We start from the raw sequence: 54,384 nt of genomic DNA on the forward strand, positions 1-54,384 counted from the left end.
ACAGCGAGAGGAGGTGCAGCGAAGCAAACCGTAGGCGCTGCGCCCGGATCGATCCCGCAGCGAAGGAACCCCGAGCCCTAGCGAGCGGGCCGCACGTAGGAGCAAGCCTTTTTGGTTACTTTTTCGGCGCCTGGAAAAAGTGACCCGCCGTAAGGGCGGAACCCTAATCAGCAACACCCGCAGCAACGGATATCCCCCCAAAACCCCAAGAGCATGGCCGGCCCAAAGGCCGCCAAGCCCAAAGCGTCAAAGCCGAAAATGCCCAACCATCCCGCGCAACTCACCCCCCAACTGCGCCAGCTCAACACTTGAAGCCGCATTCCCGCGCATCGCGATCGACGACTGATCCGCACTCGCACGAATACTCGTCACACTGCGATTGATCTCCTCCGCCACCGAACTCTGCTCCTCCGCAGCCGCCGCAATCTGCTGATTCATCTGCTGAATCAACGATACCGCCGCCGCAATACTCCCCAGCGCACTCTCGGTCTGCAAAGCATCACTCACCGCCAGCTTCACCAACTCCCCGCTGCTCTGAATCTGCTGCACCGAGGAATCCGCCGCCGAGCGCAAAGCGCTGACCAGCCGTTCAATTTCCTCAGTCGATTGTTGCGTGCGCCGAGCCAGTGCGCGCACCTCATCGGCCACCACCGCAAAGCCCCTGCCCTGCTCCCCGGCCCGTGCCGCCTCGATCGCGGCATTCAGCGCCAATAGATTGGTCTGTTCGGCGACACTTTTGATCACCCCCAGCACCGTCCCGATATTCTGGATTTCCGCACTGAGACTTTCGATGCTGGAACTGGCTGACGTCGCCGAATCAGCCAACTGCTCGATGCGCGCCATGCTCTGGCGCACTACCTGCTGCCCACTCTCGACCTTGTCATCCGCCGTCTGCGCGGCCAGCGCCGCCTCTTCGGCATTGCGCGCAACGTCATGCACGGTAGCGGTCATCTGGTTCATCGCCGTGGCGACCTGCTCGGTTTCTTCCTTTTGGCTGCTGACCTCAAGGTTGGTCTGCTCGGTGACCGCCGACAACGATTGCGCCGAACTGGCCAGTTGCTCGATCCCCGCCTGCAAACCACTGACGATGGTGCTCAGACCCGCGCCCATCTGTTGCATCGCCAGCATCAACTGACCGATCTCGTCGCGCCGGGTCACTTCCACCGTTGCACTCAAGTCGCCGGCAGCAATCTGCTGCGCGACCTGAATCACGCTGCGCAATGGCGCGACGATCAGTCGAGTGATCAGCCACGCAGCCAGCAATCCGACCAACAGCGCCAGCGCCGATGAACCAATGATCAGCAGCGAGTTTTTCGTCAGTTCCGCCTGCATCGCGCCGTCTTCAGCGACATAAGCCTGATTCACCCGCTCGACCACTTGGTCGGCACGCTGGTGCAATTGTTCGTAGACGGTTTTTTCCTGCGCGAGCAACCCGGTGTACTCAGCCAGCTTGTCGTTGAAACCGGCAATGTGCCCGGAGACTTCATTGAGCACGGTCAGATAACCCTCGTCCTTGACCGTGGCTTTCAGTTCTTCTGCCTGCGTCTGGGCCTGTGCGGCCTGTTCGATATTGCCCTTGCCGGCACTGTCGGCATCGCCCTTGCGGCTTTGATCGAGGCGAATCCGCGCTTCGTTCATCGCTTGCAGCATCAATCGCGAAACCTGACTGACCTGACTGGCCTGCTCGATGAACTGGGCCCCATCCTTACCCTCGGTGTCCTTCAAGGTATAGGCACCATCATCGGCTAGCCCTGCCTGCAATACATCAAGGTTGTTGGCCACACTGGACACCGACCAACTGGCCATTTCCAGCGCGAGGTCCTTGGCCTGAGTCAACGAGACAAACTCATCAAACGCCTTGCGATAGGCGCCCAGCGACTGCTGCACATCATTCATGACCGGCACATTCGCCGCCGACTGCGCCTTGAGCTGATCAGCCAGAGCAACCAGTTCGTCGACGCCCTTACGCAGGGCATCGGCCGTCTTCGAATTGCCCCGCAAGGCATATTCCTGCTCGAGCAGGCGCACCTTGAGCAGGCCACTGTTGAGCGAGGACATCTGTTTCAGCCCGTCGAAACGCTGACTGATGGTTTGCAGGGACCAAACGCCGATGGCCGCCACCAGCGCGGTGAGGAGCAAAACCAGCACAAACCCGATACCCAGTTTTTTTGCCATACCGAGGTTGGCAAAACGTCCTTGCATGGCCGAAATCATTGCGCGTAGTCCCCTGCCATTGTCAGTAGAGCGAAGAGTCGCAACGGCCATCCACCGGCACAAGTCTCTGGCGTCGGAATAATGGCAAAAAGCTACGCCCGCGTCGTTTTCAGAACGCTTGAGGTCGATCCGAACCGGTGTGGCGAAAAAACTGCCGGGCGCGTGGATCACACGCGTAGGCGACGTTGATGCGCAGCCAGTCGCTCGACTCGCCGCTGGGGCTGAATGCATCAGACGCTGACAGCAACACACCGCAGCGTTGAGCCTGCCAGCGCACCCGAATCTGATCGGCCATACGCGAGCGCGCCCAGATGAACAAGCCACCCGCAGGCTTGCCGAAAACCTCCCAATCGGCGTCCTCCAGCGCCTGCAGTGCGGCCGCGCGATCGGCATTCAGGCGTTGACGCTGACGCTGCACCAGTTTGCGGTAAGCGCCACTGACCATCAGACTGGCCAGCACTGCCTCGGTGAACCTCGACGCACCCAAGCCGCTGATCATCTTGACCTGCGCCAGGCGCCTGACCATGTCGCTGTCGGCGCAAACGAACCCGACCCGCAAGGAACTGCTCAGCGTCTTGGAAAAACTGCCCACGTAGATAACTCGGCTCTCATCGTCCAGCGCCGCCAGTCGTGTACCGTTACCGGTATGCAAGTCTGCGTAGACATCGTCTTCGATCAAGCGCAAATCGTAGGTCTTGCTCAGTTGCAGGATGCGTTGCGCCACACTCGGCGACAGGCAACTTCCGGTGGGGTTGTGATGATGGCTGTTGATGAATAACGCGACAGGCCGAAACTGTTGCAGCAACGCCTCCAGCGCTTCGATATCCGGCCCGTTCGGGGTTCGACTCACCTCTAGCATACGCACGCCATGCAGACGCAGCAGATCAAACAGCGGCGCGTACCCCGGTGTTTCGACCACCACGCAGTCTCCGGCCTTGAACAAGGTGCGCACGATCAGATCCAGCGCATGGCTGGCACCGCCGGTACTCAGCAACTGCGAGCTGCGGGCCTCGATACTGAACAGCTTCAGACGTTTGACGATCTGCTCGCGCAACGCTGGAAGCCCCAGGGGTGTGCTGTAGTTGAACAGGCTGGCCATGTCGGTGCGCGCCACCTCGCGCAGCGCATAGCTGAGATCGTCAGGCTCGCGCCAGCTTTGCGGCAGACCACCGGCCCCCAGTTTCAAGCCGCCTGCGGCCTCGCAGACTGCATCGCACCAGGCAAACCGGCCCTCGAATGGCGCCAGTTCATCCTCTGCACCCAGCATCGCTGGCGCGGCAGCGACAATGAACCCGGTGCCTTGGCATGAACTCAAAACACCCTGCGATACCAGCCGTTCACACGCCTCGACCACACACGACTGGCTGAGCAGATTGCCTCGAGCAATTTGCCGAACCGAAGGCAAACGGGTAGCTGGCGGCACACCACTTTGCAGGATCCACTCCGTCAGTCCGTCAACAATCTGCTGCACGACCGGCACCATTGCCTGTCGATCAATTCTCAATTCCATGAGCAAGCAAACTCCTGTCCGTTTTGCTGGCGGCAGTAAATCACAGCCGCGCCGGACAGGCTGTGCGACAACGCCGCCAAAAGCGACCGTTCTAACGGTTTGATACACATTGTTTAAGGGGCTTCACGGAACTGAGCGTGATCCATAAAAAAGCCCGCAACGAATGCGGGCTGTTTTTCTTGCGCGTTTTCAGAACGCGGTGACGCCGCCGTCCACTGCCAGCGAGTGGCCGGTGGTGAATGCCGCACCGTCGCTGCACAGGTACAACACAGCGCTGGCGATCTCCTCCACTTTGCCGATGCGCCCGACCGGGTGCATGGCATTGGCGAACTCGCCCTTCTTCGGATCGGCCTCATAGGCACGGCGGAACATGTCGGTATCGATCACCGCCGGGCACACTGCGTTGACGCGGATTTTCTTCTTGGCGTATTCGATGGCCGCCGATTTGGTCAAGCCAATCACCGCGTGCTTCGACGCTGCGTAGATGCTCATCTTCGGCGCCGCGCCCAGTCCCGCGACCGAGGCGGTGTTGACGATCGCCCCGCCGCCCTGCGCCAGCAACAGCGGCAGTTGGTACTTCATGCACAGCCAGACACCTTTTACGTTGACGCCCATGATTGCGTCGAACTCATCCATCGAGCCGTCGGCCAGTTTGCCTTTTTCGATTTCGATGCCGGCATTGTTGAAGGCGTAGTCGAGACGGCCGTAGGTGTTGATGACCTCGTCCATCAGATTCTTCACTTCGCTTTCGACGGTCACGTTGCAGCGCACGAAGGTCGCTTCGCCGCCGGCTGTACGAATCAGCGCCACCGTGCCCTCGCCCCCCGCCGCGTCCAGATCGGCGACCACCACTTTCAGGCCTTCGGCGGCGAACGCCTGCGCAGTCGCGCGGCCGATGCCGTTGGCCGCGCCAGTGACTACGGCAACTTGACCGGAAAACGTCATGCTCATTGTTGTGTCCTCGGAGGGATAGATGCAGGGGATTTGCAGCATAGCCATTGAGGTATGAGGAGCGTCAGCACTATCCAATGGCTGTTTATGTGCCCATGCGTCGCAGTGATAAAACCGTCCCGGTGATCATCACTGCACTGGATCGGCGTGCATTCGCCGCATCAGCCAACCTTGCGCCAATGCTGTCGAGGGTCTATCAACAAAGCTTCATTCCGTTCGAGTGCCTGCCATGACCAACCAGACCAATCGCCAGTTCCTGCTCGCTAAACGCCCGGTGGGTGCGGCTACCCGCGAGACCTTCACCTATCAGGAAGTACCGGTCGGCGAACCGGTGGCGGGCCAGATTCTGGTCAAGAACGAATACCTGTCTCTCGACCCGGCCATGCGTGGCTGGATGAACGAAGGCAAGTCCTACATCCCCCCGGTCGGTATCGGCGAAGTCATGCGCGCGCTGGGCGTAGGCAAAGTCATCGCCTCGAACAATCCTGGGTTTGCCGTCGGCGACTACGTCAACGGCGCCATTGGCGTGCAGGATTATTTCCTCGGCGAGCCGCGAGGTTTCTACAAGGTCGATCCGAAACTCGCACCGCTGCCGGTGTATTTGTCAGCGCTGGGCATGACCGGCATGACCGCCTACTTCGCCCTGCTCGATGTCGGCGCACCGAAGGCTGGCGACACCGTGGTGTTGTCCGGCGCTGCGGGTGCAGTGGGCAGCATTGCCGGGCAGATCGCCAAGATCAAAGGTTGCCGTGTGGTTGGCATTGCCGGCGGCGCCGACAAGTGCAAATTCCTCATCGACGAATTGGGCTTTGACGGTGCCATCGACTACAAGTCCGAAGATGTCGTAGCGGGGCTTAAACGCGAATGCCCGAAAGGTGTGGACGTGTATTTCGACAACGTCGGCGGTGACATTCTTGACGCCGTGCTCAGCCGTCTGAACATGAAGGCGCGCGTGGTGATCTGCGGCGCGATCAGCCAGTACAACAACAAGGAAGCGGTCAAGGGGCCAGCCAACTACCTGTCGCTGCTGGTCAATCGTGCGCGCATGGAAGGTTTTGTGGTGATGGACTATGCCGCGCAATACGCCAGCGCCGCGCAGGAAATGGCCGGGTGGATGGCCAAGGGGCAGCTCAAGAGCAAGGAAGATATCGTCGAAGGCCTGCAGACCTTTCCGGAAACGCTGATGAAATTGTTCAGCGGCGAGAACTTTGGCAAGTTGGTGCTGAAAATCTAAAATCACCACAAAACAAATGTAGGAGTGAGCCTGCTCGCGATAGCGGTGTGTCAGTCAACATTAACGTTGTTTGACACACCGCTATCGCGAGCAGGCTCACTCCTACAGGGTTTTGCGGTGCCTGATCAGGCGATTTCGGCTACAACCGACGCCAGCGCCTTGGCCGGATCCGCCGCCTGGCTGATCGGACGGCCAATCACCAGATAATCGGAACCGGCATCCAGCGCCTGACGCGGAGTCAGAATGCGGCGCTGATCGTCCTGCGCGCTGCCGGCCGGACGAATCCCCGGGGTCACCAGTTGCAGCGACGGATGCGCGGTTTTCAGTGCCGTGGCTTCCAGCGCCGAGCACACCAGACCGTCCATGCCAGCCTTTTCGGCCAGCGCGGCCAGACGCAGCACTTGCTCTTGCGGCTCGATATCCAGACCGATACCGGCGAGGTCTTCACGCTCCATGCTGGTCAGCACGGTCACGCCGATCAGCAACGGTTGCGGGCCGCTGCGCTTGTCCAGCTCTTCACGGCAAGCGGCCATCATGCGCATCCCGCCGGAGCAGTGCACGTTGACCATCCACACACCCATCTCGGCAGCGGCTTTCACGGCCATTGCGGTGGTGTTGGGAATGTCGTGAAATTTCAGGTCGAGGAATACTTCAAAACCCTTGTCACGCAGGGTGCCGACGATTTCGGCGGCGCAACTGGTGAACAGTTCCTTGCCCACTTTGACCCGGCACAGCTTCGGGTCCAACTGGTCGGCCAGCTTCAGTGCGGCGTCACGGGTGGGGAAATCCAGGGCGACGATGATAGGAGTCTGGCAGGCGGACATGAATGGGCTCTCAGGCAGGTCGAAATCGGCGCGCATTGTAGCGGAACCGGCAGCGGCGCGGCACCCGATGATCGGTAAATCGTCGCGCCGACCGTGATCAGCATAGCGCTCGCTGCTATTGTGTCGACTCCGATACACAACCGACACGCCAGCAACAAGCACCCGCGCTAGCCTCGCCAGCCGCAACACGTCCTTACATCAGCACTTCCCGCCTCACGGCCGGACGCCTATGCTGAAACCACAACCTCGCAGCCCATCTTTTGTGGTTGGCGGCCTACCTGGCAGACGAACAGCCTCATGCACAACACCCAAATGACCGCGACGGATGAGCCTAAAGACGATAAGCGCTGGAGCATTCGTGCGCTGATCGTCGACGATGATGTGCCGATCCGCGAGCTGATGATTGACTACCTCGCGCGCTTCAATATCCACGCCAGCGGCGTCACCGACGGTGCGGCAATGCGTCAGGCGCTGCTGGCCGAGCATTTCGACGTTGTCGTGCTGGATCTGATGCTGCCCGGCGAAGACGGCTTGTCGCTATGTCGCTGGCTGCGCGCCGAATCGGACATACCGATCCTGATGCTCACCGCCCGCTGCGAACCGACCGACCGCATCATCGGCCTGGAACTGGGCGCTGATGACTACATGGCCAAACCGTTCGAACCGCGCGAACTGGTCGCGCGCATTCAAACGATTCTGCGTCGGGTGCGCGATGACCGTACCGAACAACGGGCCAACATTCGTTTCGACAACTGGCGCCTGAATAGCGTGCTGCGTCAGTTGATCGCCGACGATGGCTTGGTGGTGCCGCTGTCCAACGCCGAATTCCGCCTGTTGTGGGTGTTTATCGAACGCCCGCGCCGGGTGCTCAGCCGCGAGCAATTGCTCGACGCGGCCCGTGGTCGTTCGATCGAAGCGTTCGACCGCAGCATCGATTTGCTGGTGTCGCGTCTGCGCCAGAAACTCGGCGATGATCCGAAAGCCCCGCAGTTGATCAAAACCGTACGCGGTGAGGGTTACCTGTTCGATGCGCGGGACATCGGCTGATGCGGGCGCGCTTCGACACGCTGTTCGGTCGCCTGTTTGGCGTGCTGTTCGTGGCGATCGTCCTCGCGCATCTGCTGGCTTTCACCTGGTTCCATCTCTACGGCCCGCCCCCGCCTCCGCCACCTCCTGAGTTCTCCCAGGGCGCCGACGGCCAACCGATGGCGCAGGACCCGCGCTACCCGCCACGGCCACCGCGTCCATGGTTCGGTGGGCCGGTGGTGCCGCTGACTTTTCAGTTCATCACGCTGATGATCGCGGCGTGGTACGGCGCCAAACTGCTCAGTCGCCCGATTCAGCGCCTGAGCGACGCCGCCGAACGCCTCAGCGAAGACCTCGACAGCCCGCCGCTCGACGAGTCCGGCCCACGCGAAGCACGACAAGCGGCGCACACCTTCAACCTGATGCAACGGCGCATTCGCGAACAGGTGCAGCAGCGGGCGCGGATGCTCGGTGCCGTGTCCCACGATCTGCGCACACCGTTGTCACGCCTGAAACTGCGCCTGGAAAACATCAGCGATGAAAAGCTGCAAGGCCAGATGCGTCAGGATCTGGACGACATGATCGGCATGCTCGACGCCACCCTCACCTACCTGCACGAACAGCGCACCAGTGAAGCGTTGCAATTGATGGATGTGCAGGCGCTGGTCGAATCGCTGTGCGAAAACGCTCAGGATCAAGGCGCCGACGTACAGGTCAGCGGCCACTGCACACCGTTGCCGGTACAGCCGATGGCACTGCGTTCGTGCATCAATAACCTCATGGACAATGCCCTGCGTTATGCCGGCCAGGCACGCATCGAATTGCACGATCAGCGCGAGCAACTGCTGATACGCGTGATCGACCACGGCCCGGGTATTGCCGAGGACAAGCGTGAAGCGGTGTTTGAGCCCTTCTATCGACTGGAAGGCTCGCGCAATCGCAACTCTGGCGGTGTGGGGCTGGGGATGACCATCGCTCGCGAGGCAGCGCTGCGTCTGGGTGGCCAACTCAACCTAGAAGAAACCCCCGGCGGCGGCCTCACTGCCGTCATTCGCCTGCCCCGCCCCTGAGAAACACACAATCCACTGTGGGAGCGAGCTTGCTCGCGAAAGCGCCGGCTGATTCAAGATCGAAGTTGACTGTACCGACCTCTTCGCGAGCAAGCTCGCTCCCACAGGGTTTTATGGTGTTTATTCAGTCTGTGTACCAACCGGTACAAACCCCACATACCCCCGACAACTTTCGCCCTGACGCTGCATAAGCCGGTACACCCACCGGTTTTCCATTCCAGGGAGTGAGTCCGATGATCGGTAGCGTCAGCAACTACACGAGCTATACCAGCACCAGCAGCACCTCTACGCAAAACGCCCGCAGCCAGCAATTGCAAAAAGAACTCTTCGCCAAACTCGACAGCAACGGCGACGGCGCGGTGGACCAGGACGAACTGAAAAGCGCTCTGTCGCAGAAGTCCGACGACGGCCTGCTGGTCAACCTGAGCAAACAATTCGGCGATCTGGACAGCGACGACAGCGGCAGCCTCAGCGCCGAAGAAATGACCGCCATGGCGCCGCCTCCGCCACCGCCACACGATCAAGCACCAGACACCGACCTCGCCGACGCCCTGATCAGCGCCCTCGACAGCGATGGCGACGGCGCCATCAGCAGCGACGAACTGAGCAGCGGCCTGACCAGCGCCGGCAGCACCGCCGACAGCAACGAACTCTTCTCCGCCCTCGACAAGAACAAGGACGGCAGCGTCAGCCAGGACGAACTCACTGCCAGCCTGACCCCGCCACCTCCACCACCACAAATCAACAGCGACGAACTGTTCAGCCAACTCGACGCCGATGGCGACGGCAGCGTGACCGCGACAGAACTGAGCAGCGCATTGCAAACCAGCAACAACAGCACCGAAACGACCAGCGCCGACACCAGCGCCGCGCTGCTCAAGGTGCTCGATAGCGACAGCAGTGGCGGCGTGAGCAGTGATGAGCTGAAAGCGGCGTTACAGGCGGGCCGTGAACGACCTGACGAAGAACAGACCGCTTCGACACAGAGCACTACTGAAGCGCTGAACCGCATGATTGCCAATTTGAGCAAGCAGTATTCGCTCGATAGTGCAGCGCCGGTGGGCAAGTATTTGAATGTGGCGACTTGAGTCGACGACATTATTTGCCGCGGAAAATCAAAAGCCCCTCACCCTAGCCCTCTCCCCGAGGGAGAGGGAACTGATCGAGGTGTTTGGGAGAGCTGCACCGACGTGAAATACCGAGTCGAACTCAGATTCTGAAACAGATCAAAAGCCCCTCACCCTAACTCTCTTCCAGAGGGAGAGGGGACTGACCGAGTTGTTTGCGAGAGCTACACCGACGTGCGCTACCGCGTTGAACTCAGATTTTGAAAAGCCCGAAAATCGGCTCCCTCTCCCTCGGGAGAGGGCTGGGCGGGCGGCGTTCCGGTGAGGGGCAAATCCACCACAAATCCAAAGCCGACGACGCCCCGCTCTTCACCACTCAACAGGATGAGCGTTAGCTCCTGCAGCTCTTGATCTGTAGGGCGACGTCGGAAGGCTGAGTGGAGGGATTGATCCGGGCGTGGGAGCGCAGCGACCGTTTGGCGAAGCCAAACACAGCGAGAGGAGGTGCAGCGAAGCAAACCGTAGGCGCTGCGCCCGGATCGATCCCGGAGCGAAGGGACCCCGAGCCCCAGCGAGCGGGCCGTACGTAGGAGCAAGCCTTTTGGGTTACCTTTTCGGCGTTTGGAAAAGGTGACCCGCCGTAAGGGCGGAACCCTAAGCCGCCGTTACCGCAGCAACGGATATTCACCCAAAACCCAAAACCACTAGCGCCGCTCCTCAACCCGCCCCTGACTCTTACTCCAATCCGTCAACAAACTATAAGCAACCGCCAACAACGTAGGCCCGATAAACAACCCGATAAACCCAAACGCAATCAACCCGCCAAACACCCCAAGCAACACAATCACCAACGGCAAATTCCCCCCGCGACTGATCAGATACGGCTTGAGCACGTTGTCCACGCCACTGATGATGAACGTCCCCCAGATCCCGAGAAACACCGCCATCCCATACTCACCCTTCCACGCCAGCCAGGCCGTCGCCGGCACCCACACCAACGGCGGCCCCATCGGAATCAGACTCAACAGGAAGGTAACGATCCCGAGCACCAACGCCCCCGGCACCCCGGCAATCAAAAACCCGATCAACGCCAGAACCGCCTGCGCCGCCGCGGTGCCGATCACCCCGTTGACCACGCGCTGCACCGTACCAGCCACCAACTCGATGTAATACCCGGCACGATCACCAATCAAGCGCTCCAGCAGACTGTGCACAAACGCCGCCAGCCGAGGCCCGTCACGATAGAAAAAGAACACAAAGACAATGCTCAACGTCAGCTCGAGAATCCCGCCGCCGATCTGCGCACTGCGCGCCAGCAGCCAGTTACCGACCTGCCCCAGATAAGGTTTGATCGACACCATCAGCGCGGCGCCCTGCTGATCGATGCTGTTCCACAGCCCGACCAACCGCTCCCCCACAAACGGCACAGTCCCCAGCCACACCGGTGCCTCCGGAAGACCATCGACCTGCACATCCTTGATAAACGCCGTGGCATCACGCACATGATCCCCTACGTTGAACCCCAGCCAGACCAGCGGCGCGGCCACCAGCAACATCCAGCCCAGCGTCAGAATACCCGCAGCCAGCGACTCACGGCCATTGAGCCAACGGGTCAGCAGGCGCATCAGCGGCCAACTGGCAAACGCCAGCACCGCGCCCCAGAACAGCGCCGACCAGAACGGCGCCATCACCCACAGGCTGGCGCCAAACAACACCAGCAACAGGATCTGCACCAGCAGGCGATCGTTATTGAGCATGTGAGGTCTCGAAAAGGTCAGTCAGGCAAAGAGTAGGCGAACACGCCGCGCGTGCTCGCCTGAAACAGCTTAACGCAACAGATCGATGCGCAGGCCAGAGCCTTCGACACTGCCGGTTTCCATGCGTGCCGCACGCACGCCCTGATTTATCAGCGCCTGGCGCCAGGCTTCGGCCTTGGGCCCGGACACCGTCACGCGCAACGTCGTGTCGAGGTTAAGACCACGGGAAATCAGGCGTAGCCAGGTGTCATCAGGCTCATTCACCCGATCAGGAAAATCCAGCTCACCGGTGCTTTTCAGTTGACGCAACAGGGTCGCCGAGGTCGGCAGCAGTTCACCCAGCGGTGCAACCGCCTCGAACTGTTCGACATGCAGATAGGCTTTGCGATTGCCGCGAGTGATGCTGTATAGCGCCACCAACGTGTTGTCACGTGGTGCCGCCAGCCTCAACAGCAGGTAGGCCTGCTGCTCGTCAGCACCATACAGTTTGGAATTACCAAACACCTCGTTGGCCCACAGGCTGCTTTCGCCGCAATCACGGGCCTGACACCAGAACAGCAATTCGGCGTCCTGTTTTTGCAGGGCTTCGCGAGCAGCGGTGAAGGCTTCGGTGGCGGAGTGTTCGGGCGGCAATTCGTAGGTCACCGAAGTGGTCTGGCCACGGGCGGTGACCTGGCCGTCGAAGCGCAGTTGCCCGCTGATCTTGCGGATCGAGCCCAGCGGATAGATCCGCTCCAGTTCAACCGGAGGGCGATAGTCGACGATCTGTGCATCGGCCAGACGCGGCACGATCTGCAGATCCTGACTGCCCGGCACATCGGCGGCGAATGAAACGGTACTGAAACAGCACAGTGCCAACAGACTGAGTGACCGCATAGTCAGGCTCATCGGATCGGCATGACTGAGTAATTCGAGGTCGCAGCGGTGTAAAAATCCATCGTGGTTGTCTCCCATTTCAACCCGACCAGCCTCGACAGTTGCCCGCAGCAAGTCAAGGAATGGCGAAGAACCGATTGAAACAGTCTGCGACAAGGTCGGCCCCGGCCTCATCGTTCAGATGCAAATGGTGCCCGCCCGCCAACTGTTCCCGGCTAAAGGGTAGACGTTCCAGGAGCTCGGGATGTTTGGCCAGCATGCCCTCAGCCGCGACCACCAAGTGCGCCGGGCAACTGACTCGAAGCGCGAACGCCATTGCTTGTTCCTGAGTCAGGCGCAGCGGCGATGGCAAGGTCAGGCGATTGTCGGTGCGCCAAGTGTAACCACCGGGCACCGGCATCAGCCCGCGCTGAGCCAGCAATTCAGCGGCCTCACGGCTGACTGCGACCAGACCTTTCATGCGCGCTTCGATAGCGCGGTCGAGGGTGTTGTAGACCGGTTTGCGTTTCTCGCGCAGATCCAGTTGCGCTTGCAGGGCCATGCCCATACGTTCGGCGGCGTTTTCGCCTTTGTCTGTAGGAGGAATCACGCCGTCAATCAGCGCCAGATGGCTGATGCGATCCGGCAACGAACCCGCCAACACCATCGAGACAATGGCGCCCATCGAATGCCCGAGTAGGCCGAACCGTTTCCAGCCCAGTTGCTCGGCGACTTGCAGCACGTCATGGGCGTAGTCCCACAGCGCATAGCCGGCGCCGTTCGGCCGATGCCCGGAATGCCCGTGCCCGGCCATGTCCAGGGCAATGATGCGCAAACCTTTGAGCCTGGGTGCCAGACGGGCAAAGCTGTTGGCATTGTCGAGCCAGCCATGCAGCGCAATCACCGGCACACCGTCCTCGGGCCCGAACAAATGCGCGGCCAACTCGATATGCGGCAGGCTCAGGCGCACTTCTTCAAAGGTCGGGCTCATGCACAATCCTCGTCCTGACGGTTTTCCCAGCGGGTAAACAGCGTCTTCAACAGCCGTGCGGTGTCCTGCGGCCGTTCGAGTGGAAACATGTGGCCACCGGGCATGCTCAACGCCTCGCCCTGGGCCAGACGCGAAATGAAACGGGTGTGATGGCGCATGACCACACGACTCTTGTGCCCGCGCACCACCGCCAGCGGCACCTGTAATTGACCGGTACGACCAGGACTGGTGTGCGGCACGCCGCGATAGATGCTGATCTCGGTGGCCGGATCAAAGCGCAGGCGCAGTTTGTCGCCGACCTGGTGCAAACCGTGTTGCAGGTAGGCATCGAAGCATTCCGGATCGAAACCACGGAACAGTGTTTTGCCGGCGAAATAGCTACGTGCGCTGTCGAGATCGGCGAACTCTTCACGCCGGCCAAGGGTACGGCCAGCCGGGGTCAGCTTGTCGATGAAGCCAAAACGCTTGGCCGCGCGGATCACCCACTGATCGGTGCGAGTCAGCACCGGTGAATCGAGCATCACCACGCCACGATACAGCTCAGGGCAACGCAGCGCCGCGTGCAAATGCAGGACGCCGCCGAAGGAATGGCCAACGCCCCACACCGGTTGATCCTGCTGCTGCAAATGGTGGATCAACTCGTCGACGAGGTTGTACCAGTTGTCGTCCGCCGGATAGCGCGGGTCATGGGCGTGCTGCTCCAGATGCGCAACCCGGTACTCGGGCGCCAGCGCCGCGAACAACTTGCCATAGGTGCCCGAGGGAAACCCGTTGGCGTGGGCGAAAAAGATCGGTTGCGACATGCGGGCAAATCCATGAGCGGGAAACGTGGCGTTGATTGTCCGTAAGACCGCGCCTTGGAGCAATGACCGTAACTGCCAGGAATGATGACAGTCGCGCCACGGCTATACCTGATCCACCGCCATGAAAGTGTGGGTTGTCAACTGTCAGTTCTGTCAGTTGACAGTTGTCGCGCGCGGCCCGATAAGAAACTCATCCTCATTGACCCGATTGCTGACCCCATGACGCACGCTCATACACCTGCCATCCAGGCGTTCGACCCGCGCGGGCTGGTTCTGCGACATGTGAGTTACCACCGTCGCGACAGCATCTCGGCGCCTGAGGGTTACATTACTCAACAGGTTCATGATGAAGCCGGTCGTACGGTGCTCCATCGCGACCCCAGACTCTTCCTCGAGGACATGCCTGCCAACCAACGCAATGTATTCAGTCTGTCGAGCGCCGTGCTCCTGAGCGAAAACACTGACGCCGGCTGGCGCTTGCGCCTCAACGCAGAAGACGGCATTCACCTTGAAGGCTGGGATCAGAAGCGCAACCACAGCCGTACCCGCCATGACGCCCTGCGGCGTCCGAGCGCTACGTACGAGCAATCAGAGGGTGAACCTGAGTACTGCACCGAACGTTTTACTTACTTCGAAGGCACAGGGGAAGACGGCCATAACCGTTGCGGCCGATTGATTCGGCATGACGATACGGCAGGCACCCTGCTTTTCTCTGACCTCACAATGAGCGGCCAACCTCTGCAACTGAGCCGTACTTTCAACGCTGAACCCCGCTGGACCGTGGACTGGCCGGAGCTGGAAGCCGATCGCGATGTATTTCTGGAGCCCGGTCCCGCCACTACCCGATTCGGCTACAACGCCATGAGTGAATTGATTGCCCAGATTGACGCAGTGGGCAACCGGCAAACGCTCCTGCAAGATCGGGCAGGCCAATTGAAAGCCACCCTTTTGAAACTGGCCAGCGACACCGACAGCCAGCCACTGGTCAACGACATCCGCTACAACGCCTCCGGCCATCTGGAGCATCAGCGAGCAGGCAATGGTGTAGAGTCCAGCGTGACGTTCAGTATTGATGACGGGCGCCTGCAGCACCTGCTGACTCGCACTCCCAATGGGCCGATCCTGCAGGATCTGAGCTACGAATATGACGCGGTCGGCAATATCACCTGCATCAGCGATCGTGCGGGTGCGGCCACCCATCACCGCAACCAGCGTACCGAAGCGATCTGCCGCTACCGTTACGACAGCCTCTCGCGCTTGATCGAAGCCAGTGGCCGGCAGATTCGCAATGCACCCGGCGGGCCACAGTTGCCGGAATTCATTTCTCCGGTCGATCCGCAACAACTGGAAAATTACACGCGTACCTACACCTATGATCCCGCCGGCAACATGCTGCTGATGGAACACCGTGCGGCCAGTGGCAACCGCACCGAGCGCACGGTTGTCGCCAGTTCGAGCAATCGCAGCCTGCCGGAGAAACCCGACGGCCAGCTCCCCGGCGAAAAAGACATCGCTGCCGCTTATGATGCCAATGGCAACCGCGTGGCTCTCCATGACGGGCAAGCTTTGCAGTGGGATCTACGCAACAGATTGAAGCAAGTCGATCATGTGCTCCGGGAAGATGAGCCGGATGACATCGACTATCACGTGTATGCCGCTAATGGTCAGCGCCAGCGAAAAGTCCACGGGGCTTACACAGGGACGTTGCAACGACTCAGTGAAACCCGTTACCTGCCGGGACTGGAAATCCGCACCGACCCGCAACAGACGGTTCACGTCATCACCATCAAGGCCGGCCGTGCGACCGTACAGGTGCTGCATTTCGAAACAGAACCACCGCTCGATATGCCCCGGCTTCAGCAGCGTTATAACTTCACCGATCACTTGAATTCCAGCGCAGTGGAACTGGATGCCCAGGCACAGATCATCTCGCAGGAAAGCTACTACCCCTACGGCGGCACCTGCTGGTGGGCAGGACGCAGTCAGGTCGAGGCGAGCTACAAAACGCTGCGCTATTCGGGAAAGGAACGGGATGCCAGCGGATTGTATTATTACGGTTTCCGTTACTACGCGCCGTGGCTTCAGCGTTGGCTCAATGCAGACCCGCTTGGCGTGCAGGACGGGCTCAATCTGTTCGCCATGGTTCACGGCAACCCGATCGGACACGTGGATTTTCAGGGGCTGATCACCGTCAGAGAGGGAACCGGCGCGGCGTTAGCCACCTTTGCCCGTGATGGGTTGAGTGCCCTGGCGGGAGGCACCGTTCGATACTTTGCCGCGCAGGGCATGCAGCAATGGGCATCAGACAACCCCGACTCGGCGCCCGACCCCGGGGTCAACCTGGGATTGACCATCGCCGGCACCTTGGCCGGCGCGCTCGTCGGCGGCGCCATGGGCGTCGGGGCAGGCAGCCGGATTGCCAACAGTCGCAATCAGAGCCGCACGGTACAGACCCTCATGGCGGGTGTCTTTGGCCTTGCGGGCGCCGCAGCAGGAGCGGCGGCCCCGCTGTATGCGTATCTGGCCGACCGGGAAGCGCTGAACCTCACCGCCATCGGTATTCTTGCGAGCATGCCGGGGAACCTGACGAGAGAAGCCGGCCAACGCACGCTCGCCAACATCGGCGCCAGTGTCACACTTGCCCCGTCAGGCACCACAGCGGTGTTACGAGCTGTGCCTTATGCGGCGCTGCTTTTCGCAGGCGGCGCCGGCAGAACAGAGATGGCAGCCGGCGCTGGAGTCGCTGCCAGCGCAGTCGTAGAGGGCCTGAACGGTATGTCCATCACGGCGATCCATTCATTGCGAGGTGGTGCATACCGTCTCCCGGAACAACATCAGCTGTCGATGCCGAACGGGGTGGAATTGCTATACGGCGCAACGACGCGCACCGCCGGAGCAATGGTGACCGCCTCGCTGACATCACTCGCCGCGCCGTTGACAAATGCTATCGACGATCCAGTACGGACAGGTGTCGTCGCCAGTTTCAGTGCGCACACCGAGGCCCGGACTTACTTGGGTCAACACGTGCAGCGCGGCGCTTTCGAACTGTACAGGGCCAATGACGCAGACTTCACCCTCGACCAGTTCACGGCCGAAAACAGCCTCTGGAGGAGTTCAACACCTGACAGCTATCATCCCGAGATGCGCAGCGAGATTGATCTGCCCATGAGAGTACTGGGGCGGTGAAATAGCACCTGATTTATTGCGAAGGTGGCGTCTGCCCCAGCGGCACCACCGCCATGGTCAGCCGCGACACGCAACTGGCCTTGCCTTCATCACTGGTCAAACGGATATCCCACACATGCGTGGTGCGACCAATGTGAATCGGCTTGGCCACCGCCGTCACCCGGCCACTGCGCAAGCCGCGCAAATGGTTGGCGTTGATTTCAAGTCCTACGCAGTAGAACTTGCTGGCATCGATGCACAGGTAACTGGCCATCGAACCAACGGTTTCCGCCAGCACCACCGAGGCGCCGCCATGCAGCAAACCGTAGGGCTGGTGGGTGCGATGGTCGATGACCATGCTCGCGGTCAGCGATTCTTCGTCGAAAGCTTCGAAGCGGATGTCGAGTACTTCTCCGATGGTGTTCTTCTGGATTGCGTTCAACTGCTCGATGTTCGGAGTGGTTCGCCACAAGCTCATCGCTGACTTCCTTTGTTGTTTTATTGGTCGCTCAATCCTGCCACAGCACCGCCTCGCTGCGCTCGCTCCATTCTTCAAAACGGGCGCCATAGGTGTCTTCGATGACATTGCGCTTGATCTTCAAGGTCGGCGTGAGAAAGCCGTTTTCCACCGCCCAGCTGTCCTTGACCACCACCAGACGGCGCAGGCGTTCGTGCTTATCGAGTACGGCGTTGACCTCTTCGAGAAGTTTTTCCAGGCTCGAATGCAGACTCGCTCGCCCCTCCTCCTGATTGACCGTCGACAGCACACACAACCCGAGCGGTGCGCTCAAGCCGTCACCGACCACGCAGACCTGTTCGATGCGTGAATGCACTGCCAAACGGTTCTCGATCGGCGCCGGGGCGACGTATTTGCCCTTGCTGGTCTTGAATATCTCCTTGAGTCGGCCAGTCAGGCGCAGGCGCCCTTCGGCATCCTGCTCGCCCTTGTCGCCGGTGCGCAGAAAGCCATCCTCGGTCAGGGTCTCGGCGGTCTTCTGCGGCTCCTTGAAATAGCCGAGCATGTTCGCCTGACTGCGCACCTGCACCTCGCCCGACTCATCGATGCGCACCTCGACGTCCGGGCACGGCTTGCCGATCCAGCCTTGTTTGTATTGCCCCGGCAGACAGATGTGCGAGTAGCCACAACCCTCGGTCATGCCATAGACCTCAAGCACGTCGAGACCAAGCCTCTGATACCAGGCGAGCAATGTCTGCGGGACCGGCGCGGCGCCAGAAAGCGCTACGCGCAAAGCATCCAGCCCCAGCCCCGCCAGCACTTTGTGCCCGACCCGTTTGCCAATAAAAGGCAGGCCGAGGAGAAAATCCAGACGCTTCGCCGGGATCTTGCTGTACACGCCCATCTGGAATTTGGTCCAGATGCGCGGCACGCCGAACATCGCGGTCGGCCGCGCTCGCTTCAGATCGGTTATGAAGGTGTCGAGGCTCTCGGCAAAGAAAACCGTCTGCCCGGTATAGATCGAGGCCAACTCGACGAACATTCGCTCGGCAACGTGACACAGCGGCAAGTACGACAGCAGCCGGTCGTTCTCGTTGAGACCGAACAGTTGTGTGCCACGCGTCGTGGCGAAGCCGAGATTGGCGAAACTGTGCATGACACCTTTGGGCAGGCCGGTGGTGCCGGAGGTATAAATGATGGTTGCCAGTTGCTCGGCGGCCGGGCGCGGATCGTCCTGAATCGGTGAGCTGCGCTGCAAGTCTGCCCAGCCGAAATCGAAATCCCCGGGCGGGTGCAATGGCAGGCTGATGGTCGGCAGATCCGCCGGCACGCCGTTGGACATGCCCGGCCAGTCGTCGAGCTTGCCGATAAAGGCCAGGACGCTTTCCGAGTGATTGAGCACTTGCGCGACGGAGTCGGCGGTGAGGTTGGGATACAGCGGCACAGAGACGTGCCCGGCCATCCAGATCGCCAGGTCGGCGATGATCCAGTGCGCGCAGTTTTTCGAGATCAGGGCGATGTGGCTGCCTTGCGGCAACTCGCGGGCGCGCAACCAGTGCGCAGCGCAGCGAGCCTGATGGCCGACGTCAGCCCAGCTCAGCGTTTCGATCTGACCGCCGCCGCTGGGCTGCACGAGGAAGCGCTGGCGTGGGTGCCGGGCTTCACGTTCGTAAAACACGTCCAGCGGCAAACGGAAGGCGGCAGACATGCGACTCGCTCCTGTTTTTTGGGTCTGGAGCAAGCGTAGTCAACCAAGCAAGTGCTTGGTTGGAAAATTCAAACAAATAATTTCATGGGTTGGCAGAAACCAATGTGGGAGCGAGCTTGCTCGCGAATGCAGTGTGTCAGACACATAAAGAGTGAATGACACGCCGCTTTCGCGAGCAAGCTCGCTCCCACAAGGGATCAGCGTTACGGATGTTTGAGGCTGTTGAGGGTCATCGAGCCGATCAGCAACTCAGGGCTTTCCAGCTCAGCCAGGCCGGCAGTACTGACCTTCTCCGGCGGATGCCCGGCGCCATGCTGCAAATAGCTCAGCAGATTGCCCACCAACGGATTGTGGCTGACCAAAAGCACATTGCTCACCGACACCAGTTGATCGGTGACCTTGTCCGGATCAACTTCCGGTGTCAGCCACTCGACCGTGCGGATTTCCGGCTCGAAACCCAGCGCTTCGCGAACAATCTGCGCGGTCTGTTGCGCACGCAGATAAGGGCTGGCGTAGATCGCCGTCAGCGGCTGGCCGATCAACCGGGCGGCGCTGCTCAAGGCTTCTTTGCGACCGAGCTCGGTCAGTTCCCGTTCGGAGTCGGGGCACGAGCCGTAAGGCACGGCTTCACCGTGACGCAATACCCAGAGTTTCATAGCTTGGGTTCCTCATCCCGGACCGGATGCGGTGCGGGGGCGACGGCGTGCGGCGCTTCACCTTCCGGGGTACGCGGCGTTGGCCAGTCGGCGAACGGCCACGGTTTCTGGTCGCTATGGAAACTGCCGAAGCGGCCGATCTGCGCCAGAAACTGGCTCAGGCTATCGCCGAAGTTCATCAGGCTGGCGCTCGGGGCGCCATAGATCAAACGATAGATCAGTTGCACCAGCACCACCGCGCCGAGGATGAACTGCGCCACTTGCCAGACCAGCACGTAAACGATCATCCACAACACGCGCAGGAGGATGGATTCGTACTTGGCTTCGGTTTTCGGATCGTTCATGGCTTGCTACTCCCGGCTCACTCAGTTGAAACCACTGGTGGAAATAAAATCGACGTCGGTTTTCGGTTCGGCCCGCATCAGTAGACCGATCACCTGCTCCAGCGTGCGTCCTTCGAACAGGATCGCGTGCAGCCCGGCGACCAGCGGCATATAGACGCCGACTTCCTGGGATTTGGCCTTGAGCACCTTGAGGGTGTTGACCCCTTCAGCGACTTCACCGAGGCGCGACACCGCTTCGTCGAGACTCAAACCCTGGCCGAGAGCGAAGCCGACCTGATAGTTGCGGCTCTTCGGCGACGAGCACGTCACGATCAGATCGCCAACACCGGCCAGACCGAGGAAGGTCATCGGGTTCGCGCCCTGATTCACCGCAAACCGGGTCATCTCGGCAAGCGCGCGAGTGATCAGCATGCTCTTGGTGTTCTCGCCCATTTCCAGCGCCACCGCCATGCCGGCGATGATTGCGTAAACGTTCTTCAACGCGCCGCCCAGTTCAACACCGAAACGGTCGGCGCTGGCGTAAACGCGGAAGGTGCGACCGTGCAGCGCGGCTTGCACGGCTTTGCACAATTCTTCGTCTTCGCTGGCGACCACCGTGGCGGTCAGTGCGTGCTCGGCGATTTCCCGCGCCAGGTTCGGTCCGGACAACACGCCGATCCGCGCCTGCGGGGCGATTTCTTCGAGAATCTGGCTCATCAGCTTGAAAGTCTGTGCTTCGATGCCCTTGGTCAGGCTGACCAGCATCTTGCCGCTCAGGCGCTCGGCGTGGGCGGCGAGCACCGTGCGCAATGCGCTGGACGGCAGTGCGACGAAGCACAAATCACAGGCGTCGAGGGTTTCCTGCAGGTCGGTGACAGCGGTCACCCCCGGCAGAATCTTGATGCCTTTGAGGTAACGCGGGTTTTCGCGATTGACCCGGATGGCCTCGGCCTGCTCGGGGTCACGCATCCACTGCCGGACTTGATGGCCGTTCTCGGCCAAAAGATTGGCCACGGCGGTACCAAAACTTCCGCCTCCCAGGACCGCAATCGGGCGCTGTTCAGTCATATGCAATCCGTTAATCCATACCAGTGGCGATGCCGGCATTATACGGGGCGGCCAACGCGCGGCCAGCCCCAGCAACAATTACCGACACTTGTAGGAAGAAGACCAATAAAACCTAGGAAAATGCCTGCAACGTGACTGGAAAAGTCACTGCCCTCGGTTAACATGCGCGCCAATTCTTCGCTATCAAGGTTGTGTCGTGTCTTTTGGTTCTTCGTCCCCGCGTTCGTCCGTCTTACTGGCGCTGCTGTTCAGCCCGCTGGTGCTGGCGGACGACCTGTTCATGGACAACGAAGCACTGCCGCAGGTGCTGACCGCCACGCGCCTGAAACAGACACCGGCGGAAGTGCCCGGGAGCATGACCGTACTCGACAGCGAACTGATCAACGCCAGCGGCGCGCGCGACATCAGCGAACTGCTGCGGCTGGTGCCGGGGATGATGGTCGGCAACATCAGCGGCAATCAGGCGGCGGTCAATTATCACGGCACCAACGCCAGCGAAGCGCGGCGCATGCAGGTGTTGATCGATGGCCGCTCGGTGTACCGCGCCGGTTTGTCCACGGTGGACTGGAGCGATATTCCGGTGGCCATGGAAGACATCGAGCGCATCGAGGTTTTTCGCGGCCCGAACACCGTCAGTTATGGCGCCAACGCGTTGATGGCAGTGGTCAACATCATCACCCGCCACCCGGCGGACAGCCACGGCACACGCCTGAAGTACAGCCGTGGCCAGCGCGGTATCAATGACTTTTATGCCAGCCAGGGCACCGGCTGGAATGGCGGTGACTTGCGCCTGTCGCTGTCCGGCCAGGAGGATGACGGCTTCGACAGCGATCGCACCGGCGCCGATTACCGTGACAGCCGCCGCTTGAACCGTTTCAGTCTTGCGGTCAGCCACACCCTCAGCGATAACCAGAGCCTCGACTGGCAGGTCAACGCCAAGGACGGCACCAACCAGCGGCCCTACACCTACCGCCCGGTGTTCTCCGGGATTACCGCCGCCGGGAACAATTCCGACGTGGTCGCCAAGGATTACGCCGGCTCGGTGCGCTGGAACCTCGACATCAATCCCGAACACAGCCTTTATATACAAGGCTCGGCGCAACACTGGGATCGTCAGCAAACCTGGCGCGCCTGCGATGCCGAGGTATCGTTCAGCCCGGAGTTGACGCAACTGTGGCAGCTCAACCCGAATTACACCGAACGTCTGGCGCGCAATATCACCCGTTTCACCGGCCCCGGCGCTGAGCCCGGCACCCCGCAGGAAATGGCTCTGGCCAATCAGGTGCTTGATCAATGGCGCAACGGTGCCAGCCGGACCTTGTGCGGCGATATTGACCAGAGCGCCCGCGAATCGCGCTACGACCTTGAATTGCAGGACACCCTCAGCCTGTCCGACAGCCTGCGTCTGGTCAGCGGCATGAACTATCGTTACGACCGCGCCGACTCCGAGACCTACTTCAATGGCACGCTGGACGACACCACCTGGCGCGCGTTCGGCCAACTGGAATGGCGTGCCACGGAACACTGGCTGTTGCAGGGCGGCGCGATGTTTGAAAACACGCAACTGACTGGCAGTTCGCTGACGCCGCGATTTGCCGTCAATTACCTGATCAACCCGCGACATGGCCTGCGCGCGGTGTACTCAGAGGCGATCCGCTCGCCGGACATGTTCGAGAACAATGTGAACTGGAGCTATCAGGTCAGCAATTTGCGGCCCTCGGCCTACGGCCAGTCTTCAGCGCGCTACTTCGTCAAGACGCGAGGGCCCGGCGATCTCGATCAGGAGCACATGCGCTCGCGGGAACTGGGCTACAACGGCTATTTCGCCGAACTGGGCCTGGCCCTGGATGTGAAGCTGTTCTACGACGAGATCACCGGGATGATCAGTGAGCCGCTACGTAACAACCAGTACATCGCGAGCAACGCCAACAGCTCACGTTTTCGTGGCACGGAAACCCAGCTCGACTGGCGCGTGAGCCTGGCCGACCGTTTGCGCTTCACCTACGCCTTTGTCGATGCCGAGGCGAGCAATCCGCTGGATCAGCAATTCACCTCGCGTAACAGCGGTTCGGCCGGTTGGCTGCGCGATTGGGGCCACGGCTGGAACAGCGCCCTCTTCTATTACGGCGACAACGCACTCAACGGTTACCGCTTCGAGCGGGTCGACACGCGCATCGCCAAACGCATCGCGCTGGGCAAAGCGCAGCTGCAACTGGCTGGCGTACTGCAACAGCGCCTCGATCATGAGCCGACCACCTTCGTCGACAACAATTACGATGAACGCCGGGTGATGTACTTCAGCGCCGAGCTGGAGTTCTAGGATGCGCTACGGGCCGTCACGGAAGATGCCAACTCTGGGCCACTGGCTGGCCGGGCTCTGTCTGTTTGTGACCGCATGGCTGCACGGCGTTGCGGTGCAGGCTGCCGATATTCTGTTGACCGGTGCCGAGGAAAGCCCCGGCGTGCAAGCGTTCGTGCAGGCACTCAGCGAATTGCGCCCGACCGACAACGTGCGTTTCCAACCGCTGGCCAGTTTGCCCGCACCGGGCAAACTGCCCACCAGTCTGCGCCTGATTCTGCTCGATCTGCCGAGTCTCGACTGGCGTCTGCAAGAGTCCCAAGGCCCGGCGACGCTGGTACTGCGCATCAGTCGTCTGCAGGCTCGCCAGCGTCTCGGCGACACGCAACCGGCACATCTGAGTTTGCTGTGGAGTGATCCGCCGCTGAGCCGCCAGTTACAGTTGATCCGGCGCATTCTGCCCCAGGCCCGGCGGATCGGCGTGCTGTTCGATGAGCACAGCGAATTCCTCCTCAAGGAACTGAATCTCGCCGCCGCGCCGCTGAACCTGCAAATCGTCAGCCAGCGCTGGGACAACACCCACGACAGCCGCCCCCTGCAAACCGTGCTGAAGAACAGCGACGTGCTGCTCGGTCTCGACGACCCCGATCTGTACAACCCGAAAACCGCGAAAAACCTGCTGCTCAGCAGCTACTCACGGCAAGTCGCGCTGGTCGGTCCCAACATTGCTTTCGTCCGCGCCGGCAGCCTGGCCAGTACGTACAGCGATCAGAACGACTGGCTGGCGATGCTCGATCAATTACTCGACCAACCCTCGGCCAGTTGGCCGCGAACGCTCTATCCCGCGCGTTTTAAAGTCTCAAGTAATGCGCAGGTCGCTCGTTCACTCGGTATCGAACCGTTGAATGAAGCGTCTGTCGCCAGCACGCTGGCTGAAGGAGAACACCGCCCATGAGTTTCCGTCGCCGTTGGGACATCAATACCCGCACCCAGCTGATCAGCCTGGGCCCGGCGTTGTTGCTGACCCTTCTGTTGATCAGCTTCTTCACCTTCGTGCGCATTCAGGATTTGCGTCAGGAGCTGAACCACACCGGCCAACTGATCGCCAACCAACTGGCACCCGCCACCGAATACGGGGTGATTTCCGGTAACAACGAAGTGCTGGAAAGCCTGCTCAAAGCCACACTGGCCACGCCCAACGTGCGTTTTCTTGAAGTGCAGGACAGCGCCAACCGGATTCTGGTCTACGTCGAACAACCGGCGGCAGCTCACAGTCGGCCGCATCAGGTCGAAGTGTTTCAGGCACCGGTACGCTTGCAACGCATCGCCCTGCACAACGATTTCTTCCAGGACGGCAAAGTCAGCAATGGCGCGACCAACGAGGACTACCTGGGGCGGGTGATCGTCGGTCTGTCCAACGATGCCTTCAGCCAGCGCCAGCAGGAAATCCTGCTCAAGGCCGGGATTCTCGCGCTGTTCGCCCTGCTGTTTACCTTTGTCCTGGCGCGGCGTCTGGCCGGTAGCCTGTCACAGCCGATTCGCGACATCGGCGACGCGGTCAAGGCCATTCAGGACGGCGACTATAAAACACCACTGCCGATCGTCGATGACACCGAACTGGGCGCACTGTCGCAGCACATCAACAACCTCGCCCAGGCGCTGGAACAGGCCAGCCGTGAGCAGCATCAAGCCATGGCACAACTGATCCAGACCCGCGAGGAAGCGGAAAAGGCGAACAACGCCAAGTCCGACTTTCTGGCGATGATGAGCCATGAACTGCGCACGCCCATGAACGGCGTGCTGGGCATGCTGCAATTGCTGGAAACCACCGAGATGACCGAGGAGCAGGTCGAATACGCCGCCCTCGCCTCGGAGTCCACCGAACACCTGCTGAAAGTCATCAACGATATTCTCGACTTCTCGCGCATCGAACGTTCGGAGCTGGAACTGGAGCACATCCCGTTCAACCTCGCCGAGCTGATCGGCGCCTGCGCGCAATCGTTCCAGCACAGCGCGGTACAGCGAGGGCTGGCGCTGAACCTGCGGATCCCGGACGACATGCGCGGTTTGCAGGTGCAGGGCGATCCGACGCGGATCCGGCAGATTCTGGTCAACCTGGTTGGCAATGCGCTGAAATTCACCGAACAGGGCCGGGTCAGCATCGAGGCGCAGTGGCAGTCGCTGGATCACGAATTGCTGTGGTTCACCTGTTCGGTGCGTGACAGCGGCATCGGTATTTCTTCTGAAAGTCTGGAGTTGATGTTCAACGCCTTCCAGCAGGCCGACAGTTCGATTTCACGGCGTTACGGCGGCACCGGCCTCGGCCTGCCGATCGCCCGTACGCTGGCCGAACGCATGGGCGGCACCTTGCGCGCGCAGAGCGAAGAAGGTCGCGGTTCGGTGTTCACCCTGGAAATTCCGCTGGCACTCTATAAGCAGGCGCTGCCGCCACTGGCTGCGCCGCGTGCACTGAATGGCAAAGAGCATGGTGAAGGGCGCAATGTCTTGCTGGTCGAAGACAATCCGGTGAACCAGACAGTTATTGAAGCGATGCTGCGCAGTCTGGGCTTTACTGTCAGTGTTGCCACCGATGGTGCACAAGCCGTGCGCAGTGCCGAGGGCAGCGACTTTGAGGTGATTCTGATGGATTGCCGTTTGCCGATCATCGATGGCTACGAGGCTACCCGGCAGATCCGGCTGCTGCCCGGACGCAGTGAGGTGCCGATCATCGCGCTGACCGCCAATGCCTTGCAGGGCGACCGTGAAACCTGTCTGTCGGCGGGCATGAACGATTATCTGGCGAAGCCGTTCAAACGTAATGATCTGCAGCAGATTCTGCAGCGCTGGGTGTCGTAGTGTGGGCCTTTCGACCATCTGCGACTGGCGTGAAAAGCGAAAGTGCGGCAGTCTTAGGCACCCGAACGAGCCTCAAAAGAGGCTTGAATAAAAATTTCAGTGCACAAGTGTACATTCATGTCCTTGGTGCTGTGACTTTCACCACAACGCAATAGTCTATGAGTAGGCTGCCGGTTCGAGGCATGAACGCTTTGAACGGTCGGGAAGATTTGCCCCACCTGCCGCATGGGATTATTGAGGAGCTCGCATGACCAAACAAAACGCCTTTACTCGGGATGATCTGCTGCGCTGCAGTCGCGGTGAGCTGTTCGGCCCAGGTAACGCGCAACTGCCCGCCCCGAACATGCTGATGGTCGATCGCATCACCCTGATCAGCGAAGAAGGCGGCAAGTACGGCAAAGGTGAATTGGTCGCCGAGCTGGATATCAACCCTGATCTGTGGTTCTTCGCGTGCCACTTCGAAGGCGATCCGGTGATGCCGGGCTGCCTGGGTCTGGACGCCATGTGGCAACTGGTCGGTTTCTTCCTGGGCTGGCAAGGCCTGCCGGGCCGTGGCCGTGCGCTGGGTTCGGGCGAAGTGAAGTTCTTCGGTCAGGTCCTGCCGACCGCCAAGAAAGTCACCTACAACATTCATATCAAACGCGTCCTCAAGGGCAAGCTGAACCTGGCCATTGCCGATGGTTCGGTGACTGTCGACGGTCGCGAAATCTACACCGCCGAAGGCCTTCGCGTCGGCGTGTTCACCTCCACTGACAACTTCTAAGGGTTATTCGCATGCGCCGCGTCGTTATCACTGGTCTGGGCATTGTTTCGTGCCTGGGCAATGACAAAGAGACCGTCTCCGCTAACCTGCGTGCAAGCCGCCCTGGCATCCGGTTCAACCCGGAATATGCTGAAATGGGTCTGCGTAGCCAGGTTTCCGGCTCCATCGACCTCAACCTTGAAGAGCTGATCGATCGCAAGATCTATCGCTTCGTCGGCCACGCAGCGGCTTACGCCTACCTGGCCATGAAAGACGCCATTGCTGACTCCGGCCTGACCGAAGAGCAAGTGTCCAACCCGCGTACCGGCCTGGTGGCTGGTTCCGGTGGTGCTTCCACGCTGAACCAGATGGAAGCGCTGGACATCCTGCGCGAGAAAGGCGTGAAGCGCGTTGGCCCATACCGCGTAACGCGGACCATGAGCAGCACCGTTTCCGCTTGCCTGGCCACCCCATTCAAGATCAAGGGCCTGAACTACTCCATCGCTTCTGCCTGCGCCACCAGTGCTCACTGCATCGGTACCGCCATGGAACAGATCCAGATGGGCAAGCAGGACATCGTTTTCGCCGGTGGCGGTGAAGAAGAGCACTGGAGCCAGTCGTTCCTGTTCGATGCCATGGGCGCTCTGTCCAGCAAGCGTAACGACACCCCGGAACAAGCTTCCCGTGCCTACGACAAAGACCGTGACGGTTTCGTCATCGCTGGCGGTGGCGGCATGGTCGTGGTTGAAGAGCTGGAACACGCTCTGGCTCGTGGTGCGAAAATCTACGCGGAAATCGTTGGCTACGGCGCGACCTCCGACGGCTACGACATGGTTGCCCCGAGCGGCGAAGGCGCGATCCGCTGCATGCAGATGGCGATGTCCACCGTTGATACGCCGATCGACTACCTGAACACCCACGGCACTTCGACTCCGGTCGGCGACGTCGCGGAAATGAAAGGTGTGCGTGAAGTGTTCGGCGACAAGGCACCTGCAATCAGCTCGACCAAGAGCCTGTCCGGTCACTCCCTGGGCGCCGCTGGCGTTCACGAGGCGATCTACTGCATGCTGATGATGGAAGGCAACTTCATTGCCGGCTCCGCCAACATCGACGAGCTGGACCCTGAAGTGGCCGATCTGCCGGTGCTGACCAAGACCCGCGAGAACGCCACGATCAACACCGTGATGAGCAACAGTTTCGGCTTCGGCGGCACCAACGCCACGCTGGTACTGAAGCGCTGGGAAGGCAAGTAATTCCCCCCGCTTGAGCCACACATAAAAACGCCCCGACTGGTTCGGGGCGTTTTTTTTCGCCTGCAGAAAACCTCATGACCAACACAAATCCCCTGTAGGAGTGAGTCTGCTCGCGATAGCGGTGGATCAGCCAACAGCGTCGGTGACTGACACTCCGCCATCGCGAGCAGGCTCACTCCTACAGCGGCTGCGGTGTTCTGGAGATGAAACTTCTGTCATGAAACTTTGCGCCCTGCGACCGAATGTCGCGGATTACGCGGGCTGCAGCACTGTTGCAAAAAACGCAACAACACCTTGCACAAATCAGCCGTTTACTTAGCAAGCTAACAAATCATATAACAGAGTCCTGCACACGCCTTGCTGCAGATAACTTGAGATTTGGAGCTAGCAGATGACTGTAAAAGTAACTGAACGCGACGATTCACACATGTCCCACGAAGGCGTAGCCGCCGGTATCCGCATCTGGGATGTGCATCAACAAGACTTGCTGGTCGGCATGTTCCACAACGAGATCGATGCCCACAACTACAAGGCCGAACTGGAAGTGCAAGAACAGCAGCGGGATCTGAAATCCGCCTGATTCAACCACAGCATTGAAAACGACAAACCCCGCCATGAGCGGGGTTTGTCGTTGTTACAGCTTTATCGATTTACCACATCAGATCATCTGGGATCTGATACGCCGCGTACGGATCGTCCTCGGTGCTGACCTCTTCAGTCTGCACGTTGAGCTGGACGATGCGCTGTGGATCGCGCTCCTGGATCTTCAGGGCCGCTTCACGCGGGATCACTTCGTAGCCGCCGGCATGGTGCACGATCGCCAGCGAGCCGCTGCTGAGCTTGTTGCGCATCAGCGTGTTGACCGAGATGCGCTTGACCTTCTTGTCGTCGACGAAGTTGTAGTAGTCCTCGGTGGTCAGCTTCGGCAGACGCGAGACTTCGATCAGTTGCTTGACCTGAGCGGCACGCGCCTTGGCTTCGGCTTTCTCTTTCTGCTGACGGTTCAGTTCCTGGTCACGCTTGACCTTCTCGGCCATGGCTTCCTGGGCTGCACGCTGCTGCGAGTCATCCAGCTCGATCTGACCTTTGTGGGCCAGACGCTGCTGCTTCTGCTTGTCCTTGCTGACCTGCTTGGCCTGCTTTTGGTTGACCAATCCTGCTTTGAGCAACTGGTCGCGAAGGGAAATACTCATGGGACTTACTCACTTGGGCAGTTGCTCAGCCGCAGCCGGGCACATTCTTTTCCTGACGTTTGGCTTCACCCCACAGGGCGTCCAACTCTTCGAGGGTGCAATCTTCTATGGGACGGTGGGTGTCGCGCAATGCCTGTTCGATAAATCGGAAACGTCTTTCAAACTTGCCGTTGGCACTACGCAGCGCGGTTTCCGGGTCGACCTTCAGATGCCGAGCCAGATTGACCACGGAAAACAGCAGGTCACCGATCTCGTCGGCCACGGCGACGGGATCATTTTCCGACATGGCTTCGAGGACTTCGTCGAGTTCTTCGCGCACCTTGTCGAGCACGGGCAAGGCGTCTGGCCAGTCAAAACCGACCTGCCCTGCGCGTTTCTGCAACTTGGCCGAACGCGACAAGGCCGGCAGCGTTGCCGGCACGTCGTCGAGCAGTGACAGTTGCTCGGGTGCGGCGGACTTCTCGGCGCGTTCTTCGGCCTTGATCTCTTCCCAGCGCTGCTTGACCTGTTCTTCGCTCAGGTGCGGCACGTCTAGCGGTGCATACAAATCGCCCGTTGGAAAGACATGAGGATGACGACGGATCAGCTTGCGGGTGATGCTGTCGATCACCCCGGCAAATTCGAAGCGCCCTTCTTCCTTGGCCAACTGGCTGTAATAGACGACCTGAAACAGCAGATCGCCGAGCTCACCCTGCAGATGATCAAAGTCGCCGCGCTCGATGGCATCGGCCACTTCGTAAGCTTCTTCGAGGGTGTGCGCAACGATGGTCGCGTAGGTTTGCTTGATGTCCCACGGGCAACCGTACTGCGGATCGCGCAGACGGTTCATCAAGTGGAGCAGGTCTTCAAGGCTGTACATCATTTATCTCTCACCACAAAACCTGTAGGAGTGAGCCTGCTCGCGATAGCGGTGTATCAGTCACCATTAATGCTGACTGACACGGCCTCATCGCGAGCAGGCTCACTCCTACATTGGTCATCTTCAAGGCGTACGGTTACGCCGCGTTTCGATGATGTTCGGCAACTGCGAAATCCGCCCGAGCAACCGCCCCAGCGCATCCAGCCCCGGGATCTCGATGGTCAGCGACATCAGCGCGGTGTTGTCCTCTTTGTTCGAGCGGGTATTGACCGCCAGCACGTTGATGCGCTCGTTGAGTAGCACTTGCGAGACGTCACGCAGCAGCCCTGAACGGTCGTAGGCACGGATGACGATGTCCACCGGATAGGTGAGCACCGGCACCGGCCCCCAGCTGACCTGAATGATCCGCTCCGGCTCGCGCCCGCCCAGTTGCAGCACCGAGGCGCAGTCCTGACGGTGAATGCTCACGCCACGGCCCTGGGTGATGTAACCGACGATCGCGTCGCCCGGCAGCGGCTGGCAGCAGCCGGCCATCTGCGTCATCAGGTTGCCGACGCCCTGGATCTGAATGTCGCCGCGCTTGCCCGGTTTGTAACCGGTGGCTTTGCGCGGAATCAGTTCCAGCTGTTCGTTGCCGCGTTCCGGCTCGACCAGTTGCTGCGCAAGGTTGACCAGTTGCGCCAGACGCAGGTCGCCGGCACCGAGTGCGGCGAACATGTCTTCGGCGGTTTTCATGTTGGCCTTGTCGGCCAGCTTGTCGAAATCCACCGCAGGCAGACCGAGTCGGGCCAGTTCGCGCTCGATCAAGGTTTTACCGGCGGCAACGTTCTGGTCGCGCGCCTGCAATTTGAACCAGTGGACGATCTTCGCCCGCGCCCGCGAGGTGGTGACGTAACCGAGGTTGGAGTTCAGCCAGTCGCGGCTCGGCGTGCCGTGCTTGCTGGTGATGATCTCGACCTGCTCACCGGTCTGCAGGCTGTAGTTGAGCGGGACGATGCGCCCGTTGATCTTCGCGCCACGGCAGTTGTGACCGATTTCGGTGTGCACGCGGTAAGCGAAGTCCAGCGGCGTCGCGCCTTTCGGCAAGTCGATGGCGTGACCGTCCGGAGTGAAGATGTAGACCCGATCCGGTTCGATATCGACGCGCAGCTGTTCCGCCAGACCACCGATATCGCCCAGCTCTTCGTGCCACTCGAGGACCTGACGCAGCCAGGAGATTTTCTCTTCGTAGTGGTTCGAGCCGGATTTGACGTCGGTGCCCTTGTAGCGCCAGTGCGCGCAGACGCCGAGTTCGGCTTCTTCGTGCATCGAGTGCGTACGGATCTGCACCTCAAGCACTTTACCCTCAGGGCCGATCACCGCCGTGTGCAGCGAGCGGTAGCCGTTCTCTTTCGGGTTGGCGATGTAGTCGTCGAATTCTTTCGGGATGTGCCGCCACAAGGTGTGGACGATACCCAGCGCGGTGTAGCAGTCGCGCATTTCCGGCACCAGCACACGCACCGCGCGCACGTCGTAGATCTGGCTGAATTCCAGACCCTTGCGCTGCATTTTGCGCCAGATCGAGTAGATGTGTTTGGCGCGGCCGCTGATGTCGGCATCGACGCCGGTGGCCTGCAACTCATCCTTGAGCTGGGTCATCACGTCGGCGATGAAACGCTCGCGATCAAGCCGTCGCTCGTGGAGCAACTTGGCGATCTGTTTGTATTGATCCGGTTCGAGGTAACGGAAGGACAAGTCCTCCAGCTCCCATTTGATGTGACCGATGCCGAGGCGATGCGCGAGCGGCGCATAGATGTCGAAAACTTCGCGGGCGACACGGTTACGCTTTTCATCATCGGCGGTTTTTACCGCACGGATGGCGCAGGTACGTTCGGCGAGTTTGATCAGCGCAACACGGACGTCGTCGACCATCGCCACGAGCATTTTGCGCAGGTTTTCCACCTGCCCTTGCGTGCCCATGACCATCGATTGGCGCGGACTGAGGCTGGCGCTGATGGCCGCCATGCGCTGCACGCCGTCGATCAGTTTGGCCACCACCGGGCCAAAGCGCTGGCCGATGGCCGCGAGCTCAATCTGGCCTTCGCGTACGCCGCGATACAGGACCGCCGCGACCAGCGAATCCTGATCGAGCTTGAGGTCGGCGAGAATCTCGGCGATTTCCAGGCCAGTACTGAAACTGCCGGAGCCTTCGGCCCATAGATTCTTCTTGGCATTGGACTGTTGTTCGGCCTCGCGAGCGAACTCGCAGGCTTCCTTCAAGGCTTCGCGATCCAGTGCCAGATCGACACTGACCGCGTGATCGAGCCAAGCCTCGAGATTGATACTGCCGTCAGTGTTGATCGGCTGGTGTGCTCTCACCTGTACCATCTTGCTTTACCTTCCCTACGACGCAGATTCAATGCGTCAAATCGCTGATCCTTATTGCCCATTTGCGCTCGCGGGGCTAAAGCGAGCGCTGCGCGGACAGATCAGACGGATTCAGACGAGCCATCCTGGCTCGCTTCAAATAACGCCATGGCCTCGACATGTGCCGTCTGAGGAAACATATCGAGAATCCCGGCACGTTTTAACCGGTAGCCCTGCTTGATCAATTCGACCGTGTCGCGCGCCAGAGTTGCAGGGTTGCACGACACATACACCAACCGTTTGGCACCCAGGATCGCCAGCTTGCGAACCACCTCGAAAGCACCGTCACGCGGTGGGTCCAAGAGTACCGCAGAAAAGCCGTTTCCGATCCACTGGGCATCGGTCAAAGGCTGGGATAAATCGGCTTGAAAAAACTTTGTGTTATGCAAATTGTTACTAGCGGCGTTGGCTGAGGCGCGATCGACCATAGTCTGCACACCTTCGACCGCCACCACTTCGCGCACGGCTTTGGCCAACGGCAAAGCGAAGTTGCCCAGGCCGCAGAACAGATCCAGCACGCGCTCCTCGCTACGTGGCTTCAGCCAGTCCAGCGCCTGTGCCACCATCGCTTCGTTGACGCCGGCATTGACCTGAATGAAGTCACCCGGTCGGTACGCCAGATCCAGATCCCATTGCTCCAGGCGATAGCCCAGCGACTGGGTGGCATCGACCGGTTGCGGTTCGCCTTCGCCATGCAGCCACAATTGCGCTTCATGGAATTGGCAGAAGTCCTTGAGAATCGTCAGGTCCGCTTCGGACAACGGCGCCATGTGCCGCAGCAACACCGCCAGCGACGAGCCGCTGAACAGCTCGACATGACCCAGCGCTTGCGGCTTGCTCAACCGACGGAGCATCTCCGGCAAACGGGTCATGATCGGTTGCAAGGGCTGTACCAGCACCGGGCATTCGCTGATCGCGACAATGTCCTGGCTGCCAGCGGCACGGAAACCGACTTCGAGTTTCTTCGCTTTCATGTCCCAGCGCACCGCGATGCGGGCGCGACGGCGATAGCCGAATTCGGGACCGGTCAGCGGCGCTGCCCACTCTTCAGGTTCGACACCGGCAACGCGCGACAATTGCTCGGCGAGCATGCGCTGTTTCAGGGCAAGCTGTTCGCTGTGGGGCAAATGCTGGACGCTGCAACCGCCGCAGCGTCCAGCGTGCTGACACGGTGCCGGGCGACGCAGTTCGCTGGCCTTGAACACGCGTTCGGTGCGCGCCTCGACCACTTTGCCGTGGGCGCCGAGCACCCGCGCTTCAACCTCTTCACCGGCAAGGGCGCCGAGGACGAACCAGGTTTTGCCTTCGAAAAACGCGATACCACGACCGTCATTGGCCAGGCGCTCGATGTTCAAGCGCTGCTTTTTGCCGGTGGGGATTTGCGCGGCCTTGCTGCCGCCGGTGGGCTGGAAGCGCAGGCCTCTCTCGTGCTTGGCCATCAGTTGGGCGCGTCGAAAATGCCGGTCGACAGGTAACGGTCGCCACGGTCACAGATGATCGCGACGATCACCGCGTTTTCAACTTCTTTGGACAGACGCAGCATCGCTGCCACCGCACCGCCCGAGGACACTCCACAGAAGATGCCTTCTTCGCGGGCCAGACGACGGGTGACGTCCTCGGCCTCGCTTTGCGCCATGTCGACGATGCGATCAACACGATCAGCCTGATAGATCTTCGGCAGGTATTCCTGCGGCCAGCGACGGATACCCGGAATGGCCGAGCCTTCCATCGGTTGCAGACCGACGATCTGCACGCTGTCGCTCTGCTCTTTCAAGTAGCGCGACACGCCCATGATGGTGCCGGTGGTGCCCATCGAACTGACGAAATGGGTGATGGTGCCCTGAGTCTGGCGCCAGATTTCCGGGCCGGTAGTGGTGTAGTGCGCTTCAGGATTATCGCCGTTGGCGAACTGATCGAGCACCTTGCCACGGCCTTCGGCTTCCATACGCTGGGCGAGGTCGCGCGCGCCTTCCATGCCTTCTTCCTGGCTGACCAGAATCAGCTCGGCACCGTAAGCAGTCATTGCCGCTTTACGCTCGGCGCTGGAGTTGTCCGGCATGATCAGGATCATCTTGTAACCCTTGATCGCAGCGGCCATGGCCAGCGCGATCCCGGTGTTGCCCGAGGTCGCTTCGATCAGCGTATCGCCGGCATGGATCTGCCCACGCAATTCGGCCCGGGTGATCATCGACAGCGCCGGCCGGTCCTTGACCGAACCCGCCGGGTTATTCCCTTCGAGCTTGAGCAATAGGGTGTTGCTGGTAGCACCGGGCAGGCGCTGCAAACGCACCAGCGGCGTGTTGCCGACGCAATCGGCGATGGTTGGGTACTGCAGGGTCATGGCGTATTCGCAATCCAGACGTGCGGGGGCGCCTATCATACCGGCAAACCTGCGCAGGCCATATCACGCAAAGTGCGGTGCTTATGGTTTATGGGAATAAGCAGCGGTTAGTCGCTATTTTCTGCTGGCGCCGTATCCATTGCATAAAACTCATGCAACTTGGCCTGCAGCAATTGCTTATCCGGCAGACAGGTTTGATATTCCGCTATCAATGCGGGCGAAAGACTGCGATTGAGTGCGTACTCGACGACCTCATCTTCCTTGCTTGCACACAGCAGGACTCCGATGGCCGGGCTTTCGTGAGGCTTGCGGACATTGCGATCCAGCGCCTCCAGATAGAAATCCATCTTGCCGAGGTATTCGGGCTCAAAACGGCCGACCTTAAGTTCAATGGCTACAAGGCAGTTGAGCCCTCTGTGAAAGAACAGAAGATCGAGTGAGAAATCCCGACCGCCGACTTGCAGCGGATATTCGGAACCGACAAAGCAGAAATCGCGACCGAGTTCGATCAGGAATTCCTTGAGGCGAGATAGCAGGCCTTGGTGCAGATCGGTTTCAGAGTGAGCGCCGGGCAGATCGAGAAATTCGACCATGTAGGAATCACGGAATATCTCGAGAGCTTCGGGATGATTTTGTTTCAGTGCGGCGGAGGCTTTTGCAGGATCGGTGACGCTTCGCTCAAACAAAGCAGACTTGAATTGGCGTTCCAGTTCGCGCTTCGACCACTGTTCCTGAACGGCCATTCGCAGGTAGAACCCACGCTCTTCCGGGTGTTTGCTTTGGCTCAAAATGATCATGTTATGAGTCCACGGCAATTGTCTCACCAGTGGTGAGACAATTGGATCGTCCCGATAGGTTTCATAAAACTGGCGCATTCGGAACAGATTTGGTCGGGTGAAACCACGCAAGCCCGGTTGGGTATACGCCAGATGTGCGGCCAGTTGAGTTATGACCGAATCGCCCCACTCCGCCTGCTCAATCTTACGACTGATATGCGCCCCCACCTGCCAATAAAGCTCAATCAGCTGTGTATTGACCGCTTGCATGGCCTTATGTCTGGAACTGTGAATCAGCGCGAGCACTTCGTTGAAACGTTCGCCATCCGGGCTGCCAGTAACGCTGGATACAGTCATGCGCAATTCCTTGAAGATCAGGTGAAGCACGAGCCTAACCCCTTCAGGAAGCTTGAAATGACCGCCGATGCAACTTGGGAAATGTCGTACAAAAAAAGGCGAGCGCTCCCGCAAAACCGGAGGATTGGCCACCCGAGCGGACTATATCGCGAGCAGGCTCACTCCTACAGGAGATCTGCGTTGTTCACACAATCTGCGGCGAACCGAGATCCAATGTGGGAGCGAGCCTGCTCGCGAAGGCGTCAGTCGGCGAGACACCATCATCCGCCGCCAACCGCAGATTCAACCGCAACCCCGCCCCGCCATTCTCCGCCCAAATCCTTCCGCCCTGACGCTGCACGGCATTGCGCGCGATGCTCAGCCCCAAGCCAAAACCGCCATCACCGGGCCGCGAGCCGTCGAGCCGGGTGAACGGTGAGAAGATCCGTTCAAGATCCCCTTCCGCTACGCCGCCGCCCTGATCTTCCAGCCACAGATGCCAGAAATTGCCATCGCGCCGTCCGTCAAGACGCACAATCCCGCCCTCGGGCGAATGCCGAATGGCGTTGCGCAAAATGTTCTCCAGCGCCTGCGCCAGCGTATTCAGGTTGCCACGCACCCAGCACGACGCCTCGACCGAACACTGCAATTGCAGACTCGGCCAGCCGCTTTCATAACAGGCGTTGTCCGTGAGCATTTCCCACAGGGCCTGAATCTGGATCGCCTCGTCGGGCAATGGCGAGCGCTCGGTGTCGAGCCAAGCCAGTTGCAGGGTTTCTTCGACCAGCCGTTGCATTCCGTCAACTTCACGACCGATGCGCTCGCGCAGTTGTACCAGACCCTGTTCGCTTTCACTGGCGACACGCAAACGGCTCAATGGCGTGCGCAATTCGTGGGACAGGTCGCGCAGCAACTGCTGTTGCAAAGCAACGGTCGATTGCAGACGTTCGGACATCGAATCGAACGCTCGCGCCAGCTCTCCAAGTTCATCCGGGCGCTGGGTAATGCCGCTCGACAACCGCACATTCAACTGGTCGGCGCGCCAGGCGTTGGCCTGTTCGCGCAGGTTGTTCAGTGGCACAACCAACAGGCGATAGAGACCGACGCACAGCAACAAGGTGAACAGGCCCGGGATCACGCCGTTAGTGATAACGCGCCAGAACAGCCGATATTTGCCCGGCAGGAAACGCTCGGGTAGCTCGATCACCAGGCTGCCGGCAGATGGTTCTTTGGGAAAAGGCACACGCAGCCACGGTCGGCCCTGTTTGTGAATCGGCCAGTCGAGACCACGCAAGAACGTCAGGTGCTGGATTTCCTGCTCATTCAGCGGATCGCTGCTCAGCGACTGCAAGTTGCCGCCGATCACGCCGACCCAACTGGCTTCGCGCAACTCCATGCTCTGCAACCAGTCATCGACACCGCTGCGTCCGCCGTGCTGCCACGCTTGTTCCGCTTGCGCGGCATAACGGCTGAGCGTGCCGCGTGCTTCGTCGGAGAGGAACTGGTTACGCTCCTCCATATAACGGCCCCACGACCAGCTCAGCCAGATCATCAGCAGACAAAATGCGACCAGCAGCAACGCCAGTTTCCAGAACAGCGAATGCCGCCCCGGCAATTCAGAGCGTTTCATCAGCCGCGCTCAAGACGTAACCCTTGCCCCAAACCGTGCGCACTTCACGCTCGGTGTAACCGATGGCTTTGAGTTTGCGGCGGATCTGGCTGATGTGCATGTCGAGACTGCGGTCGTGGGCCGCGTAGCCACGCTGCAAAACGTGCTGATAAAGGAAGGCTTTGCTCAGCACTTCCTCATCATTACGGTTGAGGGTTTCCAGCAAGCGGAATTCGCTGCGGGTCAGCCCGGCGGCTTGCTCGCGGAAAAACACGTCGCACTGTTCGTCATCGAACCTCAGCGTACCGGCTGCTACGGGCATCGCAGGCGCGGCCGGGCGCCGATCCAGCGCAACCCGGCGCAGGATCGCTTCAATACGCACATGCAACTCGGCCATGCTGAAGGGTTTGGGCAAATAGTCATCGGCGCCCAGACGGAAACCGCTAATGCGATCCGCCTCGGCACCGAGGGCCGACATCAACAGCACCGGTGTTGAATGACTCTGGCGCAATTGCGTCAACACATTCAAGCCGTCCATGCCCGGCAACAGAATATCCATCAGCACCACGTCGAACGGCTGGCGCGTGGCGATGCGCAGGCCTTCCTGGCCGTTCTGGCACCAGGTCACCTGAAAGCCGCTGCGGCCCAGATGTTCGTGAACATAGGCGCCGAGTACCGGATCGTCTTCGATGGAAAGAATGCGTGGCTGGCCGGAAACAGGAGTCATGAGTATCTGCAAGTAATTCTCAGTTGAGAGTGATTATTCAAGATTGCCAAGGATCGGGCAACTCAAGGTTGGCCCAGCCGACAAACGAACACCGGGCCCTGCCCCACCACAAGTGCATTTTTCCGGAGATTGCCTGCGAGCAAATCGCTACACTGCGCCCATGTCGCGTGCCGGATGCACGCATGAGTCAACAGATCAGCGGGATGCAGGAGATAGGCGTGCTCAAGAAACTGGGAATCAAAGGTCGCGTGTTGTTGCTGACCTTGTTGCCGACCAGCCTGATGGCGCTGGTGCTGGGTGGCTATTTCACCTGGACGCAGCAGTCCGACTTGCAGAGCCAATTGATGCAGCGCGGCGAAATGATCGCCGAGCAGCTGGCGCCGCTGGTAGCCCCCGCCATGGGTCACGGCAACAGCGACCTGCTGGAGCGCATCGCCACTCAGTCCCTTGAACAACCGGACGTGCGCGCGGTGACCTTCCTCGCCCCGGATCGCTCACCCCTGGCCCACGCCGGACCGACCATGCTCAATCAGGCGCCCAGCGGCGACAGCGCCCATTTGCAACGGCGCAGCGGCAATGACGCGACGCGTTATCTGATGCCGGTATTCGGCAAGCACCGCAACCTCGCTGGCGAACTGATTCCGCAAGAGTCCGACCGCTTGCTCGGCTGGGTCGAACTGGAGCTGTCACACAACGGCATGCTGCTGCGCGGTTATCGCAGCCTGTTTGCCAGCCTGCTGCTGATTGCCGCCGGTCTGGCGGGCGCGGCCCTGCTGGCGTTGCGCATGGGCCGCACCATCAATCGTCCGCTGAGCCAGATCAAACAAGCCGTCGCGCAACTCAAGGACGGCCACCTGGAAACACGTTTACCGCCACTCGGCAGTCAGGAACTGGATGAACTGGCCTCGGGCATTAACCGCATGGCCGGCACTCTGCAAAATGCCCGCGAAGAGTTGCAGCACAGTGTCGATCAGGCCACCGAAGACGTGCGCCAGAACCTGGAAACCATCGAGATCCAGAACATCGAACTGGATCTGGCGCGCAAAGAGGCGCTGGAAGCCAGCCGGATCAAATCCGAATTCCTTGCCAATATGAGCCATGAGATCCGCACGCCGCTCAACGGCATTCTCGGCTTCACGCATCTGTTGCAGAAAAGCGAACTGACCCCGCGCCAGCTCGACTATCTGGGCACCATCGAAAAGTCCGCTGACAGCCTGCTCGGGATCATCAACGAGATCCTCGACTTCTCGAAAATCGAGGCCGGCAAACTGGTGCTCGACCATATTCCGTTCAACTTGCGTGACCTGTTGCAGGACACCCTGACCATCCTCGCCCCCGCCGCGCACGCCAAACAGCTGGAACTGGTCAGTCTGGTCTATCGCGACACGCCGCTGTCGCTGGTCGGTGACCCGCTGCGGCTCAAACAGATCCTCACTAACCTGGTGAGCAACGCGATCAAGTTCACCCGCGAAGGCACCATCGTTGCCCGGGCCATGCTTGAAGAGGAACACGAAGACAGCGTGCAACTGCGCATCAGCATTCAGGACACCGGCATCGGCCTTTCAAACCAGGACGTGCGCGCGTTGTTCCAGGCCTTCAGTCAGGCCGACAACTCGCTGTCGCGCCAGCCGGGTGGCACCGGTCTGGGGCTGGTGATTTCCAAACGCCTGATCGAACAGATGGGCGGCGAAATCGGCGTCGACAGCACGCCGGGCGAAGGCTCGGAATTCTGGATCAGCCTGAGCCTGCCGAAAACCCGTGACGACGCCGAAGACTTGCCGGCCGCGCCGCTGCTCGGGCGCCGCGTGGCGGTGCTGGAAAATCACGAACTGGCGCGGCAGGCCTTGCAGCATCAACTGGAAGACTGTGGCCTTGATGTCACGCCGTTCAACACCCTCGAAACCTTGACCAACGGCGTCACCGGCGCGCACCAGACCGATCAGGCGATCGATCTGGCGGTCATCGGCATCACCAGCAACGACATGTTGCCCGAGCGTTTGAATCAGCACATCTGGGACCTCGAACACCTCGGCTGCAAAGTGCTGGTGCTGTGCCCGACCACCGAACAGACGCTGTTCCATTTATCGGTACCGAACCCGCACAGCCAACTGCAAGCGAAACCGGCCTGCACACGCAAATTGCGCCGCGCCCTGGCCGATCTGGTCAACCCGCGCCAGCCCCGCAATGAGCCGGGCGAACCGCTGTCGAGCCGTGCGCCGAAAGTGCTGTGTGTCGACGACAACCCGGCCAACCTGCTACTGGTGCAAACCCTGCTCGAAGACATGGGCGCCAAGGTGCTCGCCGTGGAAAGTGGATACGCGGCGGTCAAAGCGGTGCAGAGCGAGTCTTTCGATCTGGTGCTGATGGACGTGCAGATGCCGGGGATGGACGGCCGCCAGAGCACCGAAACCATTCGCCAGTGGGAAAGCGAGCGGCACTGCACGCCGCTGCCGATCGTCGCCCTCACTGCCCACGCCATGGCCAACGAAAAACGCGCACTGCTGCAAAGCGGCATGGACGACTACCTGACCAAACCGATCAGCGAGCGGCAACTGGCGCAAGTGGTGCTGAAATGGACCGGCCTGGCCTTGCGCAATCAAGGGCCGGAGCGGATCAGCGACAGTGCGGCGGGCAATAATGAACTGCCGGTGCTCGATCACGAAGAAGGTTTGCGCCTGGCCGCTGGCAAGGCTGATCTGGCGGCGGACATGTTGGCCATGCTGCTCGCCTCCCTGGAAGCCGACCGCGAGGCCATTCGCACGGCGTGCGAAAACCGCGACCAGAACGCATTGATCGAACGTGTCCATCGCCTGCACGGTGCCACCCGTTATTGCGGCGTACCGCAATTGCGTGCGGCCTGCCAGCGCAGCGAAACCCTGCTCAAGCAGGACGACCCCAAGGCCGTGGCAGCGCTGGAAGAACTGGAGCGCGCGATCAATCGGCTCGCGGCGCAAGCGAAGATCAGCGCCTGATCCACGGCAATGTCGATCAACGCCAGCAACGCTAAAATGAGCTCGGGTGATTCAATCCGTGTCGATGTTCCAGGAGGATTCCATGCGCACGCTCGTTTTCAGTAGCCAGACCTACGACCGCGACAGCTTCCTCGCCGCCGATTGCCCGGCGGGTGTCGAGTTGCAGTTTCAACCAGCGCGGCTCAGCCTCGATACGGCGGCGCTGGCCGACAAACATCAAGTGGTCTGCGCCTTCATCAATGATGACCTCAGCGCGCCGGTGCTCGAGCGTCTGGTCGCTGGCGGCACACGCCTGATTGCCCTGCGATCGGCGGGTTACAACCACGTCGATCTGCCCGCTGCGAAACGTCTGGGACTGGCCGTAGTGCGCGTCCCCGCCTACTCGCCGCACGCGGTGGCCGAACACGCCGTGGCGCTGATCCTTGCTCTCAACCGTCGTCTGCACCGCGCTTATAACCGCACCCGTGAAGGCGATTTCAGCCTGCATGGCCTGACCGGTTTCGATCTGGTTGGCAAAACGGTGGGGATTGTCGGCACCGGGCAGATCGGTGCGACCTTCGCCAAGATCATGCACGGCTTCGGTTGTCAGTTGCTCGCCTACGATCCGTTCCCGAACCCGGATGTACTGGCGTTGGGCGCACGCTATCTGAGCCTGCCGGAACTGCTCGCGCAGTCGCGAATCATCAGCCTGCACTGCCCGCTCAACGAGCAGAGCAAACACCTGATCAACCGCAATTCACTGGCGCACATGCAGGCCGGCGCAATGCTCATCAATACCGGTCGCGGGGGACTGGTCGACACCCCGGCGCTGATTGACGCCTTGAAGGACGGCCAGCTCGGTTATCTGGGCCTGGATGTCTATGAAGAAGAGGCGCAACTGTTTTTCGAGGATCGTTCTGACCTGCCCTTGCAGGACGATGTGCTGGCGCGCTTGCTGACTTTTCCGAACGTGATCATCACCGCGCATCAGGCCTTTTTGACGCGTGAAGCACTGGGCGCAATTGCCGCGACGACCTTGCACAACATCGCGACCTGGGCGGCGGGAACGCCACAGAACCAGGTCGAGGGCTGAGATTTTTTCAGCTTATTTCGGTGAAAGCGAGGACGCCAGAATCAGCAACGCCAGCCAGCCGAAGCCAAAAAAGCGCTGTTTCATCGAGTGGCCGTTGCGCAGCAGGAACCAGACGAAAAACATCGGCAGCAGGAAGATCATGATCTTCAGCCAACCTTCCACCGGACGACTGCCATCGGCGTTGGCCTGCTCGGTAACCGTTTGCTCGGTTGGCTGCTGGCGCCGACGCCGCGCGGCGGCCGGCATGACTTTCGGTAAAGGTTGCGGTTCAGGCGCTGGAGCACTGACTTCGGGCACAGCCTTGTTACGCGGCAGGCTGCCAAACGAGATTGTTGCAGCCTGTACCGGCGCGGCTGCGGTCTGCGCGTGTACTGCTTGCTCCGCCATTGGAGCCCCACAATGAATGCACGCGTTGGCTTCGGAGCTGATGCTCTTCTTGCATTCATAACATTCGATCAGCGCCATGTTCCGTTCCTTCAGAGTCGAGGCCGGCAGTTTGCCATGAGCGTCGCCTCAATTGAACCTGATCGAAGGTCACACGCGCGCATCATCCTGCAATCAAGCCCGTGCTAGCATGTCGCGCATATTTGGAGGACCCATGGTCGAACACGATTTCCGCTATACCCTGATGAACCCGCAACACACCCTCACCGAATGCCGCGCCCTCGTTCCGGGCCGCTATCAGGTCACCGGCAACGGTGGCTCGATTCGTATTGGTGACGCGCTGTTGGTCACCCTCAAAGGCAGCAAGGACTTGTCCATGCGCCTGACCGTTGAAACCGTCCGCCACCTGATCAATCCGCCGGGCCAATGGACCGCGATGACCACAGGCCCGGTGTTCGGTGAGCTGGCGATCCACACCTGGCAGGTCAATTGCGACAGCTGCGCCAAAGAGCTGAGCTTCGAATTCGCGGTAGACGCCAAACTTGGCAAAGCCGCCGAAAAACCGGCAGCCACCGCGCGCATCGCCGAACTGGGCTGGAAAACCGTTGGCGACAAGCACTTGTGCCCGAAATGCCAGGAGCCTGCGTGATGAAACGCTTTGCCCTGACCGCTATGGTCGGTGTGGGTCTGGTGGGGTGCGCGGCAGAGCCAGTGCAACTGCAGCAAAACCGCAGCTACATTCTGGAGTGGATCGGTGAGCGGCCGTTGATGGATTACAGCCATCTGACCGTGACCCTTGGCGATGATGGCCGCGCTTACGGCAACGGTGGCTGCAACCATTGGTTCGCGCCGTATACGCTGGACGGTGACAAGCTGACCTTCGGCAAGATCGGCAAGACCCGCAAGCTCTGTGCACCAGCGCTGATGGAACAGGAACAACGCTTTCTGCAGGCGCTGGAACATGTCGAGCGCTGGGACATCTCGCCGATCGAGCAGATGCGCTTCTGGCCGGCTGAAGGAAAGCCGTTGCGCTGGTGGCTGGAAGAGGGTTAAGCCTCAGGCCGCCAAAGCCCTCATCGGAACGCCGCCCGCCTAACCCTCTCCCAGAGGGAGAGGGGACTGATTGGGGGATATTGGGGAGCTACGCCGACCTGAAAGGTCTTCATCGAATCCATAATCGACTGGGTCTTTTAGGTCGGTGAGTCGGCCGATGCCCTCACCCTAGCCCTCTCCCAGGGGGAGAGGGGACTGATTGGGGGATATTGGAGAGCTACGCCGACCTGAACGGCCATCGCCGAATCCATAGTTCGACTGGATTTTGCTTTGGCGCCCCCATAATCGACCTGATCTTGCTTTGGCGAATCTACAATCGACTCGATCTCTCAGGTCGATGTACCTCGCCAGACACCTCGGTCGGCCCCCTCTCCCTCTGGGAGAGGGCTGGGGTGAGGGGCTTTTGACGTTACTTGGTCGCCTGCAGAGCCTCAAGCTTGGCCATCACCCCCGCCGCCGTCTGCTCCCCCATCAACTGCTCACGCACCTTGCCCTTGTTGTCGATGATGTACGTCACCGGCAGCGCCTCACTGCGCGGCAACTCGAACAGTTCCGCCGGATCCTGCGCCAGCACGGTGAACTTGATGCCGAGCTTTTCGCTGGCGTCTTTCAGTTCCACACCCTGCACGTTGTCGAAGTTGACCCCGAACACCCCAACGTTCTTGCTCTTCAGTTCATCAGCCAAATGATTGAGTTCCGGGATTTCAGTCCGGCACGGGCCGCACCATTCGGCCCAGTAGTTGAGCACCACCCATTGTTTGTCCAAGCGCTCGGACGCAACCTTCTGGCCGTTCTGGTCAATACCGTAATCATTGCCGCAGCCCCCCAGCATCAACGCCCCGAATATCGTCAATGCCGCTGCCAATCGCCGTGTCATGTCGTGTTCCTTGTGAAAATTTGAAGGCGCCTGCGACCCATTGCCTCCGAAGGTTCTGGATTGCGCGCTGCACAGTTAGAATAGCCGCCACTTTACGCCAGAAGCGACCCGCCATGACCGATCTGACGCTTTATCACAATCCGCGCTGCTCGAAATCCCGCGGCGCGCTGGAGCTGCTTGAAGCCCGAGGCCTGACCCCGAACGTCGTGCGTTACCTCGAAACCCCGCTGAACGCCGCGCAAATCAAAGCCCTGCTCAGCAAGCTCGGGATCAGCGCACGCCAGTTGCTGCGCACCGGGGAAGATGAATACAAAATGCTTCAACTGGCTGACGAAAGCCTCAGCGAAGCGCAATTGATCGACGCCATCGCTCAGCACCCGAAACTGATGGAGCGACCGATTCTTGAAGTCGGCGACAAAGCCGTCATCGGTCGTCCACCGGAAAATATTCTGGAGTTGTTGCCGTGAGCGCGCCGTACATTCTGGTGCTGTATTACAGCCGCAACGGCTCGACCAACGAGATGGCCCGGCAGATTGCCCGCGGTGTCGAGCAGGCTGGTCTCGAAGCGCGCTTGCGCACCGTGCCGGCAATCTCTACCGAGTGCGAAGCCGTGGCCCCGGCCATACCGGACGAAGGCGCGCTCTACGCCACCCTCGATGACTTGAAGAACTGCGCCGGCCTCGCCCTCGGCAGCCCGACGCGTTTCGGCAACATGGCCGCACCGCTGAAATACTTCCTCGATGGCACCAGCAACCTGTGGCTGACCGGCGCGCTGGTCGGCAAACCGGCCGGCGTGTTCACCTCCACCGCCAGCCTGCACGGCGGTCAGGAAACCACGCTGCTGTCGATGATGCTGCCATTGCTGCACCACGGCATGCTCATCACCGGCCTGCCGTACAGCGAGTCGGCGTTGCTGGAAACCCAGGGCGGCGGTACGCCTTACGGTGCCAGTCATCACGCTGGAGCTGACGGTAAAAAAGGCCTCGATCAGCACGAAGTGGCGCTGTGCCGGGCGCTGGGTCTGCGCTTGGCCAAGACTGCGCAGAAACTGGAGGGCTGACAGTGGCGAAAAAGCCGAAAGTCCTGCCCTCGGTCGAGTGGCTTGAGCCGCGCGTGAAAGCGATGCGGGTTGTCAGTCTGCTGAGCTTTTTTGCCCTAGCCGGTCTGCTCGCGGCCTACTACCTGCTATTCGCCGATCTGCACGGCGCGCGGCCATGGGTGATTCTGCTGGTCGAGCTGATCCCGTGGATTGTTCTCGCACCGGCGATGATCATGGGTAGCGCACGAGGCCATTCGTGGATGTGTTTTGTGGTGAATCTGTATTTCATCAAAGGCGCACTGGCGGCGTATGACCCGAGCCGGCAGTGGTTTGGTGTGCTGGAGATGATCGCGAGCCTGGCGGTGTTCTGCTCGGCGCTGTTGTATGTGCGGTGGCGGTATCAGTTGAATCGCAAACTGGCTGGCGAAGGCGAGATCTCCGTCGCCTGATAGAAAAAGATCGCAGCCTTCGGCAGCTCCTGCATTCGATCGTTCCCAGGCTCTGCGTGGGAATGCATCCAGAGACGCTCTGCGTCTCAGGGACGCCGAGCGTCCCGGGCGGCCTTCCCACGCGGAGCATGGGAACGATCGGATTGACTCAATGGTTGACGGTGTACGCGAGCATCATCGATATCTGGCTCATCGCCCGTCCGCCGCTCTGCTCATGCCACTGGTTGAACGCATCCTGCACAATCGCCAGATCGCGCAGACTGGTCGGCACCTTGTCGACGATCTTCTGCGCGTTCAGCGCTGCAACCACGTCGTAACTCGGCACAAACGTGTCCTTGCCGACCATGCGCAAAAACCGTGGCGCCGACAGCCCGCCCAATTGATGACCGTGCTTTTTCAGGTACGTCCACAGACCGACGATATCGGTCACCGGCCAGTCGGCGATCAGCGCGCCGAAACTGCCCTTCTCTTTCTCGACATCAAGAATGAACTGCGCATTGCGCGGCACGCTTTTCAGTTTGCCGAGGTGGCGGATGATCCGCGCGTCCTGCATCAGACGCTCAAGGTGTTCGGCACTCATCAGCACGACTTTTTCCGGGTCGAACTTGAAAAACACTTCTTCGAACGCCGGCCACTTGGCGTCGACCAGACTGTGCTTGAGGCCGGCGCGAAATACGCGCAAAGCCATGGTCGAGAGGTAGCGGTCGTCGCTGATCTTGCGCAGTTGCGCCGGGGTCTTGGGAACGGGCAGATGGGCTTCCAGTTCAGCCGCCGAACCGAAACGGTTCAAGCAGTATTCGTGCAGCCACTTGTAATCGCGCATGCCCTCTCCCGGGAATTGAAAATGAAATTTTACCTGTGAACACAAAATACTGTGGGAGCGAGCTTGCTCGCGAAAGCGGTCTGTCATTCAACATGGATGTCGGCTGACACGACGCCTTCGCGAGCAAGCTCGCTCCCACATGGATCGGGTTTACAAGTTGACGACGTTAACGAAGCGCGAAGCCGCGGTCTCGTCGATCTTGAGGCTGGTGAAGTCGAACAGGTTGCGGTCGGCCAGTTGCGACGGGATCACATTCTGCAGACTGCGGAAGATGCTTTCGGTTCGGCCCGGGGTTTTGCGTTCCCAATCCTGAAGCATTTCCTTGACCACCTGACGCTGCAGGTTTTCCTGCGAGCCGCAGAGGTTGCACGGGATGATCGGGAATTCTTTCAAATCCGAGTAAGCCTGAATGTCTTTCTCGTTGCAGTACGCCAGCGGACGGATTACCACGTTGCGGCCGTCATCGGCGCGCAGCTTCGGCGGCATGGCCTTGAGGCTGCCATTGAAGAACATGTTGAGGAAGAACGTCTCGACGATGTCGTCGCGGTGATGACCGAGGGCCATTTTGGTCGCGCCGATTTCGTCGGCAAAGGTGTACAGCGTGCCGCGACGCAGACGCGAACACAGCGAGCAGGTGGTCTTGCCCTCCGGAATCAGTTCCTTGACCACCGAATAGGTGTCTTTCTCGACGATGTGATGCTCGACACCCAGCTCTTTCAGATAGGCCGGCAGCACATGCTCGGGGAAGCCCGGCTGCTTCTGGTCCATGTTCACCGCGACGATCTCGAACTTGATCGGTGCAACCTTCTGCAGGTGCAGCAGCACGTCGAGCATGGTGTAGCTGTCCTTGCCGCCGGACAGGCAGACCATGACCTTGTCGCCATCTTCAATCATGTTGAAATCGGCGACCGCTTCGCCGGCCAGGCGGCGCAGGCGCTTTTGCAGTTTGTTCTGGTTGACCGTAAGAGTGCCCATGACGCGAAATCCGTGAGGTGTGACGAAAGGCCGGCATTTTACGCAAAAACCCCGGCGTTGTGGGCACAGGTTGTCACGGCCAGCCAACAACGCGTTAACAGACCCCGAGGCGATTACCCGCCCTGTTTACAGCGCGATTTGCTCTAACCCCCTAATACCTGTGCGGTTAAGTCCTTTCTATACTGCGACATAAGGTCGCACACAATCTGAAGACCTGTATTTGCTCGGCCACCTTGGCCCGTAGGCGCTCCGTTGGGGGGCGATGGCAATAACAAGAGGAGTGACTGGCATGATCCATCACGTAGTGGGACTTTTTACCCACCCCGATCAGGAATGGAAGGAAATCCGTGGCGACCAAGAGGAAAGCATCAGCCACATGTACCTCACCCACACGCTGATTCTGGCGGCAATCCCCGCCATCTCGGCGTTTATCGGCACCACCCAGGTCGGCTGGGTGATTGGTAACCGCGCGCCGGTGATGCTCACCGTTGAAAGCGCGATCTGGATGACCGTCATGTCTTACCTGGCGATGCTCGGCGGCGTCGCCGTGATGGGGGCGTTCGTGCATTGGATGGCGCGCACCTATGACGCTAATCCAAGCCTGGCTCGTTGCGTGGCTTTTGCCACTTACACGGCGACACCGTTGTTTGTCGGCGGTCTGGCGGCGCTGTATCCGCATATGTGGCTGGGGATGATCGTCGGTACGGCGGCCATCTGCTACACGGTTTATCTGTTGTACGTGGGGCTGCCGACATTCATGAATATTCCGTCGGACGAAGGTTTTCTATTCTCAAGCTCAGTGCTGGCGGTGGGTTTGGTGGTGCTGGTCGCCATCATGGCGTTCACCGTGATTGTCTGGGGGCTGGGCGTAGGTCCCGTTTATACCAACTGACTCGACAGGCTGAATACAGGCCGCCGCAAGGCGGCCTTGTCGTTTGGAGAATGACCATTCGGCAGCTCGATGATTCGCAAGTCTGCGGCGTTGCGGCATACTCGACGCCTCTGGAGATCCATCAAGCATGCCCGAGCAACTCAATACCCGCGTCGAAGACTGTTACCAACTCGCAGAATCCTTTTTCAAACGCTCATTCCCTCGTCCTGTTGTCAGCCTCAAGCTGCGCGGACAAAAAGCCGGTGTCGCGCATCTGCACGAGAACCTGCTGCGCTTCAATCCGCAGCTGTACCGGGAAAACGCAGAACACTTCCTCAAGCAGACCGTGGCCCACGAAGTCGCGCACCTGATCGCCCATCAGTTGTTTGGCGACCGTATCCAGCCCCATGGCGAGGAATGGCAATTGATCATGCGCGGGGTTTACGAACTGCCGCCGGATCGCTGCCACACCTATGCAATCAAGCGGCGCAGCGTGACCCGCTATATCTATAAATGCCCGTGTGCGGACAGCGATTTTCCGTTTTCGGCGCAGCGCCATAGCCTGGTGCGGCAGGGGCGGCGGTATTTGTGCCGGCGCTGCCGGAGTACCTTGGTGTTCAGCGGCGAGATGCGCGTCGAATAGTCAGTCTTCTATTGCCTGTTGTGGCCTCTTCGCGAGCAAGCTCGCTCCCACCTTGGAATGCATTCTCCTGTGGGAGCGAGCTTGCTCGCGAAAGGGTCGGTACAGGCACTAAAGAATCACTTTGGATGAACGCAATTCAGCAATCCGCTCCACACTGAACCCAAGCTCCCCCAACACCTGATCCGTATGCTGCCCCAAAGCCGCGCCAACATGCCGCGGTGCCGGCAACGCTTCGGAAAACTTCAACGGACAGGCCATCTGCGCCTGCGTCGTGCCATCCGCGCGCGGCACCTGCGTCACCAGCTCCCGTGCCTGCAACTGCGGATGGCGCACGGCCTCACCCAGACTCAATACCGGCTCGACACACGCATCGATCCCGGCAAACATCTCGCACAATTCAGCAAAGTCATGCTTTTCGAACTCGACCGTCAGTGCGTATTTCAACGCCCGCTGCTGCTCGGGCTTTGAGGACAAGCCCTGCGCCGCCAACTCCGGCCGCCCCAACGCCGCACACAGTTGCTGCATGAACCCCGGTTCCAGACTGCCTACCGACATCCAGCGTCCGTCTCTGGATCGGTAGTAGTCGTAGAAACTGCCGCCATTGAGCATCTGATCTTCCCACTCAGGCTCTTCACCGCACGCCAGATACCCGGCCCCGGCCATGGCGTTCAGGCTGAACGCGCAATCAGTCATGCTCACATCCAGATGCGTGCCCTGCCCGCTCTGCTGCCGCGCAATCACCGCCGCCAGCAAGCCAATCACCCCGTGCAACGAACCACCGGCGACATCCGCCACTTGCATGCCCAGCGGCAACGGCCCGCTGTCGGCGCGGCCGGTGTAACTGGAAAGCCCGGCCAGCGCCAGATAGTTGATGTCATGCCCGGCGCGATCCTTGTACGGCCCGGTCTGGCCGTAACCGGTGATCGACACATAGATCAGCTTCGGGTTGATCGCCTTCAGCGCTTCATAGCCCAGGCCCAGGCGCTCCATCACACCGGGGCGAAACTGCTCCAGAACGATGTCGTGATCGGCCAGCAGTTGCTTGACCACTTCCAGTGCTTCGGGCTGTTTCAGATCCAGCGCCAGGCTGCGTTTGTTGCGATTAAGGTAAGCATGACTGGCCGACACTCCGCCATCATGCGGCGGCAATACCCGCAGCAGATCCAGGCGCGTCGGTGACTCGATGCGCAGCACTTGAGCCCCCATGTCCGCCAGCAACAACGAGGCGAATGGCCCCGGCAGCAATGTCGAGAAATCGAGGATTTTCAATGAGGCCAGCGGTGCGGACATGGGCGAACTCCTTGGGCGATGCACTCAGCCTAGGCAGCGATGCCGCGCACGGCAATCACCGCAAATGTCAGCGGGTGTGACCGTTACGCTCAAACAGCAGGCAAGAAAAAACCCGCCGAAGCGGGTTTTTCATGAAGCGAGGGTTACTTGACGCTGCTAGGTGTCGGGCCTTCAGCCACACCCAGGTCATCTTCCGGACGGGTATCAGCGATACCACGACCGCCCGAAGCCAACTCGGTTTGCAGCGTGTCGGTGTCCAGCTCTTTCACCCACTTGGCAACCACGATGGTCGCCACAGCATTACCAACGAGGTTGGTCAGGGCGCGGGCTTCGGACATGAAGCGGTCGATACCGAGGATCAGCGCCAGGCCGGCCACCGGCAGGTGACCTACTGCCGACAGGGTCGCTGCCAACACGATGAAGCCCGAACCGGTCACACCGGCTGCGCCTTTGGAGGACAGCAGCAACACCACCAGCAGGGTGATCTGGTGAGTGATGTCCATGTGCGTGTCGGTGGCCTGAGCAATGAACACAGCAGCCATGGTCAAGTAGATCGCGGTACCGTCGAGGTTGAACGAGTAACCGGTCGGGATCACCAGACCCACTACCGATTTCTTCGCGCCCAGACGCTCCATCTTGATCAGCATGCGTGGCAGTACCGATTCCGACGAGGACGTGCCGAGGACGATCAGCAGTTCTTCACGGATGTAACGGATCATCTTCAGCACGCTGAAACCGTGCATGCGCGCGATGGCGCCAAGGACGATGAGGATGAACGCCAGGCAAGTGATGTAGAAGCAGATCATCAGTTGACCCAGCTGCACCAGCGAACCCACACCGTAGGCACCGATGGTGAAGGCCATGGCACCGAAGGCACCGATTGGCGCGAGCTTCATGATCATGTTGATGATGTTGAACATCACGTGGGCGAAGCGATCGATGAAGTCGAGGATCGGCTTGCCGTAGGCACCCAGGCGATGCAGGGCGAAACCGAAGATCACCGAGAACATCAGCACTTGCAGGATGTCACCGGTGGCGAACGCGCCGACGATGGTGGTCGGGATCACGTTGAGCAGGAAGCCGACAACGCTTTGGTCAGCGCCGGCCGCTACATAAGAAGCGACTTTCGAAGCGTCGAGGGTGGCGACGTCGATGTGCATGCCGGCGCCCGGTTGCACAACGTTGACCACGACCAGACCGACCAGCAGCGCGATGGTCGAAACGATTTCGAAGTACAGGAGTGCGTAACCGCCGGTCTTGCCGACCGACTTCATGTTCTGCATGCCGGCGATGCCGCTGACCACGGTGCAGAAGATGATCGGGGCGATGATCATTTTGATCAGCTTGATGAACCCGTCACCCAGCGGCTTTACCGCCACGCCGAACTGCGGGTAATAGTGACCGAGCGCGATACCGATAACGATTGCGACGATCACCTGTAGATACAGGGATTTGTACAGTGGCTGACGAGTCGTCATTGCAAGTGTCCTCAAGCGTCCCGCGTGACAACATCCATCTGTTGACCGCGAAACCTGAATTGCGAACCCTCCTGCACTGGAGGGATTTGTTGTTGGAGCAGCATTTCCCATCAGGGCGAAACGCACGCTTCTGTGGCTTGTATCGCAAACGTCGTGCCACTTTGGTGCGATTGCCTGCAAGCCTTTTGATATCAGGGATTACAGGTGAATGGATGTCACCATTCGGTTACTCAAGTGTGGCGGATTTCCGCCAACTCGCCGCTTCTCGTCCTACAATTTGGCGGAAATCCGCCTTGTCGATGCGTCCAGCCCGCCGCTACCATCCGGCGCCTGAGGAAGGATCTGCCGCTTATGCGCGAACGCACCATCGCCAGTCATTTTGCCCGTGCCGCCCTCGGAGGCGCACGCCGCGTGGGTTTCGATTACTCGGGCCTGCTGCTGCAGCTGGGCATCAGCCCGGAATTGCTCGACGAGCCCCGCGCACGCATCGCCCCGGAACAATTCACCCGGTTGATTCAGGGCCTGTGGCTGGCGCTGGACGACGAATACCTGGGTTTCGGTAATGCGCCGAGCAAACCCGGCAGTTTCGCCATGATGTGTCACGCCTCGATTCACTGCCGCAATCTGGAGAAGGCACTGCAACGCGGTTTATTGTTTTATAGCCTATTCCCTGAGGCCCCGCGCCTGAGCCTGACGCGCGAAGACGAATGGGTGCGTTTGAGCCTCGACGATTCACGGTTATGGGATCCGGATCACTTTCTGACCGAGAGTTTGCTGGTGATCTGGCATCGTTTGGGCAGTTGGCTGATTGGCCAGCGGATTCGCCTCGAACAGGCCACTTTCAGCTATCCGCGCCCCGAACACGGCGCCGAATATGACCTGCTGTTCCCTTGCCCGCTGACCTTCGGCACCGATCAAAGCAGCCTTTTATTCCACAGCCGCTATTTGTCTATGCCGCTGTTGCAGGACGAACGCACCCTCAAACACTTCCTTGAACGCTCCCCCGCCGACCTGCTCTCACGTCCCGATGATGGCGACAGCCTGAGCAGCCGCCTGCGTCGTTTGCTCAATCGCGACAGTGCGAACTGGCCGGATCTGGAAGCGGTTGCAGCGCATCTGCACATCAGCCCGCAAACGCTGCGCCGGCATTTGCGTGAGGAAGGCACGAGCTTTCAGGAGTTGAAGGATCAGTTGCGGCGGGATATCGCCATTTATCATTTGGGCCGGGCGGATCTGTCGTTGCAGCAGATTGCCGAGCAGTTGGGGTTTTCCGAACCGTCGGCGTTTCACCGGGCGTTCAAGAAGTGGACGGGGCTGACGCCGGGGGCCTATCGGGCGCAGGAGCTGTGAGGCGCTACATCAAAAGCCCCTCACTGTAGAGA

The 54,384-nt window shown here is 60.2% G+C and carries 49 protein-coding genes and 1 pseudogene; 22 read left to right on the forward strand and 28 right to left on the reverse strand.

Going from position 1 to position 54,384, the window contains the following annotated elements; genetic code table 11:
* Positions 1-246: 246 nt before the first annotated feature.
* The 4 genes and pseudogenes from FGA82_RS32990 to FGA82_RS27705 all read right to left on the reverse strand — a co-directional run bounded on the left by FGA82_RS32990 (position 247) and on the right by FGA82_RS27705 (position 4,675).
* Entirely contained in the window at positions 247-1,128 is an 882-nt protein-coding gene (locus FGA82_RS32990) for a methyl-accepting chemotaxis protein (protein WP_432767192.1), read from the reverse strand.
* Positions 1,108-2,265: pseudogene (locus FGA82_RS32995) on the reverse strand (HAMP domain-containing protein); the annotation flags it as partial. The gene FGA82_RS32990 and the pseudogene FGA82_RS32995, both read right to left, overlap by 21 nt.
* A gap of 58 nt (positions 2,266-2,323) precedes the next feature.
* Complete coding sequence (locus tag FGA82_RS27700) at positions 2,324-3,724, reverse strand: PLP-dependent aminotransferase family protein (RefSeq protein ID WP_141129560.1); 1,401 nt, start codon at positions 3,722-3,724, stop codon at positions 2,324-2,326.
* A 189-nt stretch (positions 3,725-3,913) separates the two neighbouring features.
* Positions 3,914-4,675 carry an SDR family oxidoreductase gene (locus FGA82_RS27705; protein WP_016983635.1) on the reverse strand — a complete coding sequence of 254 codons (762 nt, stop codon included), beginning with the start codon at positions 4,673-4,675 and terminating at the stop codon, positions 3,914-3,916.
* Positions 4,676-4,752: 77 nt separating this feature from the next.
* Here FGA82_RS27705 and FGA82_RS32225 point away from each other — a divergent pair, with 77 nt between their 5' ends.
* Positions 4,753-4,908, forward strand: a complete 156-nt coding sequence (locus tag FGA82_RS32225) for a hypothetical protein (protein ID WP_212760555.1) — start codon at positions 4,753-4,755, stop codon at positions 4,906-4,908.
* A complete protein-coding gene (locus tag FGA82_RS27710) occupies positions 4,905-5,909 on the forward strand; it encodes an NADP-dependent oxidoreductase (protein WP_141129561.1) in 1,005 nt (334 codons plus the stop codon). The genes FGA82_RS32225 and FGA82_RS27710 overlap by 4 nt, the downstream gene beginning before the upstream one ends.
* A gap of 125 nt (positions 5,910-6,034) precedes the next feature.
* Here the strand turns inward: FGA82_RS27710 and pyrF are convergent, their stop codons facing one another.
* A complete protein-coding gene (pyrF, locus tag FGA82_RS27715; protein WP_161986598.1) occupies positions 6,035-6,733 on the reverse strand; it encodes an orotidine-5'-phosphate decarboxylase in 699 nt (232 codons plus the stop codon).
* 297 nt (positions 6,734-7,030) lie between these two features.
* On the opposite strand from pyrF, the gene FGA82_RS27720 reads away from it, so the two are divergent.
* From FGA82_RS27720 to xopAW, 3 genes are all read left to right on the forward strand, one after another.
* Entirely contained in the window at positions 7,031-7,780 is a 750-nt protein-coding gene (locus FGA82_RS27720; protein ID WP_016983639.1) for a response regulator, read from the forward strand.
* Positions 7,780-8,829 (forward strand): ATP-binding protein, encoded by a 1,050-nt coding sequence (locus tag FGA82_RS27725; protein WP_141129562.1) that lies wholly within the window; start codon positions 7,780-7,782, stop codon positions 8,827-8,829. Before FGA82_RS27720 ends, FGA82_RS27725 begins: the two co-directional genes overlap by 1 nt.
* A 233-nt stretch (positions 8,830-9,062) precedes the next feature.
* Positions 9,063-9,917: a XopAW family type III secretion system calcium-binding effector gene (gene xopAW, locus FGA82_RS27735; protein WP_141129563.1), complete on the forward strand. Its 855-nt coding sequence runs from the start codon at positions 9,063-9,065 to the stop codon at positions 9,915-9,917.
* 683 nt (positions 9,918-10,600) lie between these two features.
* Here xopAW and FGA82_RS27740 read toward each other — a convergent pair.
* The 4 genes from FGA82_RS27740 to FGA82_RS27755 form a co-directional block, all read right to left on the reverse strand.
* Complete coding sequence (locus FGA82_RS27740; protein WP_034155825.1) at positions 10,601-11,653, reverse strand: AI-2E family transporter; 1,053 nt, start codon at positions 11,651-11,653, stop codon at positions 10,601-10,603.
* Between the two features lie 69 nt (positions 11,654-11,722).
* Entirely contained in the window at positions 11,723-12,529 is an 807-nt protein-coding gene (locus tag FGA82_RS27745; protein ID WP_141129564.1) for a DUF4892 domain-containing protein, read from the reverse strand.
* Positions 12,530-12,644: 115 nt separating this feature from the next.
* Positions 12,645-13,499 carry an alpha/beta hydrolase gene (locus FGA82_RS27750; RefSeq protein WP_141129565.1) on the reverse strand — a complete coding sequence of 285 codons (855 nt, stop codon included), beginning with the start codon at positions 13,497-13,499 and terminating at the stop codon, positions 12,645-12,647.
* Positions 13,496-14,302 carry an alpha/beta fold hydrolase gene (locus FGA82_RS27755; protein ID WP_141129566.1) on the reverse strand — a complete coding sequence of 269 codons (807 nt, stop codon included), beginning with the start codon at positions 14,300-14,302 and terminating at the stop codon, positions 13,496-13,498. Before FGA82_RS27755 ends, FGA82_RS27750 begins: the two co-directional genes overlap by 4 nt.
* A 219-nt stretch (positions 14,303-14,521) precedes the next feature.
* Between FGA82_RS27755 and FGA82_RS27760 the strand changes: the two genes are divergently transcribed.
* A complete protein-coding gene (locus FGA82_RS27760) occupies positions 14,522-17,488 on the forward strand; it encodes an RHS repeat-associated core domain-containing protein (protein ID WP_141129567.1) in 2,967 nt (988 codons plus the stop codon).
* 13 nt (positions 17,489-17,501) lie between these two features.
* Here the strand turns inward: FGA82_RS27760 and FGA82_RS27765 are convergent, their stop codons facing one another.
* From FGA82_RS27765 to FGA82_RS27785, 5 genes are all read right to left on the reverse strand, one after another.
* The gene (locus FGA82_RS27765) at positions 17,502-17,945 is read right to left on the reverse strand and encodes a hotdog fold thioesterase (protein WP_141129568.1); all 444 of its coding nucleotides are present in this window, start codon (positions 17,943-17,945) and stop codon (positions 17,502-17,504) included.
* Between the two features lie 31 nt (positions 17,946-17,976).
* Complete coding sequence (locus FGA82_RS27770; RefSeq protein WP_141129569.1) at positions 17,977-19,632, reverse strand: AMP-binding protein; 1,656 nt, start codon at positions 19,630-19,632, stop codon at positions 17,977-17,979.
* A gap of 203 nt (positions 19,633-19,835) precedes the next feature.
* Positions 19,836-20,288, reverse strand: a complete 453-nt coding sequence (gene sixA, locus FGA82_RS27775) for a phosphohistidine phosphatase SixA (protein WP_141129570.1) — start codon at positions 20,286-20,288, stop codon at positions 19,836-19,838.
* Positions 20,285-20,632, reverse strand: coding sequence for a DUF4389 domain-containing protein (locus tag FGA82_RS27780; RefSeq protein ID WP_008087808.1), 348 nt, complete (start codon positions 20,630-20,632; stop codon positions 20,285-20,287). Before FGA82_RS27780 ends, sixA begins: the two co-directional genes overlap by 4 nt.
* Before the next feature lie 21 nt (positions 20,633-20,653).
* The gene (locus FGA82_RS27785; protein ID WP_090285290.1) at positions 20,654-21,679 is read right to left on the reverse strand and encodes an NAD(P)H-dependent glycerol-3-phosphate dehydrogenase; all 1,026 of its coding nucleotides are present in this window, start codon (positions 21,677-21,679) and stop codon (positions 20,654-20,656) included.
* 196 nt (positions 21,680-21,875) lie between these two features.
* Between FGA82_RS27785 and FGA82_RS27790 the strand changes: the two genes are divergently transcribed.
* From FGA82_RS27790 to FGA82_RS27820, 6 genes are all read left to right on the forward strand, one after another.
* Positions 21,876-23,999, forward strand: a complete 2,124-nt coding sequence (locus FGA82_RS27790) for a TonB-dependent receptor plug domain-containing protein (protein WP_141129571.1) — start codon at positions 21,876-21,878, stop codon at positions 23,997-23,999.
* A gap of 1 nt (position 24,000) precedes the next feature.
* On the forward strand, positions 24,001-24,933 hold the full coding sequence (locus FGA82_RS27795; protein ID WP_141129572.1) for an ABC transporter substrate-binding protein: 933 nt from the start codon (positions 24,001-24,003) through the stop codon (positions 24,931-24,933).
* On the forward strand, positions 24,930-26,834 hold the full coding sequence (locus tag FGA82_RS27800) for an ATP-binding protein (protein ID WP_141129573.1): 1,905 nt from the start codon (positions 24,930-24,932) through the stop codon (positions 26,832-26,834). The genes FGA82_RS27795 and FGA82_RS27800 overlap by 4 nt, the downstream gene beginning before the upstream one ends.
* A 247-nt stretch (positions 26,835-27,081) precedes the next feature.
* On the forward strand, positions 27,082-27,597 hold the full coding sequence (fabA, locus tag FGA82_RS27805) for a 3-hydroxyacyl-[acyl-carrier-protein] dehydratase FabA (protein WP_141129574.1): 516 nt from the start codon (positions 27,082-27,084) through the stop codon (positions 27,595-27,597).
* A gap of 11 nt (positions 27,598-27,608) precedes the next feature.
* Entirely contained in the window at positions 27,609-28,829 is a 1,221-nt protein-coding gene (gene fabB, locus FGA82_RS27810) for a beta-ketoacyl-ACP synthase I (protein ID WP_008087472.1), read from the forward strand.
* A gap of 391 nt (positions 28,830-29,220) precedes the next feature.
* Positions 29,221-29,409 (forward strand): hypothetical protein, encoded by a 189-nt coding sequence (locus FGA82_RS27820; RefSeq protein ID WP_007917473.1) that lies wholly within the window; start codon positions 29,221-29,223, stop codon positions 29,407-29,409.
* A 70-nt stretch (positions 29,410-29,479) separates the two neighbouring features.
* On the opposite strand, the gene FGA82_RS27825 is transcribed toward FGA82_RS27820, so the two are convergent.
* From FGA82_RS27825 to FGA82_RS27860, 8 genes are all read right to left on the reverse strand, one after another.
* Positions 29,480-30,022 (reverse strand): DUF2058 domain-containing protein, encoded by a 543-nt coding sequence (locus tag FGA82_RS27825; RefSeq protein WP_016987455.1) that lies wholly within the window; start codon positions 30,020-30,022, stop codon positions 29,480-29,482.
* Positions 30,023-30,047: 25 nt separating this feature from the next.
* Entirely contained in the window at positions 30,048-30,881 is an 834-nt protein-coding gene (mazG, locus tag FGA82_RS27830; protein WP_141129590.1) for a nucleoside triphosphate pyrophosphohydrolase, read from the reverse strand.
* A gap of 123 nt (positions 30,882-31,004) precedes the next feature.
* On the reverse strand, positions 31,005-33,248 hold the full coding sequence (gene relA, locus FGA82_RS27835; RefSeq protein WP_141129575.1) for a GTP diphosphokinase: 2,244 nt from the start codon (positions 33,246-33,248) through the stop codon (positions 31,005-31,007).
* Between the two features lie 101 nt (positions 33,249-33,349).
* A complete protein-coding gene (rlmD, locus tag FGA82_RS27840) occupies positions 33,350-34,726 on the reverse strand; it encodes a 23S rRNA (uracil(1939)-C(5))-methyltransferase RlmD (RefSeq protein ID WP_141129576.1) in 1,377 nt (458 codons plus the stop codon).
* The gene (gene cysM / locus FGA82_RS27845) at positions 34,726-35,628 is read right to left on the reverse strand and encodes a cysteine synthase CysM (protein ID WP_026000780.1); all 903 of its coding nucleotides are present in this window, start codon (positions 35,626-35,628) and stop codon (positions 34,726-34,728) included. Before cysM ends, rlmD begins: the two co-directional genes overlap by 1 nt.
* Before the next feature lie 107 nt (positions 35,629-35,735).
* Positions 35,736-36,761, reverse strand: a complete 1,026-nt coding sequence (locus FGA82_RS27850; protein ID WP_141129577.1) for a PDDEXK nuclease domain-containing protein — start codon at positions 36,759-36,761, stop codon at positions 35,736-35,738.
* 184 nt (positions 36,762-36,945) lie between these two features.
* Complete coding sequence (locus FGA82_RS27855) at positions 36,946-38,370, reverse strand: sensor histidine kinase (protein ID WP_141129578.1); 1,425 nt, start codon at positions 38,368-38,370, stop codon at positions 36,946-36,948.
* On the reverse strand, positions 38,357-39,076 hold the full coding sequence (locus FGA82_RS27860) for a response regulator transcription factor (protein ID WP_141129579.1): 720 nt from the start codon (positions 39,074-39,076) through the stop codon (positions 38,357-38,359). Before FGA82_RS27860 ends, FGA82_RS27855 begins: the two co-directional genes overlap by 14 nt.
* A gap of 218 nt (positions 39,077-39,294) precedes the next feature.
* Between FGA82_RS27860 and FGA82_RS27865 the strand changes: the two genes are divergently transcribed.
* Together FGA82_RS27865 and FGA82_RS27870 are read left to right on the forward strand one after the other, a co-directional pair.
* Positions 39,295-42,048: a response regulator gene (locus tag FGA82_RS27865; protein ID WP_141129591.1), complete on the forward strand. Its 2,754-nt coding sequence runs from the start codon at positions 39,295-39,297 to the stop codon at positions 42,046-42,048.
* Positions 42,049-42,130: 82 nt separating this feature from the next.
* Complete coding sequence (locus FGA82_RS27870; RefSeq protein WP_141129580.1) at positions 42,131-43,120, forward strand: 2-hydroxyacid dehydrogenase; 990 nt, start codon at positions 42,131-42,133, stop codon at positions 43,118-43,120.
* 12 nt (positions 43,121-43,132) lie between these two features.
* On the opposite strand, the gene FGA82_RS27875 is transcribed toward FGA82_RS27870, so the two are convergent.
* Positions 43,133-43,585: a hypothetical protein gene (locus FGA82_RS27875; RefSeq protein WP_123594397.1), complete on the reverse strand. Its 453-nt coding sequence runs from the start codon at positions 43,583-43,585 to the stop codon at positions 43,133-43,135.
* A 133-nt stretch (positions 43,586-43,718) separates the two neighbouring features.
* Here FGA82_RS27875 and FGA82_RS27880 point away from each other — a divergent pair, with 133 nt between their 5' ends.
* Together FGA82_RS27880 and FGA82_RS27885 are read left to right on the forward strand one after the other, a co-directional pair.
* On the forward strand, positions 43,719-44,153 hold the full coding sequence (locus FGA82_RS27880; RefSeq protein WP_141129581.1) for a hypothetical protein: 435 nt from the start codon (positions 43,719-43,721) through the stop codon (positions 44,151-44,153).
* Positions 44,153-44,557, forward strand: coding sequence for an META domain-containing protein (locus FGA82_RS27885; protein ID WP_123453349.1), 405 nt, complete (start codon positions 44,153-44,155; stop codon positions 44,555-44,557). Before FGA82_RS27880 ends, FGA82_RS27885 begins: the two co-directional genes overlap by 1 nt.
* Before the next feature lie 409 nt (positions 44,558-44,966).
* On the opposite strand, the gene FGA82_RS27890 is transcribed toward FGA82_RS27885, so the two are convergent.
* Positions 44,967-45,434 carry a TlpA disulfide reductase family protein gene (locus FGA82_RS27890; RefSeq protein ID WP_141129582.1) on the reverse strand — a complete coding sequence of 156 codons (468 nt, stop codon included), beginning with the start codon at positions 45,432-45,434 and terminating at the stop codon, positions 44,967-44,969.
* A gap of 113 nt (positions 45,435-45,547) precedes the next feature.
* On the opposite strand from FGA82_RS27890, the gene arsC reads away from it, so the two are divergent.
* From arsC to FGA82_RS27905, 3 genes are read left to right on the forward strand one after another with little or no spacing between them, the layout of a single operon-like run.
* Complete coding sequence (arsC, locus tag FGA82_RS27895) at positions 45,548-45,901, forward strand: arsenate reductase (glutaredoxin) (RefSeq protein ID WP_141129583.1); 354 nt, start codon at positions 45,548-45,550, stop codon at positions 45,899-45,901.
* A complete protein-coding gene (gene wrbA / locus FGA82_RS27900) occupies positions 45,898-46,494 on the forward strand; it encodes an NAD(P)H:quinone oxidoreductase (RefSeq protein ID WP_141129584.1) in 597 nt (198 codons plus the stop codon). The genes arsC and wrbA overlap by 4 nt, the downstream gene beginning before the upstream one ends.
* Positions 46,495-46,496: 2 nt before the next feature.
* Complete coding sequence (locus FGA82_RS27905; protein ID WP_038367452.1) at positions 46,497-46,922, forward strand: DUF2069 domain-containing protein; 426 nt, start codon at positions 46,497-46,499, stop codon at positions 46,920-46,922.
* A gap of 148 nt (positions 46,923-47,070) precedes the next feature.
* On the opposite strand, the gene FGA82_RS27910 is transcribed toward FGA82_RS27905, so the two are convergent.
* Together FGA82_RS27910 and ttcA are read right to left on the reverse strand one after the other, a co-directional pair.
* Positions 47,071-47,745 carry a DNA-3-methyladenine glycosylase I gene (locus FGA82_RS27910; protein ID WP_095123040.1) on the reverse strand — a complete coding sequence of 225 codons (675 nt, stop codon included), beginning with the start codon at positions 47,743-47,745 and terminating at the stop codon, positions 47,071-47,073.
* A 150-nt stretch (positions 47,746-47,895) separates the two neighbouring features.
* Entirely contained in the window at positions 47,896-48,720 is an 825-nt protein-coding gene (gene ttcA, locus FGA82_RS27920) for a tRNA 2-thiocytidine(32) synthetase TtcA (protein ID WP_141129586.1), read from the reverse strand.
* Between the two features lie 289 nt (positions 48,721-49,009).
* On the opposite strand from ttcA, the gene FGA82_RS27925 reads away from it, so the two are divergent.
* Together FGA82_RS27925 and FGA82_RS27930 are read left to right on the forward strand one after the other, a co-directional pair.
* Positions 49,010-49,612: a Yip1 family protein gene (locus tag FGA82_RS27925; protein ID WP_053122787.1), complete on the forward strand. Its 603-nt coding sequence runs from the start codon at positions 49,010-49,012 to the stop codon at positions 49,610-49,612.
* Between the two features lie 127 nt (positions 49,613-49,739).
* The gene (locus FGA82_RS27930; protein ID WP_064391623.1) at positions 49,740-50,234 is read left to right on the forward strand and encodes a SprT family zinc-dependent metalloprotease; all 495 of its coding nucleotides are present in this window, start codon (positions 49,740-49,742) and stop codon (positions 50,232-50,234) included.
* Between the two features lie 108 nt (positions 50,235-50,342).
* On the opposite strand, the gene FGA82_RS27935 is transcribed toward FGA82_RS27930, so the two are convergent.
* Together FGA82_RS27935 and FGA82_RS27940 are read right to left on the reverse strand one after the other, a co-directional pair.
* Positions 50,343-51,524: a CaiB/BaiF CoA transferase family protein gene (locus FGA82_RS27935; RefSeq protein WP_141129587.1), complete on the reverse strand. Its 1,182-nt coding sequence runs from the start codon at positions 51,522-51,524 to the stop codon at positions 50,343-50,345.
* A 143-nt stretch (positions 51,525-51,667) separates the two neighbouring features.
* Positions 51,668-53,002, reverse strand: coding sequence for a dicarboxylate/amino acid:cation symporter (locus FGA82_RS27940; protein ID WP_141129588.1), 1,335 nt, complete (start codon positions 53,000-53,002; stop codon positions 51,668-51,670).
* A 351-nt stretch (positions 53,003-53,353) separates the two neighbouring features.
* On the opposite strand from FGA82_RS27940, the gene FGA82_RS27945 reads away from it, so the two are divergent.
* Positions 53,354-54,352 (forward strand): AraC family transcriptional regulator, encoded by a 999-nt coding sequence (locus tag FGA82_RS27945; RefSeq protein ID WP_141129589.1) that lies wholly within the window; start codon positions 53,354-53,356, stop codon positions 54,350-54,352.
* Positions 54,353-54,384 lie beyond the last annotated feature (32 nt).

Origin of the sequence: Pseudomonas fluorescens, from assembly GCF_005938625.1 — a bacterium.
In the GTDB taxonomy this organism is placed as follows: Bacteria; Pseudomonadota; Gammaproteobacteria; order Pseudomonadales; family Pseudomonadaceae; genus Aquipseudomonas; species Aquipseudomonas fluorescens_BD.

Coding starts and splice junctions, on each gene's coding strand:
- fabA (WP_141129574.1), top strand. CDS start 27,082: ATGACCAAACAAAACGCCTTTACTCGGGATGATCTGCTGCGCTGCAGT.
- FGA82_RS27785 (WP_090285290.1), bottom strand. CDS start 21,679: ATGACTGAACAGCGCCCGATTGCGGTCCTGGGAGGCGGAAGTTTTGGT.
- FGA82_RS27925 (WP_053122787.1), top strand. CDS start 49,010: ATGATCCATCACGTAGTGGGACTTTTTACCCACCCCGATCAGGAATGG.
- FGA82_RS27930 (WP_064391623.1), top strand. CDS start 49,740: ATGCCCGAGCAACTCAATACCCGCGTCGAAGACTGTTACCAACTCGCA.
- FGA82_RS27710 (WP_141129561.1), top strand. CDS start 4,905: ATGACCAACCAGACCAATCGCCAGTTCCTGCTCGCTAAACGCCCGGTG.
- ttcA (WP_141129586.1), bottom strand. CDS start 48,720: ATGGGCACTCTTACGGTCAACCAGAACAAACTGCAAAAGCGCCTGCGC.
- FGA82_RS27940 (WP_141129588.1), bottom strand. CDS start 53,002: ATGACGACTCGTCAGCCACTGTACAAATCCCTGTATCTACAGGTGATC.
- arsC (WP_141129583.1), top strand. CDS start 45,548: ATGACCGATCTGACGCTTTATCACAATCCGCGCTGCTCGAAATCCCGC.
- FGA82_RS27910 (WP_095123040.1), bottom strand. CDS start 47,745: ATGCGCGATTACAAGTGGCTGCACGAATACTGCTTGAACCGTTTCGGT.
- FGA82_RS27795 (WP_141129572.1), top strand. CDS start 24,001: ATGCGCTACGGGCCGTCACGGAAGATGCCAACTCTGGGCCACTGGCTG.
- rlmD (WP_141129576.1), bottom strand. CDS start 34,726: ATGGCCAAGCACGAGAGAGGCCTGCGCTTCCAGCCCACCGGCGGCAGC.
- FGA82_RS27890 (WP_141129582.1), bottom strand. CDS start 45,434: ATGACACGGCGATTGGCAGCGGCATTGACGATATTCGGGGCGTTGATG.
- FGA82_RS27880 (WP_141129581.1), top strand. CDS start 43,719: ATGGTCGAACACGATTTCCGCTATACCCTGATGAACCCGCAACACACC.
- FGA82_RS32225 (WP_212760555.1), top strand. CDS start 4,753: ATGGCTGTTTATGTGCCCATGCGTCGCAGTGATAAAACCGTCCCGGTG.
- FGA82_RS27750 (WP_141129565.1), bottom strand. CDS start 13,499: ATGAGCCCGACCTTTGAAGAAGTGCGCCTGAGCCTGCCGCATATCGAG.
- cysM (WP_026000780.1), bottom strand. CDS start 35,628: ATGACCCTGCAGTACCCAACCATCGCCGATTGCGTCGGCAACACGCCG.
- FGA82_RS27875 (WP_123594397.1), bottom strand. CDS start 43,585: ATGGCGCTGATCGAATGTTATGAATGCAAGAAGAGCATCAGCTCCGAA.
- FGA82_RS27945 (WP_141129589.1), top strand. CDS start 53,354: ATGCGCGAACGCACCATCGCCAGTCATTTTGCCCGTGCCGCCCTCGGA.
- FGA82_RS27780 (WP_008087808.1), bottom strand. CDS start 20,632: ATGAACGATCCGAAAACCGAAGCCAAGTACGAATCCATCCTCCTGCGC.
- FGA82_RS27855 (WP_141129578.1), bottom strand. CDS start 38,370: ATGAAACGCTCTGAATTGCCGGGGCGGCATTCGCTGTTCTGGAAACTG.
- FGA82_RS27725 (WP_141129562.1), top strand. CDS start 7,780: ATGCGGGCGCGCTTCGACACGCTGTTCGGTCGCCTGTTTGGCGTGCTG.
- pyrF (WP_161986598.1), bottom strand. CDS start 6,733: ATGTCCGCCTGCCAGACTCCTATCATCGTCGCCCTGGATTTCCCCACC.
- sixA (WP_141129570.1), bottom strand. CDS start 20,288: ATGAAACTCTGGGTATTGCGTCACGGTGAAGCCGTGCCTTACGGCTCG.
- FGA82_RS27850 (WP_141129577.1), bottom strand. CDS start 36,761: ATGACTGTATCCAGCGTTACTGGCAGCCCGGATGGCGAACGTTTCAAC.
- FGA82_RS27885 (WP_123453349.1), top strand. CDS start 44,153: ATGAAACGCTTTGCCCTGACCGCTATGGTCGGTGTGGGTCTGGTGGGG.
- FGA82_RS27825 (WP_016987455.1), bottom strand. CDS start 30,022: ATGAGTATTTCCCTTCGCGACCAGTTGCTCAAAGCAGGATTGGTCAAC.
- FGA82_RS27770 (WP_141129569.1), bottom strand. CDS start 19,632: ATGTCTGCCGCCTTCCGTTTGCCGCTGGACGTGTTTTACGAACGTGAA.
- FGA82_RS27720 (WP_016983639.1), top strand. CDS start 7,031: ATGCACAACACCCAAATGACCGCGACGGATGAGCCTAAAGACGATAAG.
- FGA82_RS27935 (WP_141129587.1), bottom strand. CDS start 51,524: ATGTCCGCACCGCTGGCCTCATTGAAAATCCTCGATTTCTCGACATTG.
- FGA82_RS27705 (WP_016983635.1), bottom strand. CDS start 4,675: ATGAGCATGACGTTTTCCGGTCAAGTTGCCGTAGTCACTGGCGCGGCC.
- FGA82_RS27700 (WP_141129560.1), bottom strand. CDS start 3,724: ATGGAATTGAGAATTGATCGACAGGCAATGGTGCCGGTCGTGCAGCAG.
- mazG (WP_141129590.1), bottom strand. CDS start 30,881: ATGTACAGCCTTGAAGACCTGCTCCACTTGATGAACCGTCTGCGCGAT.
- FGA82_RS27870 (WP_141129580.1), top strand. CDS start 42,131: ATGCGCACGCTCGTTTTCAGTAGCCAGACCTACGACCGCGACAGCTTC.
- FGA82_RS27745 (WP_141129564.1), bottom strand. CDS start 12,529: ATGCGGTCACTCAGTCTGTTGGCACTGTGCTGTTTCAGTACCGTTTCA.
- FGA82_RS27800 (WP_141129573.1), top strand. CDS start 24,930: ATGAGTTTCCGTCGCCGTTGGGACATCAATACCCGCACCCAGCTGATC.
- relA (WP_141129575.1), bottom strand. CDS start 33,248: ATGGTACAGGTGAGAGCACACCAGCCGATCAACACTGACGGCAGTATC.
- fabB (WP_008087472.1), top strand. CDS start 27,609: ATGCGCCGCGTCGTTATCACTGGTCTGGGCATTGTTTCGTGCCTGGGC.
- FGA82_RS27765 (WP_141129568.1), bottom strand. CDS start 17,945: ATGAGCTTGTGGCGAACCACTCCGAACATCGAGCAGTTGAACGCAATC.
- xopAW (WP_141129563.1), top strand. CDS start 9,063: ATGATCGGTAGCGTCAGCAACTACACGAGCTATACCAGCACCAGCAGC.
- FGA82_RS27740 (WP_034155825.1), bottom strand. CDS start 11,653: ATGCTCAATAACGATCGCCTGCTGGTGCAGATCCTGTTGCTGGTGTTG.
- FGA82_RS27760 (WP_141129567.1), top strand. CDS start 14,522: ATGACGCACGCTCATACACCTGCCATCCAGGCGTTCGACCCGCGCGGG.
- FGA82_RS32990 (WP_432767192.1), bottom strand. CDS start 1,128: ATGCTGGCGATGCAACAGATGGGCGCGGGTCTGAGCACCATCGTCAGT.
- FGA82_RS27820 (WP_007917473.1), top strand. CDS start 29,221: ATGACTGTAAAAGTAACTGAACGCGACGATTCACACATGTCCCACGAA.
- FGA82_RS27860 (WP_141129579.1), bottom strand. CDS start 39,076: ATGACTCCTGTTTCCGGCCAGCCACGCATTCTTTCCATCGAAGACGAT.
- FGA82_RS27755 (WP_141129566.1), bottom strand. CDS start 14,302: ATGTCGCAACCGATCTTTTTCGCCCACGCCAACGGGTTTCCCTCGGGC.